29 protein-coding genes, 2 tRNA genes and 1 pseudogene (1 of these 32 only partly in view) are annotated in these 41,180 nt (G+C 58.5%); 17 read left to right on the top strand and 15 right to left on the bottom strand.

Features of this window, described 5'->3' with window-relative positions; all coding sequences use genetic code 11:
• The first annotated feature begins 159 nt into the window (after positions 1–159).
• The 9 genes and pseudogenes from BSF79_RS09740 to BSF79_RS09700 all read left to right on the top strand — a co-directional run bounded on the left by BSF79_RS09740 (position 160) and on the right by BSF79_RS09700 (position 12,505).
• Complete coding sequence (locus tag BSF79_RS09740; RefSeq protein WP_090269689.1) at positions 160–3,150, top strand: tetratricopeptide repeat protein; 2,991 nt, start codon at positions 160–162, stop codon at positions 3,148–3,150.
• Entirely contained in the window at positions 3,143–5,068 is a 1,926-nt protein-coding gene (locus tag BSF79_RS09735) for a hypothetical protein (protein ID WP_090269688.1), read from the top strand. Before BSF79_RS09740 ends, BSF79_RS09735 begins: the two co-directional genes overlap by 8 nt.
• 73 nt (positions 5,069–5,141) lie before the next feature.
• On the top strand, positions 5,142–5,936 hold the full coding sequence (locus BSF79_RS09730; protein ID WP_090269687.1) for a hypothetical protein: 795 nt from the start codon (positions 5,142–5,144) through the stop codon (positions 5,934–5,936).
• Positions 5,937–6,237: 301 nt separating this feature from the next.
• Positions 6,238–7,129: pseudogene (locus BSF79_RS09725) on the top strand (transposase).
• A gap of 199 nt (positions 7,130–7,328) precedes the next feature.
• Positions 7,329–8,057, top strand: coding sequence for a hypothetical protein (locus tag BSF79_RS09720; RefSeq protein ID WP_139246419.1), 729 nt, complete (start codon positions 7,329–7,331; stop codon positions 8,055–8,057).
• A gap of 124 nt (positions 8,058–8,181) precedes the next feature.
• Positions 8,182–10,152 (top strand): tyrosine-type recombinase/integrase, encoded by a 1,971-nt coding sequence (locus BSF79_RS09715; protein ID WP_090269685.1) that lies wholly within the window; start codon positions 8,182–8,184, stop codon positions 10,150–10,152.
• Positions 10,149–11,609, top strand: coding sequence for a hypothetical protein (locus tag BSF79_RS09710; RefSeq protein WP_139246418.1), 1,461 nt, complete (start codon positions 10,149–10,151; stop codon positions 11,607–11,609). Before BSF79_RS09715 ends, BSF79_RS09710 begins: the two co-directional genes overlap by 4 nt.
• A 1-nt stretch (position 11,610) precedes the next feature.
• On the top strand, positions 11,611–12,252 hold the full coding sequence (locus tag BSF79_RS09705) for a hypothetical protein (protein ID WP_090269683.1): 642 nt from the start codon (positions 11,611–11,613) through the stop codon (positions 12,250–12,252).
• Positions 12,253–12,286: 34 nt separating this feature from the next.
• A complete protein-coding gene (locus tag BSF79_RS09700) occupies positions 12,287–12,505 on the top strand; it encodes a hypothetical protein (protein WP_090269682.1) in 219 nt (72 codons plus the stop codon).
• Positions 12,506–13,214: 709 nt separating this feature from the next.
• Here BSF79_RS09700 and BSF79_RS09695 read toward each other — a convergent pair.
• Positions 13,215–13,460 carry a hypothetical protein gene (locus BSF79_RS09695; RefSeq protein WP_090269681.1) on the bottom strand — a complete coding sequence of 82 codons (246 nt, stop codon included), beginning with the start codon at positions 13,458–13,460 and terminating at the stop codon, positions 13,215–13,217.
• A 730-nt stretch (positions 13,461–14,190) separates the two neighbouring features.
• Here BSF79_RS09695 and BSF79_RS09690 point away from each other — a divergent pair.
• Both BSF79_RS09690 and rpiB read left to right on the top strand, forming a co-directional pair.
• Positions 14,191–14,265 (top strand) — tRNA-Phe (locus tag BSF79_RS09690).
• A gap of 471 nt (positions 14,266–14,736) precedes the next feature.
• Positions 14,737–15,186 carry a ribose 5-phosphate isomerase B gene (gene rpiB / locus BSF79_RS09680; protein WP_090269679.1) on the top strand — a complete coding sequence of 150 codons (450 nt, stop codon included), beginning with the start codon at positions 14,737–14,739 and terminating at the stop codon, positions 15,184–15,186.
• A gap of 321 nt (positions 15,187–15,507) precedes the next feature.
• Here the strand turns inward: rpiB and BSF79_RS09675 are convergent, their stop codons facing one another.
• From BSF79_RS09675 to BSF79_RS09625, 12 genes are all read right to left on the bottom strand, one after another.
• On the bottom strand, positions 15,508–15,741 hold the full coding sequence (locus BSF79_RS09675; protein WP_090269678.1) for a hypothetical protein: 234 nt from the start codon (positions 15,739–15,741) through the stop codon (positions 15,508–15,510).
• Between the two features lie 114 nt (positions 15,742–15,855).
• A complete protein-coding gene (murD, locus tag BSF79_RS09670; protein ID WP_090269677.1) occupies positions 15,856–17,259 on the bottom strand; it encodes a UDP-N-acetylmuramoyl-L-alanine--D-glutamate ligase in 1,404 nt (467 codons plus the stop codon).
• A gap of 132 nt (positions 17,260–17,391) precedes the next feature.
• Entirely contained in the window at positions 17,392–19,071 is a 1,680-nt protein-coding gene (locus BSF79_RS09665; protein WP_090269676.1) for an AarF/UbiB family protein, read from the bottom strand.
• Complete coding sequence (locus tag BSF79_RS09660; RefSeq protein ID WP_090269675.1) at positions 19,071–19,766, bottom strand: DUF6781 family protein; 696 nt, start codon at positions 19,764–19,766, stop codon at positions 19,071–19,073. The genes BSF79_RS09665 and BSF79_RS09660 overlap by 1 nt, the downstream gene beginning before the upstream one ends.
• Positions 19,691–20,083, bottom strand: coding sequence for a hypothetical protein (locus tag BSF79_RS19460; protein WP_139246417.1), 393 nt, complete (start codon positions 20,081–20,083; stop codon positions 19,691–19,693). The genes BSF79_RS09660 and BSF79_RS19460 overlap by 76 nt, the downstream gene beginning before the upstream one ends.
• A 125-nt stretch (positions 20,084–20,208) precedes the next feature.
• Positions 20,209–21,291 (bottom strand): phospho-N-acetylmuramoyl-pentapeptide-transferase, encoded by a 1,083-nt coding sequence (gene mraY / locus BSF79_RS09655; protein ID WP_090269674.1) that lies wholly within the window; start codon positions 21,289–21,291, stop codon positions 20,209–20,211.
• A 3-nt stretch (positions 21,292–21,294) separates the two neighbouring features.
• A complete protein-coding gene (locus BSF79_RS09650) occupies positions 21,295–22,740 on the bottom strand; it encodes a UDP-N-acetylmuramoyl-tripeptide--D-alanyl-D-alanine ligase (protein ID WP_090269673.1) in 1,446 nt (481 codons plus the stop codon).
• Positions 22,737–24,221, bottom strand: a complete 1,485-nt coding sequence (locus BSF79_RS09645) for a UDP-N-acetylmuramoyl-L-alanyl-D-glutamate--2,6-diaminopimelate ligase (protein ID WP_090269672.1) — start codon at positions 24,219–24,221, stop codon at positions 22,737–22,739. Before BSF79_RS09645 ends, BSF79_RS09650 begins: the two co-directional genes overlap by 4 nt.
• A 17-nt stretch (positions 24,222–24,238) precedes the next feature.
• Positions 24,239–26,023 carry a peptidoglycan D,D-transpeptidase FtsI family protein gene (locus BSF79_RS09640; protein ID WP_090269671.1) on the bottom strand — a complete coding sequence of 595 codons (1,785 nt, stop codon included), beginning with the start codon at positions 26,021–26,023 and terminating at the stop codon, positions 24,239–24,241.
• A complete protein-coding gene (ftsL, locus tag BSF79_RS09635) occupies positions 26,020–26,367 on the bottom strand; it encodes a cell division protein FtsL (RefSeq protein ID WP_090269670.1) in 348 nt (115 codons plus the stop codon). Before ftsL ends, BSF79_RS09640 begins: the two co-directional genes overlap by 4 nt.
• On the bottom strand, positions 26,367–27,359 hold the full coding sequence (rsmH, locus tag BSF79_RS09630; protein WP_090269669.1) for a 16S rRNA (cytosine(1402)-N(4))-methyltransferase RsmH: 993 nt from the start codon (positions 27,357–27,359) through the stop codon (positions 26,367–26,369). The genes ftsL and rsmH overlap by 1 nt, the downstream gene beginning before the upstream one ends.
• A gap of 3 nt (positions 27,360–27,362) precedes the next feature.
• Positions 27,363–27,815, bottom strand: coding sequence for a division/cell wall cluster transcriptional repressor MraZ (locus BSF79_RS09625; RefSeq protein ID WP_090269668.1), 453 nt, complete (start codon positions 27,813–27,815; stop codon positions 27,363–27,365).
• Between the two features lie 908 nt (positions 27,816–28,723).
• On the opposite strand from BSF79_RS09625, the gene BSF79_RS09620 reads away from it, so the two are divergent.
• Positions 28,724–30,973, top strand: a complete 2,250-nt coding sequence (locus BSF79_RS09620; RefSeq protein ID WP_175545298.1) for a DEAD/DEAH box helicase — start codon at positions 28,724–28,726, stop codon at positions 30,971–30,973.
• A gap of 48 nt (positions 30,974–31,021) precedes the next feature.
• Here the strand turns inward: BSF79_RS09620 and BSF79_RS09615 are convergent, their stop codons facing one another.
• Positions 31,022–32,092 (bottom strand): Mrp/NBP35 family ATP-binding protein, encoded by a 1,071-nt coding sequence (locus BSF79_RS09615; protein WP_090269718.1) that lies wholly within the window; start codon positions 32,090–32,092, stop codon positions 31,022–31,024.
• A 239-nt stretch (positions 32,093–32,331) separates the two neighbouring features.
• On the opposite strand from BSF79_RS09615, the gene BSF79_RS09610 reads away from it, so the two are divergent.
• The gene (locus BSF79_RS09610; RefSeq protein WP_090269717.1) at positions 32,332–32,550 is read left to right on the top strand and encodes a DUF1127 domain-containing protein; all 219 of its coding nucleotides are present in this window, start codon (positions 32,332–32,334) and stop codon (positions 32,548–32,550) included.
• A 621-nt stretch (positions 32,551–33,171) separates the two neighbouring features.
• Here BSF79_RS09610 and BSF79_RS09605 read toward each other — a convergent pair.
• Complete coding sequence (locus tag BSF79_RS09605; protein WP_090269667.1) at positions 33,172–35,520, bottom strand: ATP-dependent helicase; 2,349 nt, start codon at positions 35,518–35,520, stop codon at positions 33,172–33,174.
• Positions 35,521–35,728: 208 nt separating this feature from the next.
• Here BSF79_RS09605 and BSF79_RS09600 point away from each other — a divergent pair, with 208 nt between their 5' ends.
• The 4 genes from BSF79_RS09600 to BSF79_RS09585 all read left to right on the top strand — a co-directional run.
• Positions 35,729–36,874 (top strand): alpha-hydroxy acid oxidase, encoded by a 1,146-nt coding sequence (locus tag BSF79_RS09600; RefSeq protein WP_090269716.1) that lies wholly within the window; start codon positions 35,729–35,731, stop codon positions 36,872–36,874.
• A gap of 180 nt (positions 36,875–37,054) precedes the next feature.
• Positions 37,055–40,495, top strand: a complete 3,441-nt coding sequence (locus BSF79_RS09595; RefSeq protein WP_090269666.1) for a pyruvate carboxylase — start codon at positions 37,055–37,057, stop codon at positions 40,493–40,495.
• A gap of 152 nt (positions 40,496–40,647) precedes the next feature.
• Complete coding sequence (locus BSF79_RS09590) at positions 40,648–41,037, top strand: MAPEG family protein (protein WP_090269715.1); 390 nt, start codon at positions 40,648–40,650, stop codon at positions 41,035–41,037.
• Between the two features lie 129 nt (positions 41,038–41,166).
• Positions 41,167–41,180 (top strand) — tRNA-Gly (locus tag BSF79_RS09585); it runs 61 nt beyond the window's last position.

The raw sequence follows: 41,180 nt of genomic DNA, 5'->3' as shown, positions 1-41,180 counted from the left end.
TGATCTGTTCATCCGTAAATCGTGCCTTCATTTGTCCGTCCTTTTGTTGGGCGGACTCTACACAAATTTGGAGGAGTTTTAGGGGCTCAGGTCAATGCCTTCAAAACCACTGTTCCTTTCGTTCGACAACAGTTCCCGCTTTGGGATGATCCGGAGTCCATGAAGAAGCGAAAAACCGCATCAGGTTTCTTCAAACGTGCAAAAGATGCCGCAGCAGAATTTGGGTTGGACGCTCAGCATACATACGAAAACTATGCACTTTGGGTGGAGCTTCATGACCCGAACGACGATGAGGCTGCGCGCAAGCGTCTGACCTTGTTACTTGGCGACGCAGAAACTGCAATCCATTACATCCCACTTGGTCTTGGCTTTGGTCTAAACGTTGACCGCGATAGAGTTGAGCACGTTCTTTCACGCCAAGAAGCAAGATTCCCTGGAGGAAACTTTGAAGTGGCTCTCTCTCGGTTTGTCATGGCCAACTCCACCGGTGATCCCGAAGTGGCATTGACGTATTATCAAACTCACCGAAAGGTGATTGAGACGCATCTAAATCCAGAGGCATATTTGGAATTTGAAGTTCAGGCCTGCGTCCAAGCTGGACGTATCGAACCTGCCAGGGACGCAATAGAGAAAAATTCCGAAAAACTAAGTGCGAGTCAAAAAGACCGTTTCGAGCTGATCATTGCACAAGGTAAAGAGGGGCCGGGCATAGGTGACTTGGAAGCAACATATTCCGAGGTGCCTTCAACAGCAAACTTAGCACATCTTGTCGAGCAACTTGGTCAGCAAGGTTACTCGGATCGTTACTTCGAACTCGCCCGAAAACTTGTTGTAGATACACGGTCAAAGACTGAGACCGAGCGTGTTGTTAGGTTTCTTTTCGCAAACGGCAGGCATGAAGAGGTGGAAATTGTCCTTTCGGAAGCTTCAGAATTGGTTCAATCGTCCCTTGAGCTTCGCTTTGCTTCCGCCTGGACGCAGTTTCGAAATGGAAATTTTGAAAAAGCTCTTAAGGCCGTTGTTCAGCTTCGGAAAGAGCGCGAGGAGCAAAACGTCCGCAACTTGCACCAGAACCTTTTGATTGCTTCAGGGCGTTGGGAGGAGTTGACAGCTTTTGTCGAAGAGGAATGGCAAAACCGAGAGTATCGCACCCCTGATGAGCTTCATGCGCTCGCACAGCTATCTGGAGCGATAGACAGCCCTCGACTTGGCGGACTGCTTGAAGCAGCCGCAAAAGCTGGGGAAGACGATCCGGGTATTTTGCTGGGGTGCTATATGACAGCTTCTGAAAGAGGGTTGGAAGACGGCCCGGAAGTTTTCGGTTGGCTTGATAGAGCTTCTAAGTTGTCTGGCGAAGACGGTCCTGTCCAAAAAAAGTCCATTGAGGACGTTGCTAACGAGATGCCAGATTGGAATGAGCATGTAGAGGAAGTTTGGGAGAGTTACCGGAAGGGTGAAATGCCGCTTTCGATGGTGGCGGCCCAACTACGAAGATCGTCGCTGGAAATGCAGGTTTCTTCTATTGTCTTGAACCGAAAGCAATCTGACCCTCGCAAGCGCAGCGTCTTTTCTGCGTTTAGCGGCGTGCGTGGCGAAGTTGAGGTCGACTTGAAACGCATCGGTCTTGAAAGCACCGCTCTCGTGACACTCGCCAGCCTGAATGTCCTTGAAGACGTGATGCGGCAATATGACGAGGTACTCATACCGCATTCAACGCTCGGTTGGCTTTTCAGCGAACGCCGCAAACTGGCTTTCCATCAACCGAGTCGAGTCAAGGACGCCAGAGCATTGTTGACCGCGCTCACAACCGGGAAGGTGCATGAATACACCGCATCATTGGCTCCCGATGCTGGGTTGGCGACTTTTGTCGATACGGAGCTGGCCGAAATGCTCACTTCCGCCAAGGCGGATGACAGCCAAGCCAAAACAATCGTGGTCAGAAGCGCGCCAGTTCATAAAATTGGGTCCCTTATGGATGAGACCGTCGACCTCAGTGACTATAATGCCTGCCTATGCAGCTGTCAGGCTGTGATTGATAAAATGGCTAACCTTGGCCTTCTGATGCCCGAGGACGAACAGCAGGCACGCATTTTCCTCGAACGTAGTGAGCAACGTTGGCCTGATGAACTTCAGGTTGAAGACGGGGCAAAGCTTTTCTTGGATGACCTATCGGTCTCGTATTTTCAAACTACTAAATTATTAACGAGTCTCGCTGATGCTGGGTTCAAGGTTTTTGTTCCCAAGAGGGCAATACAAGTGGCGAACGCACTGGTCGAGATGGATGGTCATGGGGAGGACTTTGAGCGGATCATTGAAGGTATTAGAAAAGCCCTAAGCGTGGGGATTTCCCAGGGAAAAGTTCACGTTGACAAGATTTTTAGCGATGACGATCTGAAGTCACACCCAAACGTCGCGGTGCTACAGCTTGCTGGGCAGGTTGAAGGACTTGTCAGTGACGACCGTTACCTAAACCAATACCAACATGTGGGTGAAAACGGCGCCCAAATGCCGATTTTAACATCCCTCGATCTCCTTGCCGACTTAAACCAAAAGGGAACACTTTCGAATGAAAAGTTGAGGCATTGCCGATCCTTTTTACGGCGAGCAGGCTATCTGCTTTTTCCAACTTGTAAGGATGAATTGCTTCAATTTCTGGAGAACACACAAGTCAAAAATTCAACTTTGGTCGAAACCGCTGATCTGAAGGCGTTCCGAGAAAATATCCTTCTGACACTAATGCGCGGCTGGTTGGTTTTGACCAAGGAAATGACTTGGTTTGAGAATTTCCGAAATAACTTGATCTCTGCTTTAGTCATGCAATGGAAACCAGGAATAGACGATGACGTGGCACGCATTCGCTCACGTTGGATATTTCAACTTCTCGATCTCCGAAATTGGGCGGGTTCGATCACTGAGAATGATGGCTCTGGATTCGCTCAAAGCGGTTGGGGAATTGTGTGCAACAGTCTGGCTCTTCGGCACCTTGATATTGAAGACGCAGATGCTGCGGACAGGTATTCGCGTTGGTTGAAGGAGGAGGTGTTCGACGTTCTTCAGTCTTCAGACCCAGAGATTTACGAATGGCTTATCAATTCGCTCGGGCAAATGCTTTTATCCAGAGTGGATTCCGGGGGTGAATTCGATGGATAAAGATGTAAATTTGGAAATCACTGAACCGGCAGAAAGTTCCGTTCTGCTCGGGATTCTCCCAATGTTCCTGCGTCGAAAACTGGTCGACGAACGCAATTTTCGACAGAAGATAGGCTTTGAGGCTGAGGAGCTTGTTACTTACGGAGAAAACATCGTGTTCACCCGATCACTGTTCTTCGAAAGAGTGAGCGAAGCCCTTAACGTCGAAGGCAGTCAATCGGAGATCATAGATCAAGCGGGCAGCAAGTGGTTTCTGTCACGCGAACAAATTTCCAGCGACAGGGTCGTCTTAAAAATTGCGAACGATAGCGAAAGTTTTTTCGCCGCAGAGTTCTTTGTTTTCCTACCAGATGCCTCCGAAAGACTAAGGGAACTTGATATTATTTTGAATGAACACGGGTTCCCTCCGACTGGCCTAAGCGAATGGCGTGCCCTGTTGATGGAACGAACCTTGACGTCTGATGAATTGGAAGAATTCTCTCATGACATCATGAATACGCCGTTTGCCTTTCTCAAGGCGTTCAGGCAGAAAATCGAGAGCACGAACGTCAGCGCTGAAGACATGGTTCCCAAGGACATCGAGTATTTTGAGAACCTGAGTGGTAAGGGCGATCTAAGCACTCTTCCTGATTTGGTGAGTGCTGTGATTTCAGGGGTGATTGAAGACTACTTGGCCTGGGATGATGAAGAGGGCCCTCGAATGGCTCTTCTACTGTGCAGCCATCCTTCGATCAGCAATGAAATTGCGATATCTGGTATCAAAGAACAGCAGCTAATTGAATTGGCTGAATGGGCGAGGGATTATGGCGATGTCTTCTCGAAAGTTGGGGCCGTAGAAGTCGCCTTGCCCGTCGCTCACAGTTTACCCGAACTGGCGAGAATACTGGACGAGATCGTCCAACAAATCATCGCTCTTGATCCGGATGACAAATCTGGGCCTCTTCAACTGATGATGAGCTTCATTGTGCTTGTTGAAAGCGAGGTCAGCAGAACACGTGTTCTTAGGCACTGGCCTCCATTTCGGAGACGTCTGGCTACATTCTCACACGCAGCCATATTGGCGAGAGAAGCCGAGAACAGAATCGATGTTGAATATCTTTCTGCGTGGATAATGGAGAAGCACGGGCATCGTTTCTATCTTAAAAACCTGATAGATTTGCGTGCTGAGCCTCGTTGGCTCCCTGACTATGTTAGCCCTTCACAACTGAAACAGGAGCTTCTTGGAAGGCTGTATAATGCCGTGGGGAGCGTGTCGGAAGGTCTTCCTGAAGGGCCACTTCGCGTCTCCCTCGATCCACAGAACCCTGAAAGCAAGTTCAATCGGGCGCGGACGATAAAAAGCTCTTTTCCAGGCCCTCTTGAAGGATCAGAATTGTCGCTTCGAAACCCAATTCCCAATGAATTGGAGAACGCACTGGATGAAAGCCTATCGTGTGGTGTGTTAACAGCTAAAAGCGTCACCGTGCTGATAAACACCACTGGTCTCTTTCGGGTTGGGAGTGGAAAAGCCGAGAAAGCCGTAGAATTGGTAAGGGCAAGCAATTTTCGCTTTGCAGAAAATATGGATGATGCGGAAAAGTTTTCGTTTGTTCATGGCCTTGCGGAGGTCGCAAGCCGCCTTCGAAGTCAAGGCCTCGCGAGAAGTGTGCGGGCGGTGGCACGCTCACATCGAGATGAACCCAGTGTTGAGAGGCGATACAGTGAGGAAGTAATCGTTTGTTTGGTCGCGGCTGGCGCGTTTGAAGAGTTCGATGCATGGAGCGAGTTTTTGGGCAGCTGGCTAAAAGAGCTATGTTTCAATGTGAGCAAAGGTGACGCAGCTGAACTGGAAGCTTCTTTAGAGATGATTTGTTCTATCGAACCACGCCTCCGTACCGAGCTCGGACCGGGGCTGGCTGCACTTGCTTCAATACGCTGAACAACTTTTTGAGTTTCAAAGTGAGCTCGGAGTGGCTCTGTTTTTTACCCTTACCGAATTGGGAGTTAGCTGTATGACTATCGAGTTGGAGGATGATGTTCTGAAAGGCTTCGAGAAATTTCGGTTGAGCCACAAGGATCGCGCCCTTTTCTTCATGGAAAACGAACGCGATTTCGAAGCACAACTCTATGCCATACGGGGTGCGTTAGAGCGTAACAAAGAAGCTGAGGCAAAGGCTGCCGAAAATATCCAGCACATGCGCGAGGAAATCGATCTTCTTGACCCAGAAGACGATAGAAATGCGGAACACCTCATTGACCATCTCACAGACATGTTTCACGAGTCCGTTTACTTCGATGCTGCGCATTCTATGGCTGCTGTCGGTATGTTGGCCCCATTCATGGAATCCCTCTTCGTGGCATTGTTTGAGGCGCTTCGGGAGAAAAACGAGCCTGATTTAGACGCTGACCCACGGAGGAAGGGTTTTCAGGACCCCTATTGGAACCCACAGTTAATAATCAAAAAGGGTGAAATGGGAACTGATCTCGTTCGAGGGATCAAGGAACTGGCAAAGTTCGTGGGGTTGGAAGAATTCCTGCCCAATAGGTATGAGGAAATACTGACAGCCCTATTCGCATATAGGAACAATATGTTTCACAATGGATTTGAATGGCCACTTGAGAAGGTCGAAAAGTTCCGCAGTAGGATGCAAAACAAGCATTGGCCGGAAGCTTGGTTTGAGCATTCTGCAAAAAATGACGTGCCTTGGATATACTACATGAGCGAGGAGTTCATTCAGTGTTGCCTGACGTTGGTAGACCAATTGTTAGACGGTGTTGGAAAGTATTTAGAGGCGTGTGAAACGTAGAAATCTTCTTTGGCGTTAAGTTATTTTCACGAACATTTGGCTTACACTTTCTCGACAGGGTCTCAATCTTGCCAGAAGCTACGGCAACCCCGCCATAAAAAAGATGAACGGCGGCTTCACCGCATCAACTTGAGCAACCTTGCAAGCGCAGCGAATGGCCGCTTTCCGCCCAGTTTTATCAAGTTGGTCCCGAACAAGTCGCAAGCGTCTGAATTCGTTCGGTGATCCCGGCAAAACTGTAGCAGGAAATTGCAGGGTTTCGTATGATGGGTGCGGAAACCTTGCCAATTCCGGAGCCGCGATAAAGCCTCATCCCCGCATTGAAGAGCAGGACGATCTCTTGCTTCCCCTTCTGACTGACATGATCGATCTTAAGCACGAATTGGCGACACTGGAAAAGCTGATCGACTGGGAGGTCTTCGAGACGGGATGGGCCGGTTTCTTTCCCTCCACCCGCCACATCGCCGCGCTTGGTCGCGGGTCTGCAGTATCTCCAACACGCCTATCGTCTGTCCGACGAAACTGTCATCGCCCGATGGGTTGAAACCCCGTACTACCAGCACTTCACCGGCGAGACATTCTTCCAGCACCGCCCGCCGATCGATCCGTCCTCGTTGACCCACTGGCGTAAGCGGATTGGCGAAGAAGGGGCCGAGTGGCTGCTAACCAAGACGATCGAGGCTGCCCTGCACGAATCCGAGGTCGATTGCATCTCGAAAGGAAAAGCGCGCAAGCGGTATGAATTCGGTACCAAAGTGAGCCTGGCAACCACCATCGACGAAGGCTTCGCCGTCGGCATGCGCGCTCTGCCGGGCAACCCTTACGATGGCCACACCCTGCCTGAGGCGCTGAAGCAGGTCGAAATCCTGACCGGCCGGACCCCTGCTTTGGCCGTCGTGGACCGCGGATACCGCAGACACGGCGTGTCAGCGACGCAGGTCCAGGTCAGTGGCATGCGCCGAGGCCTGACCTCGACCCCGAAACGGCTGCTACGACGGCACAGCGCCATCGAGCCTGAAATCGGTCACATGAAGACCGACGGCCACCTGTCACGTTGCCCGCTGAAGAGCACGTCCGGCGACGCGATCTTCGCCGTCCTTTGCGGCTGCGGCCACAACATCCGTAAGATCCTCGCCCACCTCAGGGCTTTGTTGACCCTCATCTTGGCCGCATTCCGCGCCGCCGGTATGTAAGCAAACAGGCCAGCAAACTGCTATCTCGTCGACGGATCAGGTTGTTCAGCCTGAACTATCAAGGTGTCAGGCTCATCCCAGATCTCTGATAGCCGTTTTTACATGATATTGAATTGTTTTCCCATAATCGATCTATTTTGCGGTGTAGCATTTTGCCTATGCAGCCATTGTCACCAGTTCCTCCGAAAGGAGCTAACAAATGGCAAAACAAATATGCGGCGTTTTGGGGAGAACCCCTGACGAGGATATAACAACCATTGCCTTGGCAGGGCATTTGGGCATTTCCCGAAATACAGTGCCTGCGATTGCCGCAAAATTTGCACTGACGAAATGGGACAACAGATTTCGAAAGTACGATGTGTTCCGCCAAATCCACGGGCTGGAACCCTTGTTGATGGAGGCTGCGTTGGCCAACTTCAAAACGGCACACACTTGCAGCATAGGCGATGATACCAGCTGCGCCGCTGACCCCATCGGCCGTATCTGCTTAATCGATGAACTCGCGGGCATAAGTAATCTGGTCACTGAAATTTGGGATCAGGGCCTGATCCATATCGCCGATCTCGCAGCAGAATATGGCTATGCCTATGACACTTTTCGGAAGAAGCTGAAGGCGGGGGATATCAATCTACCGCCCATCAAACCGATTGAGTTGTCACCAAGTCGCATCATGTATCGCCCACTTGATGTCGTCCTATGGCGGCGCCACGGCATCGTTATGAATCTCCCAAAGGCGGTCACACTGTCATCAGGCTCTGATGTCCATTCACTGTCAGAGCCCGGCGATCAGACCTCCGCAGTGGCTCCTCCATCAGATGCCATGACAAGCGCAGTCTTTGCCACAGCCATAGCGGCGACAGACGAGAAAAGCGGTTTGGGCCAACCCACTGCACATTCCCCGGACGGGCTGCACAACACGCGGCCATAAGCGAAACCCCCGCCACTTTGGGGGGTAGCTAAAATGATTGGAGTATCGCTTCGCCTGCACAAAAAGCGGCCAATATGCCCAAAAAGCGGTTTTTAAGCCGCCCCATTCAACCACTAAGGACACTATGACCCACACAGATCAAACCACCCCGCACGCTGCCGTTTTCAGTGCCAACACGCCCCCCTCAACTGAGGCTATCGCTCTATCGCCGGGCAGCAAACTTGCCCATGGCAACGGCCAGCCAGCCGATTTCCAAGAAGTCCTGGACTGGACTGCGACGAACAAGCCACATGACCTGCAGCACCTCAAGGTTTTCCTCGATAAATGGGGCTATGGCCCCGCACATCTGCTCACGCTTTCCAGCGATGCTCCAGACAGTTACCCCCCTGCCCCTTCAGCTTACGCAAGCCTGCTGGATTGGTTCGATGCATCCTTCCCTAAATCAGCTAAAAACATCCATCCGCGTCTGGACCTTGGCGTATCACTTACACGCTATAGGAAAGTCCGCGAAGGTGTTCGACGCTCTCTTCGGGGAAGCATGGGGGCATTTGAAGCGCGAGCCGAACGCAATGCACTGCAGGATGGCTGGGCGGAGGTTCTTGCTCTTCTCCACCCGCTTACTCTAAATGATGGACCGCTCGACAAACGCAGCTTCAGCCTGCTGAAAACTTTTGCTGATATTGCGCGCCGCGCTGCTTTGGAGCCTTGGCAACTCATCGAGCCAATGTTCGACGAGCTCCAGGAGGCTTTCATCAACTCGAATGAGCGGGAGCTGACAAAAAGAGCCTTCAGGACGCTCAATGAATGGAATGGGCTTGTCGATTTCGGCGATCTATTACCCGAGGAGCCCATCCCGGCCCTTCCTGCACGACGCATGTCTTATACGCTGCCAGACCACATGGAGGCCCGCATTGAAGAACTGGTGACAATCGCTGCCACGCGGGTCGATATCAATACGAGCAAGGTCCACAACAAGGTCACCCAAGACACGATAAAAGCCTATCGCGCAGCCATGCGCTATCACCTTAAACTCCTGCCCTACTGTCCACCAGATCCCGCCACGGCCTATGACAGGCCAGTGGCCAATTTTGAGAACATAAACGACATCGATGCATTATTCGCGCCAGAACATATCTCGGCGACGATCAGAGCGACAGAAGACCGTGAACACCTGCCATCCGCGGTCCAAGCCAGTTCTGCCCTGGGCTATTACAAGACTATACGTCTGATCTTGGAAAGGAACGCTGACACCTTCGACCCTGAAATCGCAGCAGAAATATCTCGCCGTATCAAGTCGAGTGACTACTTTAAGGATGCCGGCCGGGATGAAATGCCCGAGCACATTCAGGCTTGGTGCCGGGATCTCGTGAATGATCTGCAGAAGGAGCGGAGGTTCCACAATCTGCATCGTACCTTTCAGGCAAAGGCACAGAAGATCATGGAGACCGCACTTGATAGAAAAAACAAATTCGATCCCGATCAACTTGATGATAACGATCGCGCCCGCCTAATCAGACTGGGCGTATGCGCCGGTGTCTGCGCGATCGTTCTCACGGGGCGGCCATTGCGTCTTAGAAATGCGATTTGGTTGCGCCACCGTGGCCGCCGGGCCAATATCAACCCTGATAATGGCTGGGAGTTCTTCATCCCAGCCGAAGAAGCAAAAGCTTGTGTGAAGATCCCTGAATTGAAGCCGCGCATTGATCGGCACGGGCCAGCTGTTCTGAATTGGTATCTCAAATTCATCCGCCCGCTGATCGACCCCCAGAACAAGAGCATCTACCTTTTCCCTGCAATTCGAACAGTCGGTGGTCGCCTTAATCCATCAACCTTTCGAACGTGGTTTCAATCAGCCGCAAATGATGCCGGTGTGCCGATGACATTTCACCGGTTCCGCCACGGGTTTGCCAGCATATTGGTCCGGATGGGAGAACCCATGCGCAACATTGCAGACATGCTCGGTAACACCGAAGCGATCTGCAGTAAGCGCTACGCGTTTTTAGACCCTGATCGCAGCGCCCAGATTGCTCAGGACACAATGGCAAAAGCTGCGGACGCCGCTGAAATCACACTCAGAAAGAAAGCGCGCACATGAGCCCTCGTATCCGCGCCATCCTATCAAAGCCCCACATGGCTGGGGTCGCACAATTGCCGAAGATCACTTGTGTCACGGCAGCAGAGCTCGAAGCACTGGAACCTTTTGTCGGGTTCTGTGCGCATCATCGGGTTTCGGCCCCAACCGCCATCGACATGCGAGCATTTCTGACGCTGGCCACTCCAGCCAAGCCTTCAGATGACAGCCGAAATCAGGTATGGTTCAAAAACCCGCTGAAACAAATGGATCTTCTTGAGAGAGTCTTGCGCAAGCTCGATTTCAGCACTGATTTGATCGTTTCTGCCACCTCAGTACAAGAGGAATTCCGACACCAAGGTGCTTTTCGAGGGCACAATCATGGTGCCCGTCGTAGATATGCCAGGAGTGTCTCAGTGCCCGTCGAGAACCTTCCAGTAGCTTGGCAAAAAACTCTGCGCAAATTGCGCTGTGACCAAACCTTCGCCCTGTCTATCCTTGATCGCATGGAGCAAAGGCTTGGAATGTTCGCTTGGTCGGCGGAACAGGCTGGTCATCCAGCAGATCTTCAGAACCCAGACGCAGAATGCGCCTTTTACGATGACCTGATAGCCCGTTCGACAGCTAAGGCCATTAGGGACGGCGAAGATCAGAATTCGGCCCAGCCAAGATGGGCCTACTTGCGCGGCGCAGCCGAGGAAATAAGACGGTTCGCCACCCATCACGGCGTGTCGCCCCAAGATACGGAGAGGTTTGACCGTAACTATCGCGGATTCAGCTTGCTCGAAGAGAGGCAGGCCCCACTCAAAATGTTCACTGCTCTTCAAGCCCCTACGCTGCCTGTTACACTGGCCAATGCCCGCATTCAGCTCGAAAACGCCAACGCCACCGCCAACCCTTCCCACCGACACCAACGACGCTTGAAGGCCTGTGCCATCGGTATCACGGTTGCTTGCCCGCCGCGTGCCCGTGATGTGGTTGATCGAATGTTTTGGGGAGACGGTGTCTTTTACCGCGCTGAGACGGACAACTATGCGTTCGATTATAATCAATCAAAGGTCGGGCATGAGTTAAAAATTGGCTTTCGACCGAGCTTCAACATATTCTTCAATGCGTTGCTTCTGGGCGATAACGATCCACGCTACCTGCCGCAGATGCGAGACCAAGCGATAGCTCAACGGCGCCCGATATTCACGCGATACGACGGTGAACCCGTCGCTTATGGGTGGTTCGGGCGCGCTTGGGACGAAGCCATCGGATCATCAAGCCACTTGGCGCGCACATTGCTGCAAACTTTCCTCGCTGATCTTGGCGAACCCGGCCTTGCCTATGGAAGAGATGCCATAGGCCACCGCGGTCACCGCCACCTTTCCAAATACCGTGATGAGAACGCGAAGAAGATTTCGGCCGCAAACGCTGCGAGTGCTTTTTCTGCTCGCGCTGAAACCCTTTCACCAGACGACATATCGGACCTAATTTGACATGAGATACGCAGCACAAACCGCTGAAGCGAATAATTCTTTCGAACTTGGACAGGCCTCCATCTCTTTGTGTGGTCATCATAAAACCATTGAAACATTTCGCGATGTTGAAAATGCACTCAGTGCCACAGCAAGGGCCAGCACGCCGAGCATCGCTGATTGGGCACACCGGGCAATAGATTTCCGGATTTTGGAACGCTTATTGGGGGATCTTGACCACCCCGTCGAGGCCTTCAAAACTCTGCTCCCCGATGATTGGTCTGATATCTCTGAAGAAATTAGAGATCGGATCCCCAGCAACGCCCGGAACAATCACATGCGTCTGGTCGCTAAGTTCAAGCGGGCAATCGGTTTTTATCGGCCGGACCTTGATCCATGGTCAGCTTTGCAAGTGCTCGCGGACATAGAGATGGCGAAGACATCACCTTCTTTGGGACGTGTAAAGGCACTTGCCAAAGAAGGGGATTTGAGGCCGGTAGAGATGAACAACATATGGATCGAGCAACAACTCACCGACTTGGCACAGCAAAACGAAGCCGAAATCCGCGGCATTTTCCTTTTCCTTGTTAGGCTGTCAAAAAAGCCAGCAGTACAAACCTCAGGCCTCCTACAGGGGGATCTCAGGCTCCCCCCCAACCAATAGACAGAAACGCCGCTCAACCGAACTTCCCGGATGGTTGCAAACCATCTATGACAAAGTCGACCGCCCGACCCAAAATGCCTTGGACCGGATCTGGCTCACTATTGAACGTCTCAATCTCACCGCTAAGAACCCTCGGGACATCCTTGCCTTGATGGACGCAGAAAAACTGACGCACGACACAGCGAACCAGGTCGAGCCCATCAAGAAAAATACATGGAAAATTTACGCGCAAAAAGCCCGAAAGGCTTTGTGAGACGGGCAGCGAACACACCTGCTCAATCGCCCCCGCCACGGGCAACCGAGAAAGCACCGGCAAGCAAGGAAGCCCCTGGTCTCAGATGTGCATAGCGGGTGATATTATTGAGGGCGTATGGCCTATAGATGAGCCACCTGATGCGGTGACCGCTGGGAGGTCAGGCCCATCAGATCAAGCAGCCCCTGCGTGTCCTTCTATATGCTATTGCCCGTCGTGCGTCCACGGTACGCCGCAGGTGGCTGGCAAGCGTGACGATCCTGATCGCTTCTCCGGTATCCTCTAAGGCGACGTTCCGTTAGTGTGTGAGGGTTCTTGTAAGAACAAACAATACCAGTGAACCGATGCAAGCGACTCCCGCTTGGCCTCCTTCTGGCCGGTACCCGCAGAAGCCCGTTGTCCTTGTGGAATGCTCTGCGGGTCATCGGCACGCCAAGATCGCCCTCTGGAAAACCGGCTGCTTAACACTTTGCGGCCAAGGTGCCGTTCACTCCCAACCGATCATCTACTCCATCCGTCTGGTTGTTGAGGCTTTCAGCAGTCCAAAATTGGAAACCAATTTTTCAGACCACTCTCAGTCCATCGGCAGTTCGCCCTACAGTTTCTTGAAAGTCCTCCTCGTCCTCGCTCAACGCAAGATACGTGGGCAAAGCACAATTTACACAGACGATATAACACTCTCTGTATCACCGCCCTAATTGAGAAGATATTACTTTACTTCGATTAGGATGGTGCCCTCTGGCAACGCAGATTGCGCGGTTTTCGTCGCCACTGCAATAACCTCTTCAGCGCTATCACCGCTTCGGGTGAAAGCCAAACCGACCAAGCCGCGCGCGCCGAGACCAACCACAGCATCTTCGCAACCTGCCTCGAAAAGTGCATCAAGGATTGCGTCCTGATCCAGGTCCTTCCGAGGAAGCCCGAAAACCAAATCAAACTCGAACTGCTGCCCCATCGCCTAAATCCTTCCGCTTCTTGCAGCCATGTGCATTGAGTAACGCGAGATCACTACAATCCGTACCCTCTTGCTACTCCATTGCTACTTGACAAAAGGTGCCATTTTTAGCAATTAAAAACAATAACTTATAAAATGTAGGTCCAATCCATCATCGGGGCCACGCTCAGACGGGCGCTTCGATATGAATTTTGTCTATTATTTACAGCCACTTAGATGACTCCAGATTTCAACACCGCACCTTCTATCACACAAAACGAGCAGAAATGAGCCACAATATACAGTTGGAACAACAAAAGTTGTTTCAAAATGTTGTGTGTTGTTCCGTATTGTCCTTCCCATCCTAGATGGGACGGATTGCGATTGTCCGATTGGAGTACGTCTAGTCGCTATCGCTTGTTCGAGCTTGCGCAGACAGAATACGCTCGCCCCATTCATCGTCTTCACCGAAGGTAAGCATGCATCGCTTTCCCCTCGTCATGCGAAGACACGGATGATCCGCGCGATGGCAGCCCTCGCGGCGCGCCTCTATATATGCGCCGCGCGACACTCTTGATACGGGCGCGTAAAATGGCACTGGGGATTTATGGAAACCCAAGCGGTTTCACTCCGCTTTTTCCGTTTTCCCTTACATCTTCATGTACCAACTGATTTTTTTGACAAAAGCCTCTGGACAGCCCCGCAGCGCTCGCCTAGAACGCTGAAATCCGAACGCAAGCCGTTCACCCGTGCCTGGGTAGCTCAGGGGTAGAGCAGTGGATTGAAAATCCTCGTGTCGGTGGTTCGATTCCGCCCCCGGGCACCACTTCACCAAGTGGATATGGACGTAGTTTCGTTTACAAACACAGTGTTGTGGTTGTTTGATGGATCGAAATAACACAAAATTCTTTGTATTGCTCACATTTCACTCCCCTCCGGGAGCGCCGCCATATCGAGGCCAGAGCTCAAACTCGCTCACTTCGTGCTGGCACTTCAAGGGGGTGAAAAAGGGCGCCGTTGCTGTTTCAAGCCGCTCAAACCTGATGCGTTCTGACCTGCGCTCTTGGGTCCGCGCGCCCCCTATCGCAATGGCCGCTTTCAGCCCACCATCCGCGATGCCCGTAGGTATGCCCACCCGCCTAATCTTGCGCGCGTGGTCAATCCAGACGATTGCGAAGATAGACGTCAACGAGGCATATGCTACTATTCGAGACCCGGAAAAACCGACGAAACAAAGCGCACCTGATCCAACGTGGCCAAACCGCCCACTTATCTTAGCAAACAGGACAACTTTTCCATGACTGCCAGCAAACGCATCGTCCTCTCCAGCGACCACGCCGCCATTGAGCTGCGGCAGGCCATTGCCGCCCATATCGCGGCGCTCGGCTGGGAGGCGGTCGACATCGGACCGACGACGACGGAGAGCACACATTATCCAAAGCACGGCCAAGCTGCGGCGCGCCACGTCGCCTCTGGCGATTGTCAGTTTGGCATCGTCCTCTGTGGCACCGGCCAGGGCATCATGATGGCGGCGAACAAGGTAAAGGGCATCCGTTGCGGCGTTTGCGTCGATACTTTCTCGGCCCGCATGATCCGCCAGCACAACGATGCCAACATGCTCTCAATCGGTGTGCGCGTGGTGGGCGAAGGGCTGGCGCTTGATATCGTGGATGCGTTCCTGACCGCCCATTTCGAGGGCGGTCGGCATGCGACGCGGGTCGAGATGATTGAGGCGCTGGAGGGGTAACGCCTTTCTTCGCGTCGCATTGGGCGAATACGCGTCAGAGATGTTCATATGCCGCCGTCGGTATCAACGTTGAACAGCACCACTGTCGCGCACAGCCGACATTCAGGGTGATTTGCACCCGCGTGGATTTCTGCGAGGGCGCGTTCAAGTTGGGACACGGATATGCGACGTGGTCCTGACACCCGACGGCCAGAGCTGGCGGCGGTGTTGAGGCCAGCGTCCGGCAAGCCCCGCGCCGGACGTGCCAATGACGCGGGGCTGGGGGCGCTGCCCCCGTCGCCTGACGGCGACTCCCCCGGAGTATTTTCATCAGAAAGAAACTCAGGGGCAGGTGACGTCGATCGCGGCAGAAGAAATATTGCTGGCCAGCATGGTATTGAGGGGGATCACTCCCAGCAGCGGTTCGCGACTGGTCGTCTGCTGGATCATCGCCGCCCCGACCGTATCCAACCGCAATCGCCAGAGATCTGAGGGCTTGAATTGTGGCTTGCGAAACCCGACAAAAACCACACCCCGATTGCCGCTGACCGTCGCGCGCTGCACGTCTACACTCATGCCCTCATAGCGCAGGGCCTTGCGCTTGTAGGTCTTCGATCCCGCCTCTGCCGTCCCGGCCAGAGCCAGCCCAAGGCAGACCGCAACACCTATATTCTACGAATACCGAACCTCTTATGCCGTTACCGCCGCGCGCACGCGGGTGGTGAAATCATCGCCGCGCTGCTCGAAGTTGTCATATTGGTCAAAGCTTGCCGCCGCAGGCGCCAATAGCACGGTTTCGCCCGGCTGTGCTTCGGCCACGGCACGCGTCACTGCGGCCTCCATCGTGGTGCAAACCTCGGCTTCCACGCCCTCGAGTTGCATGGCGAACTGCGCCGCTTCGCGCCCGATCACATAGGCTTTGACCACCGAGCCCAGCGCGTCTTGCAAGCCCGCCAGCCCGCCCTCTTTCTCGAGCCCGCCACAGATCCAGCGGATATTCTGAAACGCCAGCAGCGCCTTGGCGGCACTGTCCACATTCGTCGCCTTGCTGTCGTTGACATACCGCACACCCGCCGCCTCGACCACGGTCTGACTGCGATGCGGCAGGCCGCCGAAGCTGGCAAAGGCCGCCTCGATCACCTTGGGCGCCAATCCCAGCGTCCGGCACGCGGCATAGGCCGCACAGGCGTTTTGATGGTTGTGCGCGCCCGGCAACCCGGTCATGTCGCGCAGATCAATTGACCCCGCCTGCCGCCCCTTGCGGTACTCGCTCAGAAACCCCTTGCGCGCGAACACCTGCCACCCCGGTCCGCTCAACTTGCGCGCGACGGACACGCGGATCACCCGGTCATCGCCCAGCCCCTCGGACAGCTGATTGGCCAGATATTGCCCCTCGGCCTCGTCCACACCGATCACCGCGCGGTCCGGGCCGCCTTCGGCAAACAGCCGCCGCTTGGCCGCGAAATAGCCGCCCATGCCGCCGTGCCGGTCCAGATGGTCGGGGCTGAGGTTGGTGAACACCGCCACATCCGGTGTCAAAGCCCGCGCCAGATCGGTCTGATAGCTTGACAGCTCCAGCACCACCACGCCGCCCTCGTCCGGCGGATCAATGTCCAGAACCCCGCGCCCGATATTGCCGGCCAACTGCACCGGCTTGCCCGCCTGCTCGAGCACATGCGCAATCAGGGCCGAGGTGGTGGATTTCCCGTTCGAGCCCGTCACCGCAACCACCCGTGGCGGCGCGTCGAACTCGTCCCATTCGCCCCCGGCCAGTGAACGGAAGAACAGCCCGATGTCATTGTCCACCGGCACGCCCGCCTCCCACGCCAGCGCGACCACCTTGTTCGGTGCCGGATAGAGGTGCGGAATACCAGGGCTGACAATCAGCGCGGCCACATCCTCGAACGCGCCCGCCCGGCTCAGGTCACTGATCGTGAACCCCTCGGCCTCGGCCTTGTCACGCGCGGCGCTGTTGTCGTCCCAGCACAGGGCCTCGGCCTCGCCCGCCCGCAAACTGCGCGCAGTCGCAAGACCAGAGCGCCCCAACCCCAGAACCGCCACCTTGCGCCCTTCAAATCCCCGAACCGGTATCATGCCATCCCCCAATGCGGATTAAATCGCCCAAACCGCTACCTGATCCGCCTGACCTTGACCAGAGCCCACGCAAGTGCCCCCCTGCCCGGCGCATGACGGAAACGACCACGCACAGGGCCGCGCCTGATCGGGCTAGCCTTTGCCGCTGCGCCAGATGGAATACATCAGCCAGACACCACCGACCACAGCCCCAAAGAACCCCATCATCGCAAAGACCGACACCGCCACCGGCAACTCGATCCCCGAAACGGTCATGACGATCGACGATCCCATCGTCAGCGCCGCGATCACGATCCCGATGGTGATCCGCGTGATCGACCGGTCCAACCGGGTCAGAAAATTATCCATCTGCTGCACTTCGATGCCCAGCTTTATTTTTCCCTGTTGCACGGAATGTATCAGGGTTTTCAGATCTTTCGGCAGATGCGCCATCAGATCAACGCCGTCCGCCAGGCCCTTTCCGGTCAGCCTGACCAGCTCTTTTGGCGAAAACCGTTGCAATATGAGCCGGTGTAAAAAGGGCTCTGCGGCGCTCGCCATGTCAAAATCGGGGTCAAGCTGCCGCCCCATCCCTTCGAGCGAGGTAAAAGCCTTGATCAGAAGCGTCAGATCAGGCGGCAGCGCAAGGTCGTGCTCGCGCATGATCCCGACCAGATCCAGCGCCAGCGCTGACAGGTTAAGCGATTTCAGCGGAACGCCGTGGACACGTTCGATAAACCCCTCGATCCGCTCCTCCAGCTGCTGATTTTCAGTCAAAGATGCGTTCGCCCATTTCAGCAATATCTCTGTCACCGCTTCGGGATCACGCTGAACCACCCCGGACAGCAGATCCACCAACTCATCCCGGCGGCGGCGCGACAGATGCCCGACCATCCCGAAATCAATGAAAACGAGCTGCTCATCCGGCAGATAGAACACGTTTCCGGGGTGCGGGTCGGCATGAAAGAACCGGTCCTCCAGCATCATCGTCAGCACCGCTTCGGCGCCGCGTGCCGCAATCAGCCTGAGGTCAAGCCCAGCCGCCCGCGCCGCCGTCAGGTCGCTTCCGGCAATGCCCGACACGAACTCCTGCACGTTCATCGCCTCGTTGGTCCAGTCCCAGTACACACGGGGCACGCGGATGTGCGGCACGTCACGGAAATTATTCGCGATCCGCTCGGCATTGTGGCACTCGTTGGCCAGATCCAGCTCGGTGCGGATAGATTTGGCAAATTCGGTAATGATTTCCTCGGGGCGGAACCGGTGCGCATCTTCGAATTCCGCAGCGACGAAATGGGCAATATGCATCAGCAACCGCAGATCCGCCTCGATCACCCGGCGCACGCCCGGCCGCCGGATCTTGAGCACAACCGCCTCGCCCGACAGCAGCCGCGCCCGGTGCACCTGCGCAATCGAGCCGGCCGCCAGCGGGGTCTTGTCAATCTCGGCGAAAACCTCTGTCAGGCGATAGCCCAGATCGGCTTCGACCTCTGCCACAAGCGCCTCATAGGGCAAGGTTGCAACCTTGTCGTGCAGCGTTTCAAGCTCGGCGATATAGTCGGGCGGCAGCATGTCGATCCGGGTCGACAGGATCTGCCCAAGCTTGACAAAGGTCGGCCCCATCTCCTCCAACACGCAGCGCAGACGCTCCGCCGGGGAAAGATGCGCAGTGTCGGGCGCCTCCTTGCCACGCAGAATACGCCCCGCCTTGGATGCCGCGTTTTCAAGACCGAAACGCTGCACCAGATCGCCAAATCCATATCGGATCAGTGTCGCCGAAATCTCGGCAAGTCGCTTGAGGTCATGCGGCGACCCAAAGGCGTTCAGAACCATTAAGCATCTTTCTGTTTGGGCTTTTCGTCATCTTTGTCCTGTTCTTGCGACGGTGCAAGACTGTCAGACAAGCCCGCCAGAATGCCACTGCCGATCGACGCAACGGTGGCCATGCCGGTGCGCGCTGACCGCCCGAGATCGGACAGATGTGGCCGGTGCGGCAGATGCCCCTGTAGCGCCTCAAGCGACGCACGTATGGATTTCCCGGTATCGGCGCTAGACCGCTCCACATGCGTGACAAGATCCTTGAACAACGCGTGCGACGCCTTCCTGCCGCTTTTTACCAGGTCGCGCAGAACCTCCAGATACATCTTGTCCAGTGCCACCAGATCGTCAGCCGCCTGTTTCAGGTCAGTCTCGGAAAACGCCTCGACGCGCCCGGTGGCCTCTTCCAGCGCCAGCTTCGAGGCATGAGTGGCCCGGCTCAACGCGTCATCAATGCCCGCCGACGCCTGTTTCAGGGCATCGGTCGTCTCCACCCCGCTTTCCGAAGCGCCGTCCGCAGCCTCGTCCAGCACCACCTCGATGACCTCTTTCACATTCTCGCGCGACAGCGGCCGACTGCTCAGCGCCCGAACAACAACATCCCGCACCGCCTCTTGAATACGATCGCCCTCAATCAGGGCCGCATGTGTGTCGCTGCGCAAGGCCGGTACATCCAGCCCCTGTTCGATTTTGTCTGAAGTTTCGTCCATTTCAGCCCCCAAGGTTGATCATGCATGACATTGCAGATCGAGCTTATTGCGAAACCTCCCTTCTGCAATTGATCCATGTCATCCAGCCGCACCGCGACATGACAAACACCCGCGCCTTCCCCCCAAAGCGCGCCCCGTGACCAGAGCCCAAACCCCGCCACTACTCCCCCGCCGCTTTGGGTGTTGCGGCTGCCGCCGGTGATCTCGTTTCGGGTTTTGGGGCCAGCAGCCCGAAACTGCCGCCACGCGATCCAAACACCCAACACCGCGACCAGCCCGACAATCGCCTGCCAATAGTCCCACACCGAACCTTGCATACCGACACCCCCTTGCAATCAGAAGTGTCGTATCAGGTGGCGGGAAATTCACAATAAATTGCCGCACCTGCGATATGCATGTGATGTGCATGCTGTGTGCATGTCGTGTGTCCCCCGAAAATCCGTTACCGGACCTTCAGCGTCGCCAGCCCGACCATGGCCAGAATAAGCGCGATGATCCAGAAGCGGATCACGATCTGCGGCTCGGCCCAGCCCTTTTTTTCATAGTGATGGTGGATCGGCGCCATCAGGAAAACCCGCTTGCCGGTGCGTTTGAAGTACAGCACCTGAATGATCACGCTCAGGGCCTCGACCACGAACAAGCCGCCGACAATCGCCAGCACGATCTCGTGCTTCGTCGCCACCGCAATCGCCCCCAGCGCCCCGCCCAAAGCCAGCGATCCGGTGTCGCCCATGAACACCGCAGCAGGCGGCGCGTTGTACCACAGGAACCCAAGGCCACCGCCCACAAGCCCCGCTACGAAAACAAGAATTTCCCCTGTGCCCGGCACGTAATGCACATCCAGATACTCGGTGAAATCGACCCGGCCCACGGCATAGGCGATCACCCCCAACGTGGCCGAGGCGATCATCACCGGCATGATCGCCAGCCCGTCCAGCCCGTCTGTCAGGTTCACCGCATTGGCCGATCCGACGATCACGATCATCGCAAACGGCACGAACAAATAGCCCAGGTTGATCAACGTATCCTTGAACACCGGCAGCGCCAGTTTGTACTGCAGCCCCTCGGGATGGTACTGCGCCGCCCAATAGCCCGCGATGCCCGCGATCAAAAAACCCAGCCCCAGCCGCACACGACCCGATACACCCTTGGTGTTCTGCTTGGACACTTTGGCGAAATCATCGGCAAACCCGATTGCCGCAAACGACATCGTGACGAAAAGAACCAGCCAAACAAAGGGGTTATCCAGCCGCGCCCACAGCAAAGTCGAGGTCAGAAGCGCCCCCACAATCAGCAACCCGCCCATGGTCGGCGTGCCCGCCTTGACGAAATGCCCCTCGGGGCCGTCATCACGGATTGGCTGCCCCTTGCCCTGTGTCTTGCGCAGAACATTGATCAAGGGCTGACCGAAGATGAAGCCGAACACCAGCGCCGTCATGAACGCCCCGCCGGAACGGAAAGTGATATAGCGGAACAGGTTGAAGAAATCCCCGCCGTCCGAAAGCCCGGTTAACCAATATAGCATATTTTACGCGGTCCCTTTGTCTGTCTGGGGCGCGCCATGGCCCAGTTTTCGAATGGCGTCAACAACCTGACTGACCTTGCTGCCCTTGGACCCCTTCACCAGCACCACATCCCCGGCGTCAATCAGCCGATGCGCCCGTGCGGCCATCTTGCCTGCGGTTTCCGTCCAGTCCCCGCGCAGCCCCAGCGGCAGACGCGACCAAAGCCGGTGCATCCGCGGGCCGACACAATGCACCGTGCTCAACTCGGCCATGAAGGGCAGATCGGCTAGCGCCTCGTGCAGCGCCATCTCGTCGGGGCCCAGTTCCAGCATATCGCCCAGCACGGCAATCCGCCGACCTTTGGACACGCGCCCGATCCCATCCACCGGGCGGGCAGCCGCCAGAACCTCCAAGGATGCGGCCATCGAGGTCGGGTTGGCGTTGAATGCGTCGTCGATCAGATCCAGAAACTGATCCTCCATCACCGAATCCAGCAGCAGCCTTTCGCGCTGCCCCCTGCCCGCAGGTGGTGCCCAGCGCGCCAGATCCGCAGCCGCCATGGTTGGGTCCAGTCGCAGCGCATGGACCACCGCCAAAACCCCCATCGCGTTAACCGCAAAATGTCGGCCCGCCGCCATGATCTTGAACAAAATCGGACTGCGCCAGCGCCGCCCCTGCGCCACGGTCACATCATCGACCAACGACAGATCAGTCAGCCGGTGGTGATTGCGCGGGGCCTCTCCGAACGTAATGATCCGGGCCCCATGCTCTCGCGCGGCGGCCTCCAGAATGGGGGCGGTGGGCAGATCGCCGTTGGTCACGGCCACGCCGCGTGGCTCCAGCCCGTCAAAGATCGCGGCCTTTTCGGTCGCAATGCCTTCGATGCTGTCGAACGCTTCCAGATGAGCCGCCGCCACAGTGGTGATCATCGCCACATGCGGCCGCGCCATCCGGGCCAACGGCGCAATCTCTCCGGGGTGGTTCATACCGATTTCGATCACGGCAAACTGCGTGTCTGCGGGCATCCGCGCCAACGTCAGCGGCACGCCCCAGTGGTTGTTATAGCTGGCCTCGGCAGCGTGGGTGCGGCCCTGCCCCGACAGCACAGTGCGCAGCATTTCCTTGGTCGAGGTTTTGCCAACCGAGCCGGTCACAGCGATCACTTTGGCCTTGGTTCTGGCACGGGCTGCGCGGCCAAGCGCCTCTAGCCCCTCCAGAACATCCGACACAATCAGCAAAGGCGCATCCTCGGCCACGCCCTTGGGGCGGTGGCTGACCAGTGCTGCCCCGGCGCCGTGGGCAAGCGCCTGCGCCACAAAATCGTGCCCATCACGGGCGGCTTTGAGCGCGACAAACAGATCGCCCTCTTGCAGGGTGCGGGTGTCGATCGACACCCCGTCGACCTGCCAATCGCCAACGGCCTGTCCCCCGGTTGCAGCAGCGGCCTCGGCTGCGGTCCACAAGCTCATGCCAATCCTCCGTCCAGCGCCGCCACCGCAACGCTGGCCTGTTCCACATCGTCAAACGGGAACACGTCGTCACCGACTGTCTGCCCGCTTTCATGGCCTTTGCCCGCGATCAGCAAAGCGTCGCCTGGTCCCAGCGCATCAACGCCGCGCAGGATCGCCTCGGCGCGGTCGCCCACTTCGCTGGCCTCGGGGCAGCCCAACATCACTGCCTGCCGGATCACGGCCGGGTCCTCCGAGCGCGGGTTGTCGTCGGTCACAATCACCAGATCAGCATTTTCCGCCGCCGCCTGCCCCATCAGTGGGCGTTTGGTGGTGTCACGATCGCCGCCTGCCCCCACGATTGCCACCAGGCGCCCCATCACATGCGGGCGCAACGCCTTCAGCGCCGTGGCCACGGCATCGGGCGTGTGGGCGTAATCAACAAACACCGCCGCGCCATTGGCCCGCGTCGCGGCCAACTGCATCCGACCGCGCACAGTGCCCAGATGTGGCAGGGTTTCGAACACCCGCGCGGAGTCTTCGCCACAGCCGATCACCAACCCGGCGGCCAGCAGCACGTTTTCGGCCTGAAAGCCGCCGATCAGTGGCAGGCGCACGTTGTGAGCCTTGCCATGGAAGGAAAAGCGCACCTCTTGCCCAGTGGCATCAAACCGCTGTGCCAACAACCGCAGGTCGGCGCGTGGCGCGCGGCCCACGCCGATCACCTGCTGTCCGCGGTCCAGCGCGATCGCGGCCATATCCTGACCACGCGGATCGTCGATATTGATCACCGCCACGCCCTCTTCCGGCAACACCCGGGCAAACAGCCCGGCCTTGGCCGCGAAATATTCGTCAAACGTGGCGTGGTAATCCAGATGGTCCTGGGTGAAGTTGGTGAATCCCGCCGCCGTCAGCTGTACCCCGTCCAACCGCCGCTGCGACAGCCCGTGGCTTGAGGCCTCCATTGCCGCGTGGGTCACACCCGCATCCGCACAGGCACGCAAGATGCGGTGCAGGGTAATCGGTTCAGGCGTGGTGTGTGCAAGCGGTGCTTCATAGGCGCCCTCGACCCCGGTGGTGCCCAGATTAACGGCAGCATGGCCCAGTTCGGTCCAGATATGGCGGGTAAAGGTGGCCACAGAGGTTTTGCCATTGGTGCCGGTCACCGCCACCATCGTGGCAGGCTGCGCGCCAAACCACAGCGCCGCCGCACCGGCCAGCGCCTGACGCGGGTCTTCGGCCACGATCAGCGCGGCAGAGCTTGCGGCCAGTTCCGCCGCCGCGATCCGCGCGCCCGCCGCGTCCGTCAGGATCGCCGCTGCGCCCATCCGCAAAGCATATTGAATAAATTCGCCTCCGTGCACCTTGGTGCCCGGCAAGGCGGCAAACAGAAACCCGTCCTTGACCAACCGACTGTCCACGGCCAACCCGGTGATCTGCACCATGCGCCCCGATTGCGCCGTCAGGCCCAGCTCGCCCAGTGTTTTGACCTGCCCTGACATCTGCCCGCCTTTCTGGCCTAGTTTGATGTCAGCGTTATATCAGCCAGCTGTGCGGGTTCAATCTCGGGGTGCATCCCCAGAAGCGGCGCGACGCGACGGATCATTTCGGCTGCGACCGGCACGGCGGTCCAGCCTGCAGTGCGGCGCGGTTGGGCACCGGAGGTCTCAACCGGTTCGTCCAGCGTGACGATCAGCACATATTTCGGATCATGTGCCGGGAACATGCTGGCGAACGTGGCAATCACTTTGTCCTTGTAGTACCCACCACCGTTTTCCTTGGGTTTGTCGGCAGTACCGGTCTTGCCCCCCACGGCATAGCCTGCAACCTCGCCAAAGCTGGCGGTGCCTTCGGTCACAACCTTGCGCAGCATGGTGCGTGCGGCAGCCGCCGTATTTTCGGACATGACGCGCGGGCCGTATTGTGGGCCGGATTGTTTCAGCAGCGTCGGTTCCACCTTAGTGCCACCATTGGCAATCGCGGCATAGCCCGCAGCCAGATGCATCGGCGTCGCCGACAGCCCGTGACCATAGGAAATCGTCATGGTGGACAGTTCCGACCAATTTGGCGGCAACAGGGGCTTGCCGGCGCGCGCCTCGGACATCTCGACATGCGTGGGTTCGAACAAGCCCAGCGAGCGCAAAAACTCTTTCTGCCGTGCCACGCCAATCATCTGCGCCACCCGTGCGGTGCCGATGTTCGACGATTTCACGATCACTTTCGTGATGCTCAGCTCGCTACCATAGTTGTGGAAGTCCCGAATACGGTGACGCCCCCATTGCAGCGGGCCTTTGGTATTGATCAACGTATCGGGATTGACCAGTCCCAGCTCCATCGCCTGCGCCACAGCAAAAATCTTGAAGGTCGAACCAAGCTCATACACGCCCTGCACCGCGCGATTGAACAGCGGGCTGTCGCTGGCGTCGCCCTCGGTCGCGGGGCGTGGGCGGTCATTGGGGTCAAAGTCGGGCAACGAGACCAGCGAGATGATCTCGCCGGTATGCACATCCATCAAGACCGCCGCCGCCCCCTTGGCGTTCATCAGCTTCATGCCGCCATACAGCACCTGTTCCGCCGCTGCCTGAACACTCAGGTCGAGTGACAGTTCCAACGGCTTGCCATCCTGCGCCGGGTCGCGCAGGCGATCATCAAACTGCCGCTCGACTCCGGCCACACCGATCACTTCGGCGGCATGGACGCCCTCGCGGCCAAAACTGGCCCCGCCCAATACATGCGCCGCCAGCCGACCATTGGGGTAAAGCCGCATCTCGCGCGGGCCAAACATCAGGCCAGGATCACCAATGTCGTGCACGGCCTGCTTCTGCTCGGGGCTCAACTTCTTGCGAATCCAAAGGAATTTCCGCTTTCCGGTGAAATCTTCCAGCAGATCTTCGGCCTTCAGTTCGGGGAATACCCGCGCCAATTCGGTTGCCGCACGCTCGGGGTTGATCATCTGCGGCGGCTGAGCGTAAAGCGAATAGGTTTCCAGATTGGTTGCCAGAATACGCCCCTGCCGGTCCACAATGTCTGCACGCTGCGCAACGATCGACGCCCCGGCAGCGCTGGCGCGGGGTTCGCTGGGCTCGGACGCTGAAAGCGCCCCCATCCTCAGGCCGACGACAGAAAAGGCGCAGAAGAAAAATACCCCCAACATCAGCAACCGCCCCTCGGCACGCAAGCGCGACCGGTCGCGCATTTCCTCGTGCCGCAGGCGGATATTCTCGCGCTCAATTGCGTCGGGGTTCTCGCCGCGTGAACGGGCATCCAAAATACGGGCAAGTGGGCGCAGAGGTGTGCGAATCATTGGGACTGCTCCATCGAGGATACGTCGACCGGGGTTGTCACAAGCAGATCGCTGTCATGCGCCGGATAAGCGACCTGATCCGCCTTGCCGAACTGCTCGGGTGCCAGTGGCAACAAGCCCAGACTTTCATAATTAAGGTCAGCCAGTTCACGCAGCCGGTCGGGGCGGTTCAGATAGGCCCATTCGGCCTTGAGCACCGCCAGACGCGCGCGGGCCTGACCGATGGATTGCTGCAATTGTTCGGTATCGTCCAGCGCGGCCTGCGTCTCGTAATTCTCGTGATAGGCCCAGAAGGCCAGCCCGATCACAGCCATTGCAGTCAGGACATAGAAAAAGCTGCGCATTACCCTTTTCCCTTCAACATCGGCATCCCAAGCGCCTTGCGATCGGTTGTGCCCGCCGGGGCATCGGTGCGGATCGCCACCCGCAGCTTGGCGCTGCGCGAGCGTGGATTTTCCTCAAGCTCCTGTTCATCGGGGCCAATGGCCTTGCGGCTTTTGACGATGAATTGGGGCTGTTCCTCGATGGTTTCGGGGGCATAGCGGTTTGACCGCCCCGCCCCGCCCGATCGCGCCTGAAGAAAGCGCTTCACCATCCGGTCTTCGATGGAGTGGAAGGTCACCACGGCGAGTTGCCCGCCGGGCTTCAGCGCCCGCTCTGCCGCCTCAAGCCCGCCGATCAGCTCGCCGTATTCGTCATTCACCGCGATCCGCAGCGCCTGAAAGCTGCGCGTCGCGGGGTGCGATTGGCCCGGTTTGGACCGGGGCAGGCATTTTTCGATGATACTGGCAAGGCGCAGCGTGGTGGTAATGGGCGCCAGCTCTCGCTCGCGCACGATGGCGCGGGCAATGCGGCGGCTGGCCCGTTCTTCACCGTATTGATACAGAATATCGGCCAGATCGCCCTCTTCCGCCTCATTCACCATATCGGCAGCCGAGGGGCCGGATTGGCTCATCCGCATATCCAGCGGCCCGTCTTTCATGAAGGAAAATCCGCGCTCGGCCAGGTCGATCTGCATCGAGCTGACACCCAGATCCAGCACCACGCCATCCAGATCACTGGCATAGTCATCAAGCCGAGAAAACACGCCTTCGACCATCTCGATCCGGTCGCCATAGGCCGCAGCCCAGGGGGCTGCCATTTCAAACGCCAGCGGATCGCGATCGACCGCAATCACCTTGTCCGCTCCTGCGGCCAGCAATGCACGCGTATACCCGCCCGCCCCAAATGTCCCGTCCAGCCAAACACCCTTAACCGGCGATACCGCCTTGATCAGCGGACGCAGCAAAACGGGAATGTGGGGCGCTTGATCCGGGGAAGAGACCGCTTCGGCCATGTCTTACGCCCCTTTCGCACCATCCAGAAGTGTCAGTGGATCGAAGCCATCGGGCATCTCTGCCAGGAACTTCTCGATTTTTGCAGTTTCAACTGCCGCGTGGGTTTCGGCATTCCATATCTCAAAGAAATCGCCCATCGCCACCATCACGGCCTCGCCCTCAAGCTTGATCTGCTCCCGCCGGTCTTTCGGCAGGATGATGCGACCATCGCGGTCAACCTCGGTTTCCCACGATTTGCCAAGGATCATCCGGCTGGCCTGATCACGCGCGACCGAGCCGCGCGGCAATGCCTTGATACCAGCCTCGATCTCGGCCATCGCTTCAATCGTATAGGCGTGCAGACAGTTTTTCAGATGCGCGCCATACAGCACGACCATGCGGGGGTTGGCATTCTTTTCGGGAAAGTCAGGATCCCCGGATTCGAGCACACGGCGAAAATCGGCAGGGATCGACATCCGACCCTTACCGTCAACCTTTTGGCTGAACTCACCTCTGAAACTCAGACCCACTGTCCTGGCCGTCCCTCTTGCTGCCCCCGGAAATTTATTGAAGCCCCAGAAAACGAAACGGCGGATAGAGCTGCTGCCACTGCCCTATCCGCCGCCCTCGTCCCGCTGTGCGGGGATTGTCCAACTGCGCAAACCACCTGGGGGGATGTCTGCTCGCTTGCGCGCCGGATCTGTCATTTTATTTGATGAAAGCGGGGCCTGTATGAAACCTTAACTTGGGTTGTTTTTTCGGGGTCTTGATGCCCCTGTTCCCGTCCTCATCTCGTGATTTAGGTATGACATGGGACTTCATGGTATTCAACAGGAATTTGCCCCTCAAAAACACCAGCCCTAGTTGGCCACAGCCGCCAAAAACCAAATATTGTCGACAAAACTGTAAATCCTTGGCTGAAATAGTTGCCACTCAGACCTTCAGCACAACATATGGTAGAGAATAGCTCGGCGAAAAAAGTTCCATGATATCCCGAATTTTTCCAGATTTCGCGCAGATCGCGCCGAACCCGTTTATCAAAAACGCGAAAAATCAGAAGAATTCGGCCGATTCAACCCGCATCACATCCGTGACACGGGGATTTGATTCGCAAAGATGCCCCGATGCGACCGCAGGTTCCAGACTTTCCCAGAACCCACCAGCCCAGACGCCATTCACCGTGCTGTTCCGACCTGCGCCCCGCAAAATCAGCTCATTTCGGCCGAAAACACACAGAATACCGCCAAAACGATCACCAGATCGGCAAGAATACCGCTATACTTCGGGTTCGGAACCGGGTAGGTGCGGGCGCTTCAATAAGCTGCGCAGTTCGGCCCCCGGCCCTTCGGGACGTGCCACGCGCCGCAAAGGACTATATCCGCTCATGACCGAAACTTTCCCAATCCCGCAGCCTTTGGCCTCTGCTCTTGAAAAGCGTGGCTATGAACAGCTGACCCCTGTGCAGCAGGAGATGACCCGCGCCGATCTCGTCGAAGCGGACCTGCTTGTCTCGGCTCAGACCGGTTCGGGCAAGACGGTGGGGTTTGGTCTGGCGATTGCACCGACACTGCTGGAGGGGGTCGATCGCCTGCCCCGCCCCGCAGCACCGCTGGCGCTGATCATCGCGCCGACCCGCGAACTGGCACTTCAGGTCCGGCGCGAGTTTGAATGGCTCTATGCCGAGGCGGGCGCGGTTCTGGCCTCTTGCGTGGGCGGTATGGACATGCGCGATGAACGTCGGGCGCTGGAACGCGGGGCGCATGTCGTTGTCGCCACGCCGGGCCGTCTGGTCGACCACATCAAGCGCAACAGTATCGACCTGAGCGATATTCGCGCCGTGGTGCTGGACGAAGCCGATGAGATGCTGGACCTGGGCTTTGCCGAGGATCTGGAATTCATTCTCAGCAAGGCCCCCGAGGACCGTCGCACGCTGATGTTCTCGGCCACCGTGCCGCGCGGGATCGAGGGGCTGTCGCGCTCTTATATGAAAGACGACGCAATTCGCGTCAGCACTGCGGGCGGCGGCGCCCAGCATGCCGACATCGAATATCGCGCCTACAGCGCCGCGCCCGAGGCCACCGAGGGCGCCGTGATCAACGTGCTGCGGTACTACGAATCGGAAAACGCCATCGTGTTCTGCAACACCCGCGCAATGGTCAGCCGCATGACCGCGCGGCTGTCGAATCGCGGTTTTTCGGTCGTTGCGCTGTCCGGCGAGTTGAGCCAGACCGAGCGGAGCCATGCATTGCAATCCATGCGTGACGGACGTGCGCGGGTCTGCGTGGCGACCGATGTGGCCGCTCGCGGGATCGACCTGCCCAAACTTGATCTGGTGGTTCATGCCGAACTGCCCTCGAACTCAGAAACTCTTCTGCATCGGTCGGGCCGTACCGGGCGCGCCGGACGCAAAGGCGTTTCGGCGCTGATCGTAAGCCATCGCACCCACAAAAAGGCCGACCGCCTGCTGCATTTCGCCAAGGTCAAAGCCGAATGGGGCCCGACACCTTCCGCAGACGAAGTGCGCGCCAAGGATCAGGAGCGCCTGCTGTCAGATCCGGTCTGGAACGAAACGCCCCTCCCCGCAGAGGTCGATTTTGTCGCCAAGCTGACCGAAAGCTTCACCGCACAGCAGATCGCAACCGCCTATCTGCGTCTCTATGAATCACGTCACACCGCCCCTGAAGAGCTTGAGATTCCGGGCGCCCGTGCCGAACGCCGCGAGCGTACGCCCTTCGGCCCTTCGGCATGGATCAGCCTGTCAATCGGCACCGAAGATCGCGCCGAGGCACGTTGGCTGCTGCCGATGCTGTGCCGCGCTGGCGACATCAGCAAGGACGACATCGGTGCGATCCGGGTGCAGGACAAGGAAACCTTTGTCGAATTGAAAGCTCCTGCACGCGAACGTCTAGTTAGCTCGCTGGGTGCCGCGATGGAGCTGGAGCGCGGCGCGAATGTGACCGTGCTGGCCGATGCGCCTGATCTGGCCTCGATGCCGCGCCCTGCGCCTGCGGGCCGCCCGAATTCGCGCCCTGGTCCGGGCGCACGTCAGGACCGAGCGCCGCGCCCACCGCGTGAGCCGCGCGCCCCGCGTGAAGACCGCCCGGCGCGGCCCCCGCGCGAGGATCGCGCCGAAGCCCCCACCCGCGTTCCACGGGAAGGCGCTGTCGAGGCATATAAGCCCAAAACACCGCGCGACGATTCAGCACCACGCACCAAGCGGGTCTGGGATGCAGGCGACGCGCCGCGCAAACCGCGCGCAAAGACCGAGGGGCAATCTGACACCAAGCCCTATCGGAAAGAGGGCAAGCCCGACGGCAAGAGTTTCGCAAAGGACAAACCGCGTGGCGAGGGGAAACCCTTTGGCAAGGATAAGCCTTACGGCAAAGACAAACCCTATCGCAGTGATGCAAAGCCGCACCGCAAAGGACCGGGCGAGGGTGGCGCCGACGCGCCCGCCAAACCGCCGTTCCGTAAGGGGGCATCCAATGCGTCGACCAAGCTGGGGCCGGGCGGCAAACCTTTGGCAAGCAAGCCTCGCGGCGGCGGAAAGCCGGGCGGAAAGCCGTTTGGTGGGAAGCCTGCGGGCGGAAAACCTGCGCGTGGCCCCAATGCAGTGCCCCGCCGCAAAGGGTAATTCGTGTCGCCCCCCGGCGACGGGGGGCGTTCACCTGCGTATCTTGGCTTAGGCCAGCCCATCGCCAATCAGCTTTTTCGCCAGCGCCGCATAGGCGTCGGCCACCGGGCCATCTCCGGCGGCAACCGGCGTGCCGCTATCGCCAGCCAGCCGGGTGTCCAGATCAATCGGCAGCTCGGCCAGCAACGGCACCCCCATCTTTTCCGCCTCGGCAGCAACACCGCCATGGCCGAAGATATGGCTTTCATGCCCACAGTTGGGGCAATGGAACGACGACATATTCTCAATCAAGCCCAGAATCGGTGTTTTCAGCGTGTTGAACATATCAATCGCCTTGCGCGCATCCAGCAGCGCCACATCCTGCGGGGTCGAGACGACAATTGCGCCTTCAAGCACCGTCTTCTGACACAGGGTCAGCTGCACATCGCCAGTGCCCGGCGGCAAATCGACGATCAGCACATCCAGCTCGCCCCATTGCACCTGACCCAACATCTGCTGCAACGCCCCCATCAGCATCGGCCCGCGCCAGACCACGGCCTTGTCGGGGTCCATCATCAGCCCGATCGACATCATCGTGACGCCATGCGCCTGTAACGGAATAATCGTTTTTCCATCGGGGCTTGCCGGGCGCTTGCTGGTCCCCATCATCCGGGGCTGCGAGGGGCCATAGATATCGGCATCCAGCAGACCGACACGCCGCCCCTGACGGGCCAGCGCCACCGCAAGATTGGATGAAACAGTGGACTTGCCAACGCCGCCCTTGCCCGACCCCACGGCCAGAATGCGCGCGACCCCGGCCGGCTTGGTCGGTCCGGCCTGCGGCGTCGGGTGCCCGCCGATCTTAAGGCTGGGTGCGGGCGGCTTGTCGGCCGGCCCATGCGCCGTCAGCGCGACGCTGACCTGAGAGACGCCGGACATCTGCCCCACCATCCGCTCTGCCGCCGCGCGCAGGGGTTCCATCTGGCGGGCAACCGCCGGGCTGGGCGCCTCGATGACAAACCGCACAGCACCGTCTTCGACGTTCAGCGCCCGCACCATATCGCGCGAAATCAGGTCGCCCCCATCCGGCATCCCGATCTGGGCCAAAGCCTGCTCTACCGCTTCTCGCGTGATTGCCATCTGCTGTCTCCTTCTGATTCCGACGCCATAGGTGGCAGTTTTTTCGCCCATGACAAGCCTTGCACGACCTGCCTCCAAAATCCGACCATGCAGTCAACCAAGTAGGTCAGCATTGTGTATGCATTTTTCGCATAGCTGCATTGCAGCATTATTCATTGTGCAAGCGCAGCAATTTCTTATGTTGGGTTCAACGGCGCACGAAGCGCGGCGAGATCGAACACAATACGGAAGATAAAGACATGGCATTCGCATCCGACATTCGCAACGCACAAGGCGGCTTCGCTGATCGCTTCGCTGCCCTGTCGAAAGATCTGGGCGCACGGTTTGCTCGCTATAAAACATACCGCTCGACACTGAACGAGCTGGCCTCGCTGAGCAATCGCGATCTGCGCGACCTCGGGCTGAGCCGCTCTCAGATTCGCTCGGTTGCCTACGAAGCAGCGTACGACGCTCACTGATTTTACGGATCAGGCCCTCCTCTCCTCCTCCCTGGAGTGTCTGTGAAATGGCGGCGGCATCGACCTCCTCCCTGATGTCGCCGCATCTTTTATTCGGGTCCAATGACCCAACCAGATACGAAGCCCTCTCTCCTCCTCCCTGAGGGTCTTTGTTGTCAAGAGCGGCGGTCTCCTCTCCTCCTCCCTGGGGATCGCCGCGACTGACATACGAAACGGAATACGAAACGGCTCTCTCCTCCTCCCTGAGCCTTTTCGTTGTCAAGAGCGGCGGCACCCTCTCCTCCTCCCTGGGGGCCGCCGCGACTGACATATGAAACGGAATACGAAACGGCTCTCTCCTCCTCCCTGAGCCTTTTCGTTGTCAAGAGCGGCGGCACCCTCTCCTCCTCCCTGGGGGCCGCCGCGACTGACACATCATTCGGCCTGTCTCACCTCCCTGAGACCCGCCGATGACAAAACGGCGGTGCCCTCTCCTCCTCCCTGGGCGCCGCCGTTTCTTGTTCAAACCGCAAATTTTCACAGCCCTCGAAAGCGCAGGCACAGGATGCCAGCGCGGAATTCGAGTATTTTTTTCAGAAAGAAACAGATGAGGCTGCGCTGAGATTGATCAGCACCGGGCAGTTAAAACGGGATGTCGTCCGGCGTGGTGATAAACCTTGCCACCACCTTTTTCACGCCAGCCTTTTCAAAGGCGATTTCCAGCTTGTCACCTTCGATACCGACGATGATCCCATAGCCGAATTTTTGGTGAAATACCCGCTCGCCCATGGTGTGGCTGCTGGTGGCTTGCAGGTCGATGACGGTGTTCCGTTTTTCCTGCGGCTGGCTGACCGGACGGGTCGCGGCGCGCGATTGCAACCGTTTCCAGCCGGGGGAGTTATAGACGTTCGCCTCGGCGGCGCGTGTTTCAATTCCGGCGTTTCCGCCCATGCCCGCAGCACCATAGCCCCCGCCGTAAAGCCCCGGCGGAGTCAGAACCTCGACATGGTCCTCGGGCAACTCATCAATGAATCGCGACGGCAGTGCGCTTTGCCATTGGCCGAACACGCGGCGATTGCCTGCGAAGGAGATGGTGCACAGTTCTTCGGCGCGGGTGATGCCGACATAGGCGAGGCGGCGTTCCTCCTCCAACCCTTTGAGGCCGGATTCGTCCATTGAACGCTGAGAGGGGAACAGGCCATCCTCCCACCCAGGCAGAAAAACGGCGGGAAATTCCAAGCCCTTGGCGGCGTGCAGGGTCATGATGCTGACCTTGGCGCCACCCGCGTCGGATTCGTTGTCCATGATCAGGCTGACGTGTTCGAGAAACCCTTGCAGGTTCTCGAACTGCTCCAGCGCCTTGACCAGTTCCTTGAGGTTTTCCAGACGGCCCGGCGCTTCGGGAGTTTTGTCATTCTGCCACATGGCGGTATAGCCGCTGTCATCCAGAATGATTTCGGCCAGCTCCATATGGCTGAGGCCCGCGTCGCCCGCCATTCGACCCCAGCGGTCGATCCCGTCGATCAGGCGGCTGAGTTCGGCGGCGCCTTTTCCGGTAAGACCTTTGTCTTGCAGCAGAATTCGTGCGCCTTCAACCATGGGAACACCATTTTCCCGCGCCGCGGCCCGTATTTTCTGCTGCGCTTTGTCGCCCAGCCCGCGTTTGGGGGTGTTCACGATCCTTTCGAACGCCAGATCATCGGAGGGCGAGGTGACGACCCGGAAATAGGCCATGGCATCGCGGATCTCCAACCGCTCGTAGAAGCGGGGGCCGCCGATGACGCGGTAGGGCAGACCGATGGTCAGAAAACGATCCTCGAACGCGCGCATCTGGTGGCTGGCGCGGACGAGAATCGCCATGTCGTCCAGCGAAAACGGCCGCATGCCGCGGCTGCCGCCCTGAATTGATTCGATCTCTTCGCCGATCCAGCGGGCTTCTTCCTCGCCGTCCCAATGGCCGATCAGGCGGACTTTTTCGCCGTCTTCGGCGACGGTCCACAGGGTTTTTCCCAGCCGCCCTTCGTTGCCAGAAATCACGCCCGACGCGGCGGCGAGGATATGCGGGGTGGAGCGGTAATTCTGCTCGAGCTTGACGACCTTGGCGCCGGGAAAGTCCTTTTCAAACCGTAGGATATTGCCCACTTCAGCCCCGCGCCAGCCATAGATTGACTGATCATCGTCGCCGACGCAGCAGATGTTCTTATGCCCCCCCGCCAGCAGCCGCAGCCACAGGTATTGGGCGACGTTGGTATCCTGATATTCGTCCACAAGGATGTATTTGAACCAACGGCGATATTGCTCGAGGATATCATCGTGTTTCTGGAAGATCGTCACCACATGCAGCAGCAGGTCGCCGAAGTCGGTGGCGTTGAGTTCGCGCAGGCGGGTTTGGTATTGGGCATAGAGTTCCATGCCGCGGTTGTTATAGGCGCCAGCCTCGGAGGCGGGGACGGTTTCGGGGGTCCAGGCGCGATTTTTCCACTGGTCGATAATCCCGGCCAGCATCCGGGCGGGCCAGCGCTTGTCGTCGATATTATTGGCGGAAATCAGCTGCTTCAAAAGGCGGATCTGATCGTCGGTATCGAGGATGGTGAAATTGGATTTCAGCCCGACCAATTCGGCGTGACGGCGCAACAGTTTGACACAGACAGAGTGGAAGGTGCCCATCCAGCGCATGCCGTCAACGGACTGCCCCAGCAGGAGGCCAACGCGGTCTTTCATCTCGCGCGCGGCCTTATTTGTAAAGGTCACAGAGAGGATTTCATTGGGGTGCGCACGACCGGTGTTGAGCAAATGCACGATGCGCGAGGTCAGGGCTTTGGTCTTTCCGGTGCCTGCGCCCGCAAGCATCAAAACAGGGCCATCCAGCGCCTCGACCGCTTCGCGTTGGGCCGGATTCAGGTCATCCAGATAGGGCGCGGGACGCGCGGCCATGGCACGGGCGGAAAGCGATGCGCCTTCAAAGGCGTCTTGTTCGTCAAACTGGCTCATGGGCGTTATTCTAGCGTGTGAGCGGGAGAAGTAAAAGACAAGTTCACACTCTGTTCCAAAGGTTTTCACAGGCTTGAGATCGGGAAAAACCGGGGTACACGGCGCATACACAAAACATGCACATCACATGCATATCGCAGGTGCAGCATTTTCAGCCGCCTGCGCGCGCCCTCTGGACAAATCTTTGGCGGCGCGCACAGATGCGGATATGGATCTGATGCAACGTTACCCCGCCATTTCTGACCTCAAGGCCCGCGCCCGGCGCCGGATGCCCTGGTTCGTTTTTGAATACCTCGACAGTGCCACCGGCACCGAGGCGGTGCATGGCCGCAACCGCGCCGGATTGGACGCGGTGAAAATGATGCCCTCGATCCTGCATGGCGAAATGGTGCCGGATCTGTCGGTCGAACTGTTTGGCAAGATGCACCCCCTGCCCTTTGGCGTGTCGCCGGTGGGGATGTCGGGGCTGTTCTGGCCGAATGCCGAGCGGATTCTGGCGGCGGCGGCGACCAAGGCCGGGCTGCCTTATGGGTTGTCGACCGTGGCCAGCCGCACCCCCGAGGAGGTCGGCCCGCATCTGGATGGCAATGGCTGGTTCCAGATCTATCCGCCGCGCGATCCGGGCATTCGGGCGGATATGTTGAAACGGGCCAAGGATGCGGGGTTTTCTGCGCTGGTTCTGACGGTGGATGTGCCGGTGGCCAGCAGGCGCGAGCGGCAAACCCGGTCGGGGCTGACCAGCCCCCCGCGCCTGACGCCGCGTTTGATGATGCAGGTGGCGCGCTGCCCGGCCTGGGCGATGGGCACGGCCAAGTTGGGGATGCCGCGGATGCGGTTGATCGATGGCTATGCCGACAAGGTGACCGGGCTGAGCTCGACCGAGCATGTGGGATATTTGCTGCGGACCTCGCCCGACTGGGAGTATCTGAAAGCGCTGCGCGACGGGTGGGACGGGCCGCTGATCGTCAAGGGCGTGCTGGATGCGCGCGATGTGGCGCCGCTGGAGGCGGCGGGCGTCGATGCGATCTGGATCAGCAACCACGCCGGGCGGCAGTTTGATGGCGCGCCGTCGAGCATTGAGGTGCTGCCCGCGATCCGGGCGGCGACCAAGCTGCCGGTGATTTTCGACAGCGGGATCGAGGGCGGGTTGGATATGTGCCGCGCTTTGGCCTTGGGGGCGGATTTCGTGATGATGGGGCGGGCGTGGCATTATGCGCTGGGAGCGTTGGGCGACGCGGGCCCTGCACATCTGATCGAGATGCTGCGCAAGGATATCGAATCGAACATGGGCCAGATGGGCGCGCGCACGCTGGCAGAGCTGCGTGATCGGGCAATCGGGGTCGAAAAGCGATAGCGAACTGCGCGGCCGAATCGTTTCCGACGGGTCTCAGGCAGGCCTGTCTGGCGGACATAGGCGCAAAAATGTTACAGAAATCTAACAGAGTCCGTAGGAGTAGGTATTGCACCGCGCTGCGGTGCAGCGTTAGCAATACGCAATGACCACCAGGACAGACGCCAGAGGAGGAGCCTGCCCATGCCTGATTTCCAGAAAATCCTGATTGCAAACCGGGGCGAGATTGCGATCCGCATCATGCGGGCCGCGAACGAGCTTGGCAAAAAGACCGTTGCGGTTTTTGCCGAAGAGGACAAGTTGAGCCTGCACCGGTTCAAGGCTGACGAGGCCTATCGGATTGGTGAGGGGCTGGGGCCGGTTGCAGCCTATCTGTCGATCCCCGAGATCATCCGGGTGGCCAAGCTGTCGGGGGCAGATGCGATCCATCCCGGTTACGGCCTGCTGTCGGAGAACCCGGAATTTGTCGATGCCTGCGACGCGGTGGGGATTACCTTTATCGGGCCAAAGGCCAAGACCATGCGGCAGTTGGGCGACAAGGCCAGCGCGCGGCGGGTGGCGATCGAGGCCGGTGTGCCGGTGATCCCGGCGACCGAGGTTCTGGGCGACGATATGGAGGCGATCAAGGCCGAGGCGGCGGCGGTTGGATATCCGTTGATGCTCAAGGCCAGCTGGGGCGGTGGCGGGCGCGGCATGCGGCCGATCTTCAGCGAGGCCGAGCTGGCGGAGAAGGTCAAGGAAGGGCGACGCGAGGCAGAGGCGGCGTTTGGCAATGGCGAGGGTTATCTGGAGCGGATGATCCAGCGGGCGCGCCATGTCGAGGTGCAGATTCTGGGCGACAGCCATGGCGAGATTTACCATCTGTGGGAGCGGGATTGCTCGGTCCAGCGGCGCAATCAGAAGGTGGTGGAGCGCGCCCCTGCCCCGTATCTGAGCCAGGAGCAGCGCGAGGAGATTTGCGAGCTGGGTCGCAAGATCTGTGCGCATGTGAATTACGAATGCGCGGGCACCGTCGAATTCCTGATGGATATGGATGACGGCAAGTTCTATTTCATCGAGGTCAATCCGCGAGTGCAGGTTGAGCATACGGTCACCGAAGAGGTGACGGGCATCGACATCGTGCAGGCGCAGATCAGGATCGCCGAGGGCAAGACCCTGGCCGAGGCCACCGGCGTGGCGCGGCAGCAGGATGTGGTCCTGAGCGGTCATGCCTTGCAGACCCGGATCACGACCGAGGACCCGCAGAACAATTTCATCCCCGACTATGGCCGCATCGCCGCCTATCGCTCGGCGACGGGTATGGGCATTCGTCTGGATGGCGGCACGGCCTATGCCGGTGGGGTGATCACACGGTATTACGACAGTCTGCTGGTCAAGGTCACGGCCTGGGCGCAAACGCCCGAGGCGGCGATTGCGCGGATGGACCGGGCGCTGCGCGAGTTCCGTATTCGCGGGGTGAGCACCAACATCGCGTTTGTCGAGAACCTGCTGAAGCATCCGACGTTCCTGAACAACACCTATACCACCAAGTTCATCGACGAGACGCCCGAGCTGTTCCAGTTCAGCAAGCGGCAGGACCGGGGCACCAAGGTGCTGACCTATATCGCGGATATCACGGTAAACGGCCACCCGGAGACTGCGGGGCGGGCCAAGCCCGGTGACGTGAAGCTGCCCAAGGCCCCGGCAAAGCGGGTCGAGGCCCTGCCCTATGGCAGCAAGAACCTGCTGGACGACAAGGGCGCCAAGGCGGTGGCGGACTGGATGTTGGAGCAGCCGCAGCTTTTGCTGACCGACACCACCATGCGTGACGGGCATCAGAGTTTGCTGGCGACGCGGATGCGGTCGGTTGACATGATCCGGGTGGCGCCTGCCTATGCCAGCAATCTGGCGGGGCTTTTCAGCGTCGAATGCTGGGGCGGGGCGACGTTTGATGTGGCCTATCGGTTCTTGCAGGAGTGCCCCTGGCAGCGGCTGCGCGATCTGCGCAAGGCGATGCCGAATGTGCTGACGCAGATGTTGCTGCGGGCCTCGAATGGCGTGGGATACACCAACTACCCCGACAACGTGGTGCGGGAATTCGTGCGTCAGGCCGCGGAAACCGGTGTCGATGTGTTCCGGGTGTTCGACAGCCTGAACTGGGTCGAAAACATGCGCGTGGCGATGGATGCGGTGATCGACACCGGGCGGATCTGTGAGGGCACGATTTGCTATACCGGGGATATTCTGGACCCGGACCGGGCGAAGTATGACCTGAAATATTACGTCGGGATGGCCAAAGAACTGGAGGCGGCAGGGGCGCATATTCTGGGCCTCAAGGACATGGCGGGGCTGTTGAAGCCCGCCGCGGCCAAGGTTCTGGTGACGGCGCTGAAAGACGAGCTTTCGATCCCGGTGCATTTCCACACCCATGACACCAGCGGCATTGCCGGCGCGACGATTCTGGCCGCCGCCGATGCGGGCGTGGATGCGGTCGATGCGGCGATGGATGCGTTTTCGGGCGGCACCTCGCAGGCGTGTCTTGGGTCCATCGTCGAGGCGCTGCGACATACGCCGCGCGACACCGGGTTGGATATTTCCGCGATCCGCGAGGTCAGCGATTATTGGGAGCAGGTTCGGGCGCAATATGTGGCGTTTGAAAGCGGTCTGGCCGCCCCTGCCTCCGAGGTGTACCTGCACGAGATGCCCGGCGGGCAGTTCACCAACCTCAAGGCGCAGGCGCGGTCGTTGGGGTTGGAAGACCGCTGGCATGAGGTGGCAAAGACCTATGCCGATGTGAACCGGATGTTCGGTGATATCGTCAAGGTCACGCCATCGTCGAAGGTTGTGGGCGATATGGCCTTGATGATGGTCAGTCAGAACCTGAGCCGTGCCGATGTGGAAGACCCGGACAAGGATGTGGCCTTTCCCGACTCGGTTGTGGATATGATGCGCGGCAATCTGGGCCAGCCGCCGGGCGGCTTTCCGACCGAGATCGTCAGCAAGGTGCTGAAGGATGAGGCGCCCAATCTGGAACGTCCGGGCAAGCATCTGGAGGCTGTCGATCTTGAGGCGCGCCGGGCTGAGCTGAGTGCTGAGCTTGGTGGCAAGGCGATCGATGACGAGGATCTGAACGGCTATCTGATGTATCCGAAGGTGTTTCTGGATTACATGGGGCGGCATCGGATCTATGGCCCGGTGCGCAGCCTGCCGACGCGCACGTTCTTTTACGGGATGGAACCGGCCGAGGAAATCACCGCCGAGATCGACCCCGGCAAGACGCTGGAAATCCGGTTGCAGACTGTCGGCGAGACCGGCGAGGATGGCGAGGTCAAAGTGTTCTTCGAGCTTAACGGCCAGCCGCGGGTGATCCGGGTGCCGAACCGTCTGGCCAAGGCCACGGCGGCACAGCGGCCCAAGGCCGAGCCTGCCAACCCCAACCACATTGGCGCGCCGATGCCCGGCGTGGTGGCCAGCGTGGTGGTGAGTGTGGGACAGAAGGTCAAACAGGGCGACATGCTGCTGACCATCGAGGCGATGAAGATGGAGACCGGCATTCACGCCGAAGCTGATGCAGTCATCAAAGCCGTGCACGTGCAGGCCGGGGCGCAGATCGACGCCAAGGATTTGCTGGTCGAGCTGGAATAGCCACTGTCGCGCGGAATTTGGCGGGGCGCGCAGCGATGCGCGCCCCGTTTTCGTTCGTGCGCTCGGCGATGTTGCATTCCGTAACGTGAATGCTTTCACGGCGGGTATTTGCCGCCTATGACTTTGGGGAAAGCAACACAGAGGATACCGCCATGTCTGTTACCATTACCGCGCTATACGCTGGCCTTTTGGGGCTGTTTTACGTCGGGCTGAGCCTTTGGGTGATCAAGGTGCGGGTCAAACAGAAGGTCGGATCAGGCGACAAGGGCGATCCGGTGATGCAGAACGCGATGCGGACCCATGCGAATTTTGCCGAATACGTGCCCTTTGCCCTGCTGCTGATCGGGTTGGGCGAGGCGCAGGGGATGCCGGTGGTGGGCACGCATCTTTTGGGGGCGGGCCTGTTGATTGCGCGGATCATGCACGCGGTTGGCATGGGGCGGATGCCGCATACGCCCGCGTTGCGCGGCGGCGGTGCGGCGCTGACCTTTTTGGTGCTGTTGATTGCGGCGGCGGCGAACTTGGGTCACGCGCTATTTTAACCGTGGGGACGCACCCGCAGCGCGCAGTTTGGGGCGGCGGGAAACCTTCTGGAAGTTTTTTTGCGAGAGGCGCGTTTTTCCTCTTGCGGGCATCGGTAAGAGTTTATAGATCACGGCTCACCAAAGGAAGCGGGCGTAGCTCA

It is taken from the genome of Thalassovita taeanensis, assembly GCF_900110775.1.
Taxonomy (GTDB): Bacteria; Pseudomonadota; Alphaproteobacteria; order Rhodobacterales; family Rhodobacteraceae; genus Litorimicrobium; species Litorimicrobium taeanense.
The sequence above is the reverse complement of the archived record's forward strand: the minus strand, read 5'-3'. Positions and strand labels throughout refer to the sequence as shown.

What these genes read in the sequence shown, in the direction of transcription:
- rsmH (WP_090269669.1), bottom strand. Translation starts at nt 27,359, where the DNA reads ATGGCCGAAGCGGTCTCTTCCCCGGATCAAGCGCCCCACATTCCCGTT.
- BSF79_RS09695 (WP_090269681.1), bottom strand. Translation starts at nt 13,460, where the DNA reads ATGGGGCAGCAGTTCGAGTTTGATTTGGTTTTCGGGCTTCCTCGGAAG.
- BSF79_RS09660 (WP_090269675.1), bottom strand. Translation starts at nt 19,766, where the DNA reads ATGGACGAAACTTCAGACAAAATCGAACAGGGGCTGGATGTACCGGCC.
- BSF79_RS09600 (WP_090269716.1), top strand. Translation starts at nt 35,729, where the DNA reads ATGGATCTGATGCAACGTTACCCCGCCATTTCTGACCTCAAGGCCCGC.
- BSF79_RS09645 (WP_090269672.1), bottom strand. Translation starts at nt 24,221, where the DNA reads ATGTCAGGGCAGGTCAAAACACTGGGCGAGCTGGGCCTGACGGCGCAA.
- BSF79_RS09620 (WP_175545298.1), top strand. Translation starts at nt 28,724, where the DNA reads ATGACCGAAACTTTCCCAATCCCGCAGCCTTTGGCCTCTGCTCTTGAA.
- BSF79_RS09625 (WP_090269668.1), bottom strand. Translation starts at nt 27,815, where the DNA reads ATGTCGATCCCTGCCGATTTTCGCCGTGTGCTCGAATCCGGGGATCCT.
- BSF79_RS09715 (WP_090269685.1), top strand. Translation starts at nt 8,182, where the DNA reads ATGACCCACACAGATCAAACCACCCCGCACGCTGCCGTTTTCAGTGCC.
- BSF79_RS09665 (WP_090269676.1), bottom strand. Translation starts at nt 19,071, where the DNA reads ATGGTTCTGAACGCCTTTGGGTCGCCGCATGACCTCAAGCGACTTGCC.
- BSF79_RS09595 (WP_090269666.1), top strand. Translation starts at nt 37,055, where the DNA reads ATGCCTGATTTCCAGAAAATCCTGATTGCAAACCGGGGCGAGATTGCG.
- BSF79_RS09740 (WP_090269689.1), top strand. Translation starts at nt 160, where the DNA reads ATGAAGAAGCGAAAAACCGCATCAGGTTTCTTCAAACGTGCAAAAGAT.
- murD (WP_090269677.1), bottom strand. Translation starts at nt 17,259, where the DNA reads ATGATACCGGTTCGGGGATTTGAAGGGCGCAAGGTGGCGGTTCTGGGG.
- BSF79_RS09640 (WP_090269671.1), bottom strand. Translation starts at nt 26,023, where the DNA reads ATGATTCGCACACCTCTGCGCCCACTTGCCCGTATTTTGGATGCCCGT.
- BSF79_RS09605 (WP_090269667.1), bottom strand. Translation starts at nt 35,520, where the DNA reads ATGAGCCAGTTTGACGAACAAGACGCCTTTGAAGGCGCATCGCTTTCC.
- mraY (WP_090269674.1), bottom strand. Translation starts at nt 21,291, where the DNA reads ATGCTATATTGGTTAACCGGGCTTTCGGACGGCGGGGATTTCTTCAAC.
- rpiB (WP_090269679.1), top strand. Translation starts at nt 14,737, where the DNA reads ATGACTGCCAGCAAACGCATCGTCCTCTCCAGCGACCACGCCGCCATT.
- BSF79_RS09720 (WP_139246419.1), top strand. Translation starts at nt 7,329, where the DNA reads ATGGCAAAACAAATATGCGGCGTTTTGGGGAGAACCCCTGACGAGGAT.
- BSF79_RS09615 (WP_090269718.1), bottom strand. Translation starts at nt 32,092, where the DNA reads ATGGCAATCACGCGAGAAGCGGTAGAGCAGGCTTTGGCCCAGATCGGG.
- BSF79_RS09705 (WP_090269683.1), top strand. Translation starts at nt 11,611, where the DNA reads ATGAGATACGCAGCACAAACCGCTGAAGCGAATAATTCTTTCGAACTT.
- BSF79_RS09710 (WP_139246418.1), top strand. Translation starts at nt 10,149, where the DNA reads ATGAGCCCTCGTATCCGCGCCATCCTATCAAAGCCCCACATGGCTGGG.
- BSF79_RS09735 (WP_090269688.1), top strand. Translation starts at nt 3,143, where the DNA reads ATGGATAAAGATGTAAATTTGGAAATCACTGAACCGGCAGAAAGTTCC.
- BSF79_RS09610 (WP_090269717.1), top strand. Translation starts at nt 32,332, where the DNA reads ATGGCATTCGCATCCGACATTCGCAACGCACAAGGCGGCTTCGCTGAT.
- BSF79_RS09675 (WP_090269678.1), bottom strand. Translation starts at nt 15,741, where the DNA reads ATGAGTGTAGACGTGCAGCGCGCGACGGTCAGCGGCAATCGGGGTGTG.
- BSF79_RS09730 (WP_090269687.1), top strand. Translation starts at nt 5,142, where the DNA reads ATGACTATCGAGTTGGAGGATGATGTTCTGAAAGGCTTCGAGAAATTT.
- BSF79_RS09590 (WP_090269715.1), top strand. Translation starts at nt 40,648, where the DNA reads ATGTCTGTTACCATTACCGCGCTATACGCTGGCCTTTTGGGGCTGTTT.
- BSF79_RS19460 (WP_139246417.1), bottom strand. Translation starts at nt 20,083, where the DNA reads ATGCAAGGTTCGGTGTGGGACTATTGGCAGGCGATTGTCGGGCTGGTC.
- ftsL (WP_090269670.1), bottom strand. Translation starts at nt 26,367, where the DNA reads ATGCGCAGCTTTTTCTATGTCCTGACTGCAATGGCTGTGATCGGGCTG.
- BSF79_RS09650 (WP_090269673.1), bottom strand. Translation starts at nt 22,740, where the DNA reads ATGAGCTTGTGGACCGCAGCCGAGGCCGCTGCTGCAACCGGGGGACAG.